This window comes from Bilifractor sp. LCP21S3_A7 (genome assembly GCF_052118825.1).
In the GTDB taxonomy this organism is placed as follows: Bacteria; Bacillota; Clostridia; order Lachnospirales; family Lachnospiraceae; genus Bilifractor.
In genome coordinates this window covers 57,672-115,342 of sequence record NZ_JBQKGL010000008.1, presented here as the reverse complement: position 1 = coordinate 115,342, position 57,671 = coordinate 57,672, and the positions used below count along the sequence as shown (strand labels likewise).

At 50.4% G+C, this 57,671-nt stretch carries 42 protein-coding genes and 2 riboswitches (2 of these 44 cut by a window edge); of the genes, 32 read left to right on the top strand and 10 right to left on the bottom strand.

The genetic code is table 11. The features are described 5' to 3' along the window. The 3 genes from ACTQ1O_RS08960 to ACTQ1O_RS08950 all read left to right on the top strand — a co-directional run. Nucleotides 1-698 carry the 3' portion of a homocysteine S-methyltransferase family protein gene (locus ACTQ1O_RS08960; RefSeq protein ID WP_441486986.1) on the top strand. The gene continues 181 nt to the left of window position 1, outside the view, so only the last 698 of its 879 coding nucleotides appear in the window; its start codon lies off the left edge, out of view; the stop codon is at nucleotides 696-698. A 95-nt stretch (nucleotides 699-793) separates the two neighbouring features. Further along, nucleotides 794-1,693: a homocysteine S-methyltransferase family protein gene (locus ACTQ1O_RS08955; RefSeq protein WP_441486985.1), complete on the top strand. Its 900-nt coding sequence runs from the start codon at nucleotides 794-796 to the stop codon at nucleotides 1,691-1,693. Nucleotides 1,694-1,728: 35 nt separating this feature from the next. Beyond that, nucleotides 1,729-1,920, top strand: a riboswitch (cobalamin riboswitch). Nucleotides 1,921-2,314: 394 nt separating this feature from the next. Then, nucleotides 2,315-3,628 (top strand): sirohydrochlorin cobaltochelatase, encoded by a 1,314-nt coding sequence (locus tag ACTQ1O_RS08950; protein ID WP_441486984.1) that lies wholly within the window; start codon nucleotides 2,315-2,317, stop codon nucleotides 3,626-3,628. A 243-nt stretch (nucleotides 3,629-3,871) separates the two neighbouring features. Here ACTQ1O_RS08950 and rsmH read toward each other — a convergent pair whose 3' ends face one another. Continuing rightward, nucleotides 3,872-4,978 carry a 16S rRNA (cytosine(1402)-N(4))-methyltransferase RsmH gene (gene rsmH / locus ACTQ1O_RS08945; protein ID WP_441486983.1) on the bottom strand — a complete coding sequence of 369 codons (1,107 nt, stop codon included), beginning with the start codon at nucleotides 4,976-4,978 and terminating at the stop codon, nucleotides 3,872-3,874. A 389-nt stretch (nucleotides 4,979-5,367) separates the two neighbouring features. Between rsmH and ACTQ1O_RS08940 the strand changes: the two genes are divergently transcribed. Beyond that, a complete protein-coding gene (locus tag ACTQ1O_RS08940) occupies nucleotides 5,368-6,318 on the top strand; it encodes a 2-hydroxyacid dehydrogenase (RefSeq protein ID WP_441486982.1) in 951 nt (316 codons plus the stop codon). A gap of 574 nt (nucleotides 6,319-6,892) precedes the next feature. On the opposite strand, the gene ACTQ1O_RS08935 is transcribed toward ACTQ1O_RS08940, so the two are convergent. Continuing rightward, on the bottom strand, nucleotides 6,893-7,528 hold the full coding sequence (locus tag ACTQ1O_RS08935; RefSeq protein ID WP_441486981.1) for a TetR/AcrR family transcriptional regulator: 636 nt from the start codon (nucleotides 7,526-7,528) through the stop codon (nucleotides 6,893-6,895). 277 nt (nucleotides 7,529-7,805) lie between these two features. On the opposite strand from ACTQ1O_RS08935, the gene ACTQ1O_RS08930 reads away from it, so the two are divergent. From ACTQ1O_RS08930 to ACTQ1O_RS08915, 4 genes are all read left to right on the top strand, one after another. Then, nucleotides 7,806-10,070, top strand: coding sequence for an efflux RND transporter permease subunit (locus tag ACTQ1O_RS08930; protein WP_441486980.1), 2,265 nt, complete (start codon nucleotides 7,806-7,808; stop codon nucleotides 10,068-10,070). Between the two features lie 208 nt (nucleotides 10,071-10,278). Next, a complete protein-coding gene (locus tag ACTQ1O_RS08925) occupies nucleotides 10,279-13,248 on the top strand; it encodes a hypothetical protein (protein ID WP_441486979.1) in 2,970 nt (989 codons plus the stop codon). Nucleotides 13,249-13,321: 73 nt separating this feature from the next. After that, nucleotides 13,322-13,975, top strand: a complete 654-nt coding sequence (locus ACTQ1O_RS08920; RefSeq protein ID WP_441486978.1) for an FKBP-type peptidyl-prolyl cis-trans isomerase — start codon at nucleotides 13,322-13,324, stop codon at nucleotides 13,973-13,975. Nucleotides 13,976-14,106: 131 nt separating this feature from the next. After that, complete coding sequence (locus ACTQ1O_RS08915) at nucleotides 14,107-14,841, top strand: GTP pyrophosphokinase (protein WP_441474236.1); 735 nt, start codon at nucleotides 14,107-14,109, stop codon at nucleotides 14,839-14,841. 240 nt (nucleotides 14,842-15,081) lie between these two features. Here the strand turns inward: ACTQ1O_RS08915 and ACTQ1O_RS08910 are convergent, their stop codons facing one another. Continuing rightward, nucleotides 15,082-17,121: an NAD(+) synthase gene (locus ACTQ1O_RS08910; RefSeq protein ID WP_441486977.1), complete on the bottom strand. Its 2,040-nt coding sequence runs from the start codon at nucleotides 17,119-17,121 to the stop codon at nucleotides 15,082-15,084. A gap of 494 nt (nucleotides 17,122-17,615) precedes the next feature. Between ACTQ1O_RS08910 and ACTQ1O_RS08905 the strand changes: the two genes are divergently transcribed. Then, nucleotides 17,616-18,146, top strand: coding sequence for a QueT transporter family protein (locus ACTQ1O_RS08905; protein ID WP_441487031.1), 531 nt, complete (start codon nucleotides 17,616-17,618; stop codon nucleotides 18,144-18,146). A gap of 149 nt (nucleotides 18,147-18,295) precedes the next feature. On the opposite strand, the gene ACTQ1O_RS08900 is transcribed toward ACTQ1O_RS08905, so the two are convergent. Continuing rightward, entirely contained in the window at nucleotides 18,296-18,664 is a 369-nt protein-coding gene (locus ACTQ1O_RS08900; RefSeq protein WP_441486976.1) for a RidA family protein, read from the bottom strand. Between the two features lie 634 nt (nucleotides 18,665-19,298). Here ACTQ1O_RS08900 and ACTQ1O_RS08895 point away from each other — a divergent pair. Both ACTQ1O_RS08895 and ACTQ1O_RS08890 read left to right on the top strand, forming a co-directional pair. Beyond that, on the top strand, nucleotides 19,299-21,092 hold the full coding sequence (locus ACTQ1O_RS08895) for an LCP family protein (protein WP_441486975.1): 1,794 nt from the start codon (nucleotides 19,299-19,301) through the stop codon (nucleotides 21,090-21,092). 225 nt (nucleotides 21,093-21,317) lie between these two features. Further along, nucleotides 21,318-23,768 carry an adenosine deaminase gene (locus tag ACTQ1O_RS08890; RefSeq protein WP_441486974.1) on the top strand — a complete coding sequence of 817 codons (2,451 nt, stop codon included), beginning with the start codon at nucleotides 21,318-21,320 and terminating at the stop codon, nucleotides 23,766-23,768. A 182-nt stretch (nucleotides 23,769-23,950) separates the two neighbouring features. Here ACTQ1O_RS08890 and ACTQ1O_RS08885 read toward each other — a convergent pair whose 3' ends face one another. After that, the gene (locus tag ACTQ1O_RS08885; RefSeq protein ID WP_441486973.1) at nucleotides 23,951-24,325 is read right to left on the bottom strand and encodes a helix-turn-helix domain-containing protein; all 375 of its coding nucleotides are present in this window, start codon (nucleotides 24,323-24,325) and stop codon (nucleotides 23,951-23,953) included. A 267-nt stretch (nucleotides 24,326-24,592) separates the two neighbouring features. Further along, nucleotides 24,593-24,710, top strand: a riboswitch (FMN riboswitch). A gap of 297 nt (nucleotides 24,711-25,007) precedes the next feature. Here ACTQ1O_RS08885 and ACTQ1O_RS08880 point away from each other — a divergent pair. The 4 genes from ACTQ1O_RS08880 to ACTQ1O_RS08865 all read left to right on the top strand — a co-directional run bounded on the left by ACTQ1O_RS08880 (nucleotide 25,008) and on the right by ACTQ1O_RS08865 (nucleotide 29,878). After that, nucleotides 25,008-25,634 (top strand): ECF transporter S component, encoded by a 627-nt coding sequence (locus tag ACTQ1O_RS08880; RefSeq protein ID WP_441474231.1) that lies wholly within the window; start codon nucleotides 25,008-25,010, stop codon nucleotides 25,632-25,634. 315 nt (nucleotides 25,635-25,949) lie between these two features. Then, entirely contained in the window at nucleotides 25,950-26,564 is a 615-nt protein-coding gene (locus ACTQ1O_RS08875; RefSeq protein ID WP_441099729.1) for an NUDIX hydrolase, read from the top strand. A gap of 313 nt (nucleotides 26,565-26,877) precedes the next feature. Continuing rightward, the gene (gene trkA / locus ACTQ1O_RS08870) at nucleotides 26,878-28,236 is read left to right on the top strand and encodes a Trk system potassium transporter TrkA (protein WP_441486972.1); all 1,359 of its coding nucleotides are present in this window, start codon (nucleotides 26,878-26,880) and stop codon (nucleotides 28,234-28,236) included. 199 nt (nucleotides 28,237-28,435) lie between these two features. After that, entirely contained in the window at nucleotides 28,436-29,878 is a 1,443-nt protein-coding gene (locus ACTQ1O_RS08865; RefSeq protein WP_441486971.1) for a TrkH family potassium uptake protein, read from the top strand. A gap of 144 nt (nucleotides 29,879-30,022) precedes the next feature. Here ACTQ1O_RS08865 and hisC read toward each other — a convergent pair whose 3' ends face one another. Both hisC and ACTQ1O_RS08855 read right to left on the bottom strand, forming a co-directional pair. Then, nucleotides 30,023-31,093, bottom strand: a complete 1,071-nt coding sequence (hisC, locus tag ACTQ1O_RS08860) for a histidinol-phosphate transaminase (protein WP_441486970.1) — start codon at nucleotides 31,091-31,093, stop codon at nucleotides 30,023-30,025. A 392-nt stretch (nucleotides 31,094-31,485) separates the two neighbouring features. Continuing rightward, nucleotides 31,486-32,136 (bottom strand): L-rhamnose mutarotase, encoded by a 651-nt coding sequence (locus ACTQ1O_RS08855; RefSeq protein ID WP_441486969.1) that lies wholly within the window; start codon nucleotides 32,134-32,136, stop codon nucleotides 31,486-31,488. A gap of 273 nt (nucleotides 32,137-32,409) precedes the next feature. Between ACTQ1O_RS08855 and ACTQ1O_RS08850 the strand changes: the two genes are divergently transcribed. After that, nucleotides 32,410-33,294, top strand: coding sequence for an NYN domain-containing protein (locus ACTQ1O_RS08850; protein WP_441099734.1), 885 nt, complete (start codon nucleotides 32,410-32,412; stop codon nucleotides 33,292-33,294). A gap of 130 nt (nucleotides 33,295-33,424) precedes the next feature. Further along, a complete protein-coding gene (gene dapF / locus ACTQ1O_RS08845) occupies nucleotides 33,425-34,264 on the top strand; it encodes a diaminopimelate epimerase (protein WP_441486968.1) in 840 nt (279 codons plus the stop codon). A 355-nt stretch (nucleotides 34,265-34,619) separates the two neighbouring features. Here the strand turns inward: dapF and ACTQ1O_RS08840 are convergent, their stop codons facing one another. After that, nucleotides 34,620-35,849: an ATP-binding protein gene (locus ACTQ1O_RS08840; protein ID WP_441486967.1), complete on the bottom strand. Its 1,230-nt coding sequence runs from the start codon at nucleotides 35,847-35,849 to the stop codon at nucleotides 34,620-34,622. A 597-nt stretch (nucleotides 35,850-36,446) separates the two neighbouring features. Between ACTQ1O_RS08840 and ACTQ1O_RS08835 the strand changes: the two genes are divergently transcribed. From ACTQ1O_RS08835 to ACTQ1O_RS08765, 15 genes are all read left to right on the top strand, one after another. After that, nucleotides 36,447-36,623 (top strand): hypothetical protein, encoded by a 177-nt coding sequence (locus ACTQ1O_RS08835; RefSeq protein ID WP_441474220.1) that lies wholly within the window; start codon nucleotides 36,447-36,449, stop codon nucleotides 36,621-36,623. Nucleotides 36,624-36,749: 126 nt separating this feature from the next. Beyond that, nucleotides 36,750-37,016 carry a hypothetical protein gene (locus ACTQ1O_RS08830; protein ID WP_441486966.1) on the top strand — a complete coding sequence of 89 codons (267 nt, stop codon included), beginning with the start codon at nucleotides 36,750-36,752 and terminating at the stop codon, nucleotides 37,014-37,016. Next, nucleotides 36,982-38,796: a protein kinase domain-containing protein gene (locus ACTQ1O_RS08825; protein WP_441486965.1), complete on the top strand. Its 1,815-nt coding sequence runs from the start codon at nucleotides 36,982-36,984 to the stop codon at nucleotides 38,794-38,796. Before ACTQ1O_RS08830 ends, ACTQ1O_RS08825 begins: the two co-directional genes overlap by 35 nt. Nucleotides 38,797-38,829: 33 nt before the next feature. Then, nucleotides 38,830-39,321 (top strand): hypothetical protein, encoded by a 492-nt coding sequence (locus tag ACTQ1O_RS08820; RefSeq protein ID WP_441486964.1) that lies wholly within the window; start codon nucleotides 38,830-38,832, stop codon nucleotides 39,319-39,321. Nucleotides 39,322-39,327: 6 nt separating this feature from the next. Further along, complete coding sequence (locus ACTQ1O_RS08815; RefSeq protein WP_441486963.1) at nucleotides 39,328-41,868, top strand: hypothetical protein; 2,541 nt, start codon at nucleotides 39,328-39,330, stop codon at nucleotides 41,866-41,868. 479 nt (nucleotides 41,869-42,347) lie between these two features. Beyond that, nucleotides 42,348-43,277 carry an NAD(P)/FAD-dependent oxidoreductase gene (locus tag ACTQ1O_RS08810; protein WP_441474314.1) on the top strand — a complete coding sequence of 310 codons (930 nt, stop codon included), beginning with the start codon at nucleotides 42,348-42,350 and terminating at the stop codon, nucleotides 43,275-43,277. Nucleotides 43,278-43,467: 190 nt separating this feature from the next. Beyond that, nucleotides 43,468-45,975 (top strand): endopeptidase La, encoded by a 2,508-nt coding sequence (gene lon, locus ACTQ1O_RS08805; protein ID WP_441474215.1) that lies wholly within the window; start codon nucleotides 43,468-43,470, stop codon nucleotides 45,973-45,975. A 39-nt stretch (nucleotides 45,976-46,014) separates the two neighbouring features. Continuing rightward, on the top strand, nucleotides 46,015-46,713 hold the full coding sequence (gene tsaA / locus ACTQ1O_RS08800; protein ID WP_441486962.1) for a tRNA (N6-threonylcarbamoyladenosine(37)-N6)-methyltransferase TrmO: 699 nt from the start codon (nucleotides 46,015-46,017) through the stop codon (nucleotides 46,711-46,713). A gap of 504 nt (nucleotides 46,714-47,217) precedes the next feature. Continuing rightward, nucleotides 47,218-48,189, top strand: coding sequence for a phosphate ABC transporter substrate-binding protein (locus tag ACTQ1O_RS08795; protein ID WP_441486961.1), 972 nt, complete (start codon nucleotides 47,218-47,220; stop codon nucleotides 48,187-48,189). 442 nt (nucleotides 48,190-48,631) lie between these two features. Next, nucleotides 48,632-49,465: a phosphate ABC transporter permease subunit PstC gene (gene pstC, locus ACTQ1O_RS08790; protein ID WP_441474313.1), complete on the top strand. Its 834-nt coding sequence runs from the start codon at nucleotides 48,632-48,634 to the stop codon at nucleotides 49,463-49,465. A gap of 14 nt (nucleotides 49,466-49,479) precedes the next feature. Continuing rightward, nucleotides 49,480-50,343: a phosphate ABC transporter permease PstA gene (gene pstA / locus ACTQ1O_RS08785; RefSeq protein WP_441474212.1), complete on the top strand. Its 864-nt coding sequence runs from the start codon at nucleotides 49,480-49,482 to the stop codon at nucleotides 50,341-50,343. 170 nt (nucleotides 50,344-50,513) lie between these two features. After that, nucleotides 50,514-51,266, top strand: coding sequence for a phosphate ABC transporter ATP-binding protein PstB (gene pstB / locus ACTQ1O_RS08780; RefSeq protein ID WP_441099747.1), 753 nt, complete (start codon nucleotides 50,514-50,516; stop codon nucleotides 51,264-51,266). A gap of 99 nt (nucleotides 51,267-51,365) precedes the next feature. Then, nucleotides 51,366-52,067, top strand: coding sequence for a phosphate signaling complex protein PhoU (gene phoU, locus ACTQ1O_RS08775; RefSeq protein ID WP_441486960.1), 702 nt, complete (start codon nucleotides 51,366-51,368; stop codon nucleotides 52,065-52,067). A gap of 257 nt (nucleotides 52,068-52,324) precedes the next feature. After that, complete coding sequence (locus tag ACTQ1O_RS08770) at nucleotides 52,325-53,002, top strand: response regulator transcription factor (RefSeq protein WP_441486959.1); 678 nt, start codon at nucleotides 52,325-52,327, stop codon at nucleotides 53,000-53,002. A 16-nt stretch (nucleotides 53,003-53,018) separates the two neighbouring features. Continuing rightward, on the top strand, nucleotides 53,019-54,683 hold the full coding sequence (locus ACTQ1O_RS08765) for an ATP-binding protein (protein ID WP_441486958.1): 1,665 nt from the start codon (nucleotides 53,019-53,021) through the stop codon (nucleotides 54,681-54,683). Nucleotides 54,684-55,085: 402 nt separating this feature from the next. Here the strand turns inward: ACTQ1O_RS08765 and ACTQ1O_RS08760 are convergent, their stop codons facing one another. Then, the gene (locus ACTQ1O_RS08760; RefSeq protein WP_441486957.1) at nucleotides 55,086-57,032 is read right to left on the bottom strand and encodes an LCP family glycopolymer transferase; all 1,947 of its coding nucleotides are present in this window, start codon (nucleotides 57,030-57,032) and stop codon (nucleotides 55,086-55,088) included. A 114-nt stretch (nucleotides 57,033-57,146) separates the two neighbouring features. Continuing rightward, nucleotides 57,147-57,671 carry the 3' portion of a hypothetical protein gene (locus ACTQ1O_RS08755; RefSeq protein WP_441474208.1) on the bottom strand. It continues 105 nt past the right edge of the window, so only the last 525 of its 630 coding nucleotides appear in the window; its start codon lies off the right edge, out of view; its stop codon occupies nucleotides 57,147-57,149.

The window sequence follows — 57,671 nt, the reverse complement described above, 5'->3', positions numbered from 1 at the left end:
TCATTTATGCACCGACCTTCGGCGCGAACCGCATTATGCTGAAGAGGTTCGGCCTTGAGGAACATACAGAAGAGATGAACCGGAAACTTTTCGAAATCTCCCGGCGTGCGGCAGAAGGGAAAACTATGATCGCCGGCGATCTGGCGCCCACGGGCATGATTCTGAAGGAATACGGCGGAGCCGGGAGCCGGGAGGAAATGTTCGAGGCGTATCGTGAGCAGGCAAAGGTTCTGTATGAAGCGGGTTGTGATCTTTTTGCCGTGGAAAGTATGCTGTCCGTGCTCGACGCGGTGACTGCGGTAGAAGCAGTGAGATCCGTATGCTCCGCTCCGGTGATCTGCACGCTCACGGTGCGAAAAAACGGAAGCGCCTATTACGGCGGAGATATTTTCGAGGGCGGGCCGCTTGCGGAGAAGGCAGGCGCGGATGCCTACGGGATTAACTGCTGTGATGGCCCGGATGGGATGGAAGAAATTATCTCATCTGTCTCCGAAATGGTTCATATTCCGATTGTTGCGAAGCCAAATGCGGGACTGCCTCAAAAAGGCGCAAATGGGCAGATGGTCTACAATATCAGTCCGGACCAGTTCGTTTCATCTATGAAGAAACTTGTGTCCGCAGGAGCGTCGGTGATCGGAGGATGCTGCGGGACTACCCCGGCATATATCCGGAGACTTGCGGAGGAATTTCGAAAGTAAAAGGCCGTGTCGTAAACAGCCACGGCGCAAACAGCCATGACATAGACGACCATGTCGCAAACGGGGCACACAATGTATATAAAGTGAGGCTAATCATGAACAAAACCGAATTCAGGGAACTTACAGATAGCAAGATCGTCTGTCTTGACGGAGCAACAGGCACAAATCTGACAGTGCGCGGGATGCCGAAGGGAATCAGCACAGAGGCTTGGGTTCTGGAGCATCCGGAGGTGCTGCAAAATCTTCAGAGAGAATTTATCGAAGCGGGAGCGGATGTGATTTACGCGCCGACGTTTGGCGCAAACCGGAAGGTTCTGGGCGGTTTCGGGCTGGCGGACAAGACCGAAGAGATGAACAAAAAGCTGCTCGGGCTGTCGCAGGAGGTGTCGAAGGGCAGCGTTCTGGTGGCAGGAGATATGGCGCCCACGGGAATGGTGCCGGATTCTGCTGGAGGAGATGCCAGCTATGAGGAAATTTTTGAGATCTATCGGGAGCAGGCAGAGATTCTGTATCATGCCGGCGCGGATCTTTTTGTAATAGAAACCATGATGTCGGCGGATGAGACTTCAATTGCGCTGGACGCGGTTTCATCTGTCTGTGATCTTCCGGTGATGTGCACGTTTTCCGTATATGCGGATGGAAAGTGTTTTTTTGACGGAAATATCTTTGATGCTGCAGCCGTTTTGGAGGCGATGGGCGCTGCGGCAGTGGGACTGAACTGCTGCAGCGGACCGGATCAGATGGAGAGCATCATCCGGTATCTGGCGAAGAACTGCAGCATTCCGATTATCGCAAAGCCGAATGCGGGAATGCCGAAGATTGACGAGAACGGGAATGCCATTTACAGCCTCGGTCCGGAAGCCTTTGCGTCTCAGATGAAGATGCTGACAGATGCCGGCGTCAGGATTGTCGGAGGCTGCTGCGGAACAGAGCCGGAGCATATCCGGCTTTTGAAGAAGATGATTTCCGGTCAATCATTCATTGGATCAATTTGACATTTTGTAATTGATTTCATATAATAGTGAAAGTCTTTAAAACATATCTTTTCAGTGCCACTTTTATGGCGGGTAATAGGGAATCAGGTGAAATACCTGAACGATCCGGTCACTGTGAGCAGTGAGCCAGATGCATTGTCCATTGTATTCCGGTCAACGGAATATGAGAAGGCGCAGGAAGGCGTTGAGCTGCAAGTCAGGAAACCTGCTGAGAAGATGATAGATTTGCTTCCGATGAAAGCAGAGTCTGTTTGCATAAGAATATTGATGGTTGCATCAGTGAGTTCTGGTGTGATCCGGCTGGTTTGCAGATATGCGCTCTTTGGCGTGCGGTTATGGATACCGTTTCTTTGAATAGAGCGTGACCGTCAGGCGGATCCGGGATTTCAGCAGATGTTTCTTTTATATGCAGATACGGAGTGATTGCTTTCTGAGAAGGCGGTCACTCTTTTTTACGCGAACAGTGAGCCGCAGCCGAATGCGAAGTATTCGTGTGCGGCGAGCGTCGCGATAGCAAGATAAAACTCGCGCAGCGTGTTTTATCTCGTTTATGTTCTGTGCTAAGGTATCGAAGGGCGTTTTGAACCCCTTTGATATAGATTATTCTACAAAAAGGAGAAAATGATGAAAAAGAAAGTCGTAACATTATTATGCACCGCGGTTCTGACCGGGTCTATGATTGCCGGATGTGGCAGCGCAAGCAGCGCAGCATCGTCAGCATCCGCAGCATCTTCGAGTGCATCTTCCGCGTCTTCAGCGGCAGCGGAGGTTACAGAGGCAGCCTCTTCTTCTGAAGAAGTAGAGACGGTTTCTTCCTCCTCTGTATCTGCGGATCAGGCAGCAGCGGACAAGGTAGCCGCTCTGATTGACAAGATCTATGTGCAGGAGAGAACAGATACTACGGACGAGGACTGCAAGGCGGCAAAGGAAGCATGGGACGCATTGACGGATACGCAGAAGGCTCTCGTAGAAGGCGAATATGCAGATCCGGATTATTTCGGAAGGGATACCGGCGATGCTTCCAAGGACGATCCGCTCAACGAGGACGGAATCGGAGAAAATGAGATTCTTGTATGCTCCTTCGGAACCTCCTATAATGACAGCCGTGTCCAGGATATCGGCGGAATTGAGAAGGCTCTTCAGGCAGCATATCCCGACTGGTCTGTAAGACGTGCATTCACGGCGCAGATCATCATCAATCATATTCAGGCGCGTGATAATGAGGTGATCGACAATATGGATCAGGCGCTCCAGAGAGCGGTTGACAACGGTGTGAAGAATCTGCTGATTCAGCCGACGCATCTGATGCATGGCGCGGAGTATGATGAGCTTTCGGAGGCTGTCAGCAAATACGCCGACAAATTTGATTCTGTGAAAATTGCCGAGCCGCTTCTGGGTGAGGTGGGAAGTGACACGAGCGTAGTAAATGAGGACAAGCAGAATGTCGCAAAGATTCTTACCGCTACAGCGGTAGAGAAGGCAGGATATGACAGTCTTGACGCGGCTGCCGCTGACGGAACGGCGTTTGTATTCATGGGTCATGGAACCTCTCATGAGGCGAATATCACCTATGATCAGATGCAGACAGAAATGAATGATCTCGGTTACAAGAACGTATTCATCGGAACCGTTGAGGGCAAGCCGGCAGATACCGAGTGCTCCGCGGTTATCCAGAAGGTACATGACGCGGGATACAAGAAGGTAATTCTGCGTGATCTGATGGTTGTAGCAGGTGATCATGCGAATAACGATATGGCAGGCGATGATTCTGATTCCTGGAAGAGCCAGTTCAATGCATCCGGCTTCTTTGACAGCGTAGATGCTCAGCTCGAAGGAATGGGAAGAATTCCGGATATCGAGCAGATCTATGTAAGCCACACAAAGGCTGCAATGGACAGCGACGCCACAGTTTCAAGTTCTTCTGAGGCAAACTGAGAAATCCAGTACAGTATACCCTGACGAGTATGGGATATGATTCTGCCGGGCGTACCACAAGGATATAATGTGTGGTTCAGCCTGACACACCATCATCTGCATGACCTGTGTGCTGAGAGAAAATGACAGGGCTGAGACATATCAGTGAGACAACATATCAGTAAAACAGAGGAAGCGTCCGGCATGTGCCGGACGCTTCTTCTGTCGGTGCGCCAGTCGGGCGCGCGAAAACCGGATGCCGGATTAACGGATCGCCCATCTCAGTTTTGTGGAGTGTGCTCTCGGATTCCGGTAGCATTCCTCACGGGAGGGACGGATGACATCCCGGCTGACTTCGGTGTACAGGCCGTCACGGGCGCCCTGCTTAAAGGACTGTTTGACGAGGCGGTCCTCACCGGAGTGGAAGGTGAGAATAGCAGCTCTGCCTCCGGGTTTCAGCACGGAGGGCAGCTTGTCCAGAAATGCGTAGAGAACCTCAAATTCGCTGTTCACGTCGATGCGGAGTGCCTGGAAGACCCTGGCGCAGGATTTTTTCACGGCTTCCTCCTGTTCGTCCCTGGGCGAATGGCGAAGTTGACGGGTTTGAGTCAGCGTTTCCTCGATCAGAAGGCGAAGATCCGTGGTGGTTTCCAGTGGGCGTTTACGACGATATGCCTGCTGAACAGCATCGGCGATTTCTTCTGCATATGGCTCGTCAGAATTATCGATGAGCAGCCCAGCGAGTTCATCCCTCGTGAGCTGCTTCAGCCTCTCGGAAGCAGGCTCTCCCTTTTCCGGGTCAAAACGAAGATCGAGGGGACCATCTGTCTTGTAGGAAAAGCCTCTCTCCGGGTTGTCGATCTGCATGGAGGAGACACCCAGATCCGCCAGAACAAAGTCGAAGGGACCGTACTTGGTGGAGACCTGATCGATATTCGCGAAGTTGATGTGGATCGGGGTAAAAATATCCTCCCCGAAGCCTCTGGCGCGCATCCGTGCCTCCGTCTTCCGGATTTCCAGAGGATCGGCATCCAGTGAATAGAGATGACCCGTGCCCTCCAGCTTCTCCAGCATGCGGGAGCTGTGACCTCCGTAACCGAGCGTGCAGTCGAGTCCGGTCATGCCGGGACGGATCTTCAGCACATCCAGAATCTCATCGACCATGATCGGAATGTGCATTCCTGCGGGCGTGCTTCCCTTGCGGATTACCTTTTCAATGGTTTCGCCGTATTTCTCGGGATTCAGCTCCTTGTATTTCTCATTATACTTTCGCGGGTACTTGCCGCTGTAATGGGGCCTGCGCCTGTGCGGCGCTGCATCTCCGGAAAGACGGTCCGGATTTGGTCTGTCGGCGTGATTGTCTGAATGCATAATAAGTGTTTTCCTTTCGAATAAATCTCTTCAGAGATGATATGGGTTCTGCCTTTCGATCAGATTCTCGTCGGAGAGGATATGGATTCTGTCTTTCGATCAGATTCTCGTCGGAGAGGATATGGGTTCTGTCTTTCGATCAGACCTTATCGGTGGGAATATCGATTCTGTCATTTCGGTTATTTTATCACAAAAACCGGTGCCGGTTAACAGAGGTCACGACACTCTTTCCTTTTCAGTGATTTTGGACTATACTTTTTGTGCGATCTCTCAAGTGGAAATTCAGAGAGACCAGGATCATTGAAGGTACACGAATCTTCCGGACAGTGGATATCTTACATATTGCACTGTAATTGCAGTGCAGTGGATGTTTAAAATGGAGGCACAGAATGAAGATTGTATTGATGGAGCCGCTTGGCATTGACGGAGTTACGCTGGATCGTCTGGCGGAGACGCTCACGGAGCAGGGACATGAGTTTTCTGCCTATGATACTTTTTCTACGGATGTTGAGGAACTGAAGCGCAGAAGCAGCGGGGCAGATGTTCTGATTATCGCGAATCACCCCCTTCCGGGCGAGGTGATCCGGGCGGACGCAAATCTGAAATTCATTTCCGTTGCGTTTGTGGGAATCGACCATGTTGATGTGGAGGCATGCAGGGAGCAGAATGTCCGGATATCCAATACCGGTGGGTACTGCAACGATGCGGTGGCGGAGCTTGCGGTCGGTCTTGCGCTGGATTGTCTCAGAAATATCAGCCTGTGCAATGACGCCGTTCAGGCCGGAAAGGGCAAGGCCGGGCTGCAGGGCCACGAACTCGCCGGCCGTACCGTAGGAATCATCGGAACCGGGGCGATCGGATGCCGCACCGCGGAGATTTTCAAGGTGTTCGGATGCCGTCTGATCGGATACAGCCGCAGCCGGAAGCAGGCGGCGCTTGATCTCGGTCTGGAATACAGAACACTGGATGAGGTGATGCAGGAGGCAGACATCATTTCGGTACACACACCGCTGACGGCGGAGACGAAGGGACTGATCGGGCAGAAGGAAATCGGCGAGATGAAGCAGGGAGCGATTCTGATTAATACCTCCAGGGGTCCCGTCGTGGATACGGAATCCCTTGCGGAAGCTTTGAAAAAAGGCAGAATCAAGGCAGGCATTGATGTGTTTGAGAAGGATCCGCCGCTTCCGGCAGACCATCCGCTGCTCGGCGCGCCGAATCTGGTATGCACTCCCCATGTGGGATTTGATACCAGAGAATCCATTGACCGCAGAGCGGTAATGGCTTTCGAGAATGTAACTTCCTGGATTAAGGGACAGCAGATCCGCACGATGCTGTGACGAAATTTCCTATTTACAGGCCGGATTTCCAGTCCCGGGGAGCTGCTCGATACCGCAGTTACAGTCAAACGCGGAGCTGCTCGCTATCGCAGTCACAGTCAAATGCGGAGCTGCTCGATACCGCAGTCACAGTCGAACGCGGACCGTCTCGCTATCGCAGTCACAGTCGAATGCGGACTGTCTCGACGTCGCAATCACAGTCGAACAGGGCTCGCGGCGTACATAAGAATAATGGCAGACCAGGGAAAGTGGGACTTATATCGCATGTGGTGCCCACTTGCGGGGAACGGTGGTTTGCTAAAGAAAAAGAAAAGCTCTCTTCTCTGCGGGGAAGGTATCCTGCCTGGACAGGATATCCTTTGCGGAGAAGAGAGCTTTTTACGCGAACAGTGAGCCGCAGCCGAATGCGAAGTATTCGTGTGCGGCGAGCGTCGCGATAGCGAGATAAAACTCGCGCAGCGTGTTTTATCTCGTTTACAGAAAATGGCTCTCACCGGTGCCGGTCTGAAGAGATATATTCTGGCTCTGGCTTTTCGTCGCCTTATTTTTCAGCATCCATCTTAGAAAAAACGCGTTATTGCTCCTGTTTCTTCGGCAGCCGGTATCCCTCAAGAATCAGGTGAATCGTCTGGTGCAGGTGGGGCAGGTACGCCTCCATGCTGCATGGGGAGTCATACATAATACAGCTGTAGCTGGTGGAACTCACCAGCTCGATGATGGTGAAGAGCAGCAGCTCCGGGTCATCGCACTCGTAGTTGTCCGCCTTCAGGGCCATGAGGTAGTTGTCGTAGAATTCTCCGAGATTGTTTGAGGTGGATCCGCCTGTCTGTTTTTCAACGGCGTGGCGGAAGATGCCCCAGGAAAGATTCTTGGTGATGAATTTCAGCAGCATTTTGTTGCGCTGCAGGTAATTCAGGACATAATCAACCATCGCCAGCAGATAATCCTCCAGACCCTTGATCGGAACCGGACGGATCTTCATCGCCTGCTGGGCTTCCAGAAGAAGCTGTGCGGATTTGCGGGCGATGAGCTCGTCCCGCAGATCATACTTGTCCTTGAAGTAGAGATAAAAGGTTCCCTTCGCCAGGCCGGAGTGCTTGGCGATATCGGAAATGGTTGTTTTATTAAAACCCTGATTGACGAAGAGATCATAGGCGTTCGTCAGGAGGGAATTCCGTTTGTTCTGTTTATTCAAATCTACCTTGCTCATGATTCATATCCTTTCTGAAATCATTAACTGATCACAGATATATATACGGCTATTGAAGCTATTATTTCACTGAAAATACCAATGGTCAACCATAAAAATGACCAATATTCATTTTGAGCTTTTGAAAATTTTGTGAAACCTAATTATTGACCAATGGTCATTTAAGGACTACCATACCCTATGTCAGGAAAAAGGTTTTGTACTGGATCCAACAGGAAAGTGATGTTTTGTACTGGATGCAGGAGACAGAAGCAATAGGTAAGGAGTTGAGAGAAAAATGATAAAAGTAGGCAAGTGGATCGCTAAACACAGAGTGCTGATCCTTCTGTTGGCGGTTGTCCTGCTGTTTCCGGCAGCATATGGATATTTCCACACCAAGACAAACTACGATCTGCTGACATACCTTCCGAAGTCGCTGGATACGATGAAAGGGCAGGACATCATCGTCGATGAATACGGCATGGGTTCCTTCTCGATGATTGTCGTGGACAACGAGAGCATGAAGGATGTCGCAAAGCTTGAAAAAGACATCGAGGCCGTTTCTCATGTAAAGGATGTGCTCTGGTACGACGATGTCGCGGACATTTCTCTTCCGGTGGACATGATTCCCCAGGATCTCAGAGATAAGTTCTTTAAGGGCGACGCGACGATGATGCTGGCCATGTTCGACGATACATCATCCGCAGATACCACGATGGAAGCCGTCGATCAGATCCGTTCCATCGTAAAAAAGGACACCTACGTCAGCGGTATTACGGCAGTCATGAACGATCTTCGTGATCTGACTAATCAGGAGCTCCCGATTTACGTCACAATCGCTGTAGTCCTGTGCCTGGTAGCAATGCTTCTGCTGACTGATTCTTTCCTGGTGCCGTTCCTCTTCCTGGTGGACATCGGTTTTGCCATCATATATAACATGGGAACCAATATGATCTTCGGATCGATTTCCTATGTCACGAAGGCGGTCGCCGCGGTCCTGCAGCTGGGTGTCACGACGGACTATTCGATCTTCCTTCTGGGAAGCTACCGTGAAAATAAAGAAAGATTTCCCGGGGACAAGAACCGTGCGATGGGACATGCCATTGCCAATACGTTCAAATCGATCATTGGCAGTTCGGTGACGACAATCGCCGGATTCATCGCATTGTGCTTCATGTCCTTTACCCTTGGCCTTGATATGGGACTGGTAATGGCAAAGGGCGTTGTCTTCGGAGTGCTCACCTGTGTCACCGTGCTTCCGTCGCTGGTTCTCCTGTTCGACAAGCCGATTCAGAAGACGACCCACAGGCCTCTCCTCGGAAAACTCGACAAGGCGTCTGATTTTATTACGAAGCACTACAAAGTATGGCTTATTGTTTTTCTTGTGCTCTTTATCCCGGCGGTGTACGGCAACAACCATGTAAAGAACTATTACGATATGTCGGGATCCCTTCCGAAATCCCTGCCGTCCATGGTGGCGCAGCAGAAGGTTGAAGATGATTTCGGAAGCAGCACGATGCACATCGTAGTCATGGACAAGGATACACCTGTCAAGAACAAGATGGCGATCATAAATCAGATCGACGATGTGGACGGTGTGAACTATGTTCTGGGCCTGAACTCGCTCATCGGTTCTTCTGTTCCGGATTCCATGATTCCTTCGGATGTGAGAAAAATGCTGCAGAGTGACAAGTATGAGCTGATGTTTGTAAGCACGGCCTACTACACAGGCTCTGATGAAGTCAATAAGCAGATAGACGAGATCAACAGCATTCTGAAGAAGTACGACAGCGGCGCGATGCTGATCGGCGAGGCTCCGCTGACGCATGACCTGGTGGATGTCACGAATGTGGACTTCATGCATGTAAATTCCGCATCGCTGATCATCATCTTCTTCATCATTCTGATGGTATTCAAATCGTTCTCGCTTCCATTCATTCTGGAGATTACGATTGAATTTGCCATTTTCGTCAACATGGCAATCATGTACTACACGGGAACATCGGTTTCCTTTGTGACGAGTATCGTACTTGGAACAGTTCAGCTGGGATCCACGGTCGATTACGCGATCCTGATGACGAGCCGGTATCAGAAGGAACGTCAGAGAGGACATGATAAGAAAGAGTCCGTTCAGATTGCTCACAGGGCCTGCATGGGATCGATCATTACTTCCGGTGCCGCATTCTTCGCTGCGACCTTCGGAGTCGCGATGTATTCGAACATCGATATCATCGAGTCGATCTGCATGATGCTTGCAAGAGGAGCTCTGATCAGTATGGTGACCGTTCTCTTCGTTCTGCCAGGAATGTTCATGATCTTCGATAAGCTGATCGTGAAGACATCGATTGACTTCCTCGGCAAGAAGAAGGAGGCCCGAAAGGCGGCATTCGCACAGAGGAAAAATCCTCAGCTCCAGGCAGCGGTTCAGACGGCGGGTGCAGCAACCGCCGGCAGCAGTTCCGGTCCGCAGGATTTTTCGAACGGAACACCGGGTTCTGGAACTTCAGGTTCCGGACAGCCTGCCGATTCCGGCGAGACGTCAGGCTCCGGAGTCAAAGGGTAACAGAAATTATTCAGGGATCGCAAGACATAAGAATCACAGGGGATTCCTGGATCACAAGAGACAGACATTACAGGATATTCAAGGATTCTAAGACACGAACATTACAGGATATTCAAGTATTTAATATACAAAAAATACAGGATGTGAAACAGACAGGATTCAGCAGTTCGATGAGGATCTGCGTTCTACAGAAGAGAGGCTGAAAAAAATGAACAGAAATGCCAAGATCGTAATCAAAAAGAGTTTTAATAAGACGATAGCTGTTGGTATTGCGGCGATGATGGGAATCGTACCGTCCGCATCGGCTGTTTTTGCCGCGGACAACAGCTCATCGAAGGTTACAAAGGATGAAACCGTATACGTAAATGCAGATGCAGACGGGAAGACCTCGAAAATCACGGTCTCCGATCAGCTGGTCGGAGCCGGAAGTGAGAAAGACATCAAGGATGCGTCTTCCCTGAGTGATATTCAGAATGTAAAGGGCGATGAGACCTATACCGGTTCCGGTGATTCCATGGTATGGGATTCCGACGGAAACGACATCTACTATCAGGGAACCTCCGACAAGGAGCTTCCGGTCGGCGTCAGCTTCACCTACTATCTGGACGGAAAGGAAATCGCGCCGAAGGATCTTGCGGGCAAGAGCGGAAAGCTCACGATCAAGATCCAGTACACGAATAACACCAGTGTGCAGACAAAGGTCGGTGACAAGACCGAGACTATGAAGACACCTTTTGTTATGATGACCGGAATGATCCTTCCCGGAGAGAATTTCTCGAATGTGACGATCGACAACGGAAAGATTATCAATGACGGAAGCAGAAATATTGTCCTTGGATTCGGTATGCCGGGACTGAAGGATGATCTGGATCTCGACAGCCTGAAGGATAAACTGAAGGACGCCAAGGATGACGCCGACAAGCTTAATGAGACAACGGCTTCCGGAACATCGTCTTCCGACACGAAGTCCTCAGACGCGACCGCATTAAAGTCCGAGAGTGTCACAGCTTCTTCTGATGACAAGGACAGCGCATCGGACAGCAGTCAGACTAAGGACGGTGCGGGCAGCGACAGCAAGAGCAGCGACAGCAAGAACAGTGACAGCAAAGTAGACGAAAAAATCGATGACTTTGATATTACCGACAGTGTGGAAATCACTGCAGACGTCAAGGATTTCACAATGGATTCCACCTACACGGTTGCGCTGACCGACGCCTTCCAGGATATCGATTTCTCAGATCTTAAATCCGCGGATGACCTTAAGGGCAAGCTCAATGATCTCGAAGAGAACACACTGAAACTTGTCAGCGGTTCCAGCGATCTCTACAATGGCGTAAAAGAGCTGAACGATAAATACGGAGAGCTTGACAGCGGCATCAGTCAGTTGAAGGCAGGAATTGACAGCGCAGCAGAGGGAGTCGACAAGCTGGCATCCAGTGCACCTTCGGCAGCAAGTGGAGCAAAGGCTCTGGCAGAAGGAACATCAAAATTCAAAAATGCAATAAATGGATTTTCCAGTGATACAAAAACGTTGAACAGCATATCTTCAGCGGCAGCAAAGCAGGCAAGCGATACGGTTGGAGCACAGATGAGCAACAACACTGCGATGAAGCAGCAGGCTGAGAAAGTTGGAAAGACGGCTGCGCAGTCAGCGGTTCAGAACATCAACAGTCAGGCTCAGTCGATCGGTGATCAGGCGGTAGCGGGCGTGAATGCTAATCTGGATGCAAGTGCGAAAGCAGCGGGAGACCAGGCAAAAGCTAAAGCAGAAGCAAGCATTGATGAACAGAAAATCGGTGATCAGGCGGTAGCGGGCGTGAATGCTAATCTGGATGCAAGTGCGAAAGCAGCGGGAGACCAGGCATCTAAGGCTGCTTCGGATGCTCTGTCAGGAGATGCTGGTCTGCAGGCACTGGCTAATCAGGCAGGGAATGCAGCAGTAAGCGAGGTTCAGAAAAACGCAGAGGCAATTAAGCAGGAAGCTAGTCAGGAAGCTAGTCAGGCAGTGGCTGGGTCTGCTGATGTGACGAATGCGGCTAACCAACTTTCCAGTGGTATCGGTACCGCTGTGGCACAATCAGTCAGCTCTACGCTTGCAACTGCGGCACAGGGAATTTCTTACAGTGTTTCTGATGATCAGGTGAGTCAGATTGCAGGTTTACTGGTTCAAAATGGAATGGAGGAGAATCAGGCAGCTCAGTGTGCGTCAGCCATTGCAGGTACTATCAATAAAAATGTTAATGATGCTATCGTGAACCAGGTTGGTCAGCTTTCCTCGCAAATCAGTGCGGATACTATCACGCAAGCTATATCCTCGTCTGTATCTAATACAGTTCAGGAAGTTGCTACAAGTGCAGCTGGAAATGCAGCGGCAGCTGCGGCTGAGTCAGCAGCAGAGAAAGCAGCGCAATCTGCTGCCTCAGGGACTGTCACACAGATTCCGGCTTCTATAGTAGGAAAAGCGGCAGGAGAGGCAGCGGCCAGCGCAGTGAAACAGACAGCTCCGGCGGTTGCGAGAGAAACGGCAGTTGCTACCGCAAAGCAGACGGCCGGTGAGACAGCCTCCCAGGTTGCGGAAAGCACTGTAAAGTCAGTTGCTTCTCAGGTAGCCAGAACAACAGCTACATCTGTTGCTCCTCAGGTGGCAGGTACTGTTGCTCAGCAGGTAGGCTCACAGACATTCCAGGCAGTTGCGAAGCAGTCTGGACAGGCAGTGGCTTCTCAGGTGGCGAGTCAGACGTCTGAATCAGTAGCGAAGCAGGTTGTTGCTAGTTTATCAGGCTCTGTTTCCGCACTTGATACGGGTGCACAGAAACTCAGCAAAGGACTCGCAGCGCTTCCTTCCGGTGCGCAGCAGCTGCAATCCGGCATGAAGCAGCTTTCTACCGGAGCGGAGAAGCTGCAGACCGGCAGCAGCCAGGTAGTCGGTGGCCTGAAGCAGCTGACAGACGGCGCGAAGGAGCTGAAGGACGGCACAAAGAAGTACAACGATGAAGGAATCAAGAAGATCACCGACGGAATTGGCGGTACTCTTGATGATCTGGATGATGTAGAAGATCGCCTGAAGGCTGTCACCTCTGAGGATCTGCAGTACACGAACTACAGCGGAATCGCAAATGGAATGGACGGAACCGTTAAGTTTGTCATCACCACAGATGCAATCAAAGCAGACAAGTAACAAAAACACATGATGTTCACAAATGCCCGCTATAATTGTTTGTATCATTCAAACAATTGAGAGGGCATTTTTTATGAAAAAAGAAAATCGAAAAATGGCGCAGGAGCGCCGGGCGCAGCAGAGAGAAGCGGAAGTGAGGAAGCAGAAGGCGAAGAAGGTGATTCCGATTGTAATCGTGATTGCGGTGATTGCAGTCGTTGTCATTGGAATCATTGCCACCAGTGGTCTGTTCGGCGGCAAGAAGGCAGATGGCTCCAGCGTCTCGTCTTCGTCCGGGGACATTGTAACCACAATCAACACTGACAGCACCGGAAATGCGGCTGGTACAGGGGATACAGCTGCTGCATCTTCCGACAGCTCAGCATCAACAGGGACAACATCACAGGATACAGCATCGGCAGGGGCTTCTTCCTCCGCAACGGCTTCTTCGAAGGGAACGCTGAATACGACGGAGGGAACCGTTGTACAGAAGGGCGATACCGTCAATATCGATTATACGGGATATCTTAAAGGAAAGGCATTTGACGGCGGGAGCACAAACGGAGCAGGGACCGATCTGACTCTGGGATCCGGCACATATATTGATGGTTTTGAGGATCAGGTTGAGGGACACAAGGTCGGGGAAACCTTTGATATCCAGGTAACCTTCCCGGAGGACTACGGTGTTTCGGATCTGAATGGACAGGAGGTTACATTTACGGTTACCATTAACGGAGTTTATCAATAACGGAGTGTATCAATAGCGAAGTGTTTCAATAACGGAGTGTATCAATAGCGAAGTGTTTCAATAATGGAGTGTATCAATAACGAAGTGTACCAATAGCGGAGAATTACCGGTATTTTGAAGTGGGGGATTTTATGGGTGATTTGGATTCACAGATTATGAAGTTAATGGCGGTGCCGGAGGAGATACGAAATCTGTTCCCCGCCGGCGGAATCAGCTTTGATGCGTTCCTGGATCTTGCGGACGCGGAGATGGAGCCGATGCGGCGAATGTTCGCGGACTACCAGTGCGCCTGCATGGAGATTGAGACGAAGTTCAAGGTTCTGAATGAGCGTTTTTCGGTAAAATATGACGCGAACCCGATTGAATCGATCCGGACGAGGGTCAAGAGCCCGGAGAGCATTGTGCGGAAGCTGCACGCCAGAAATCTTCCGCTGAGTATTGATTCTATACAGGAGAATCTGGATGACATCGCGGGAATCCGGGTGATCTGCTCGTTCCAGAACGACATCTATATGCTGGCGGATAAATTTCTGGAGCAGGATGATATCACACTGATTGAACGGAAGGACTACATCAAGGATCCGAAGCCCAGCGGATACCGCAGCCTGCACCTGATCGTGGAGGTCCCGATCTTCACGGAAGAGGGCAAGAAAATGATGCGCGCCGAGGTACAGCTGCGCACCATAGCCATGGACTTCTGGGCAAGTCTGGAGCATAAGCTTCGCTATAAAAAGAAGCTCTCCGACGAACAGATGAAGGCTTTGTCCGCGGGACTTACAGAGTGCTCAAGGGTGACCGCCGAGCTGGATCAGACTATGCAGGGGGTCTACGACAAAGTCCAGAGCTTCCAGAATGGCAAATCGTAACAAGCCCAAATAACGAAAGGACCAAAGAGAACCGAAAGGGCCGAAGACAACGTAAAAAACGAAGACAACCCAAAAAACGAAAACAACCGGAACATTATCTGCGCTGATAGTGTTCCGGTTGTTGTATATCACTGCAAAATCGATCCGGGATGGCGGACGGATGCCCGGAACATCAACCCGGCTGATTGATCAGGCGGGTTGGATGTCCGGAGCGTCAACCCGGCTGACTGATCAAGCGGGTTAATTGTGGGTTTTCACAGATTGTTCCATGCTTTCCTCCGGGATACAGAGAGCGTCGATTTCATCCAGCCAGATCCGGGCGCTGGCGTCGCTTGGCATGCGGAGATCACCCCGCGGGGAGAGGGCGACGGAACCGACCTTCGGGCCGTCCGGCAGGCAGGAACGCTTGAACTGCTGGGAGAAAAATCTCCGGTAGAAGTTCTTCAGCCATTTGAGGATTGTGGTATCGGTGTATTTTCCCGCAAAGGTGCGGTTGGCGATCCGATAGATCTTCGAGGGTGTGAATTCTGCACGGAGCATATAATACAGGAAGAAGTCGTGGAGCTCATAGGGTCCGACGAGATCCTCAGTTTTCTGGGAGATCACGCCGTTTTCCGGTGGCAGAAGCTCGGGGCTTACTGGAGTGTCCAGGATATCAAGCAGGATGGAGGAAAGCTTTTCCTCGCCGCAGGTGTCCGCGTAATAGCGGACCAGATGGCGGACAAGAGTCTTGGGGACGGAGCAGTTCACGGCGTACATTGACATATGATCTCCGTTGTAGGTCGCCCACCCAAGGGCAAGCTCGGAGAGGTCGCCGGTTCCGATCACGATTCCTCCGGCCTGGTTGGCGACGTCCATGAGTACCTGTGTCCGCTCTCTCGCCTGACCGTTCTCATAGGTGACGTCGTGCACGCTTATGTCGTGACCGATGTCGCGGAAGTGAAGGGTCACCGACTCGTTGAGGCGGATTTCCCGGAAGGTGACACCGAGCTCGCGGATCAGGGTGCAGGCATTCCGGTAGGTCCGGTCAGTAGTGCCGAAGCAGGGCATGGTGACGGCGATGATGCCTTCCCTTGGAAGGTTAAGCATGTCGAATGCCTTAACGGTTACCAGAAGGGCGAGCGTGGAATCGAGACCTCCGGAAATGCCGATCACGGCGTGGGATGCGTGGATGTGGTGGAGCCTTTTCTTGAGACCCATGGCCTGTATGGTCAGGATCTCCTCGCAGCGCTGGTTCCTTGTGGCCGGATCCTCCGGAACAAAGGGATGCGGAGCAAAGGTGCGGGTCAGCGGGGTCTGTTCTTCCCGGAGCTGGAAGGGGATGCAGACATGATCGCCGAGCACCCAGCCGGAGGCTCCGACAGGCATTGCACTGGAGAGCGCTGCCGTTTTTCCGAGGGAGGCCCCGTCCTGAGCACCATAGGCGGACGCAGTCTCAAAATCGGGATAGGTGCTGGTTCTGCGGCGCTCAGCAGTGAGACGGCTGACGTCTATCTCAGAATAGATGATTCCGTTGCGGAACCGTTTGGATTCCGCCAGAATGGTTCCGTTCTCCGCGATGATATTGTGACCGCCGAAGACCAGATCCTGTGTGGATTCCCCTTCACCGGCGGAGGCGTAGATGTATCCGCAGATCAGGCTGGCCGACTGCTGTGAGACCAGATTTTTCCGGTAGGTGTCCTTTCCGATCATCTCGTTGCTCGCGGACAGGTTGGCAATCACCGTTGCCCCGCAGGCTGCATGGGAGATGCTGGGAGGACAGGGAACCCACAGATCCTCACAGAGCTCCGCAGCGACCTTCAGCCGTGGAATTTCCTCGCAGTAGAAGAGGAGATTCATGCCAAAGGGGACCATCGAGCCGAGCCACTCGACGGTTTCGTGTCCGGGCGTGAACTGCCGGCGCTCATAGAACTCATTATAGGTCGGCAGATTTTTCTTCGGGACGAGGCCGAGGAGTCGGCCACGGTTCAGAACGGCGGCCACGTTGTACAGCTTTCCGCGTAGCTCCCACGGAAGGCCCACGAAGATCAATGCATCGGTCTTCTCCGTTTCATGTAAAATCCGGTTCAGCTGTCTTCTTGCCTCCGCGATCAGGAGATCCTGCAGAAACAGATCATGACACGTATATCCGGTGATGCAGAGCTCCGGAAACACCATGATCTTCGCATGCGCCTTCTCCATTTCTCTGATCTGTGCCAGGATCGCATCCGCATTGGCAACGCAGTCACCAACGGTTACATCCGGTGTTCCTGCAGCAACTTTGATAAATCCGTCTTTCATCGTTAACCTCCCTGTTCATCGGCTTCTCTTCTAACTTTTTTTTCTAGTGATCAGCCCGTCCTGCCAGTGAATCAAAATATTTTTTGAGGATTGGCATATAAAATAATTCACGAAGACTATTACATGGATATTATTATACATACCATTTTTTTTTGCAATGTTGATCTTTCCTCTTCATCTTATGGAGAAGTTGTGATAAAATGCAAGGGCTGATTCAGGTTCAGCAGCGTCAGTTCGAGACCTTCCTGACGTAATAAACAAAACTAAAGGAGAATATAATAATGAAAGAAAACGAGACGAAGTTCAGTAGGGCAGGATTCAGAGAAGCGGCACAGGGCGCTGCGGACGGGACGAAAGCAGGAAATGTTCATGCGGGACAGGAATGCGCGGCTCAGACGGAAGCGGGAAATGTCCATGCGGGACAGGAATGCGCGGATCAGACACACGTGGGAAATGCCTTCGCAGGTCAGATCCATGCGGCACATGATGGCGCGGTGAGCGGAAGAACGGAACACAACAGGATTCTTTCCCTGACACAGGCGGCGATGATCGCGGCGATATATGTTGTTCTGACATATGTCTTTTCCGCATTTTCCTTCGGCCAGGTGCAGATCCGTGTCGCAGAGGCGCTGACGATTCTTCCGGTCTTCACCCCGGCTGCGATACCCGGACTCTTTGTCGGATGTCTGATCGGTAATATTGCCGGAGGCGCTGTACTTCCGGACATTATCTTTGGAAGTATCGCGACGCTGATCGGAGCGGTTGGAACGCGGCTTCTCCGCAGGAGAAATCCGGTGCTCTGCACCCTTCCGCCGATTGTGGCGAATACGATCATTGTGCCGTTTGTGCTTCGGTTTGCCTATGGCGTGAATCTTCCGATTCCGTTCATGATGCTGACGGTCGGAATCGGAGAGGTGGTTGGATGCGGCGTATTCGGCGTCCTTCTGTATTCGATTTTGAAGAGATATAAAGAGGTTATCTTCAAGACAAGTCGTTTTGAGGGCAGAACGAACGCTGCGAAGTGAGATGGGGTCACGGCTTTGGTAGGTTAGACGGATTTGAAGGCTTTTTGAGCCACACGACGCATCACATCACAAGTATATTAGATTCAAATGACAGAAAAGGAGCTCGCGATTCAGGAAATGAACCGCGAGCTCCTCTTCTGTTGTCCTGATCAGCGTTCTGCGATAGCCTCAATCTCACAGAGCACTCCCTTCGGGAGATCCTTTACGGCTGTGCAGCTGCGGGCCGGCTTGGAGATGAAGTGCTTCGCGTAAACTTCATTGAAGCGGGCAAAATCCGTAATATCCGCGAGGAAGCAGGTGGTTTTGACTACCTTGTCCGCGCCGGATCCGGCTGCCTGAAGGATTGCCTCGACGTTTTTGCAGCTCTGCTCCGCCTGAGCTTCGATGCCCTCCGGGATATTGCCGGTGGCGGGATCTACCGGAATCTGTCCGGAACAGAAGATGAAACCATTGCTCTCAATTGCCTGAGAGTATGGACCGATTGCAGCGGGCGCATTGGATGTTGCGATTGTCTTCATAGTATTCTCTCCTTTGTTATGCAGATAAATTATGCAGTTAAGGTTATCAGTCACAATTGATGTAAGTTACCGTCATGCAATATGCTGCTCCACAAATGGTATTGGTTGATTGCGTCTCGTTATGTTGGCTCTCTGTGGATCAGAAATATCGCAGCCGGACTGATACCATGCATTATAAGTCACGAAAAGACTGAATACAAGATGAATCCGGATCTCATGCCGGGTGGTATTAAAACGGATGCCGGCCGCTTATGAAGTGGAATAAACGAATATTTGCCACTTATGAAGTGGTATAAAACGGACATAAGCCACTTACGAAGGCGTATAAAACGAACATAATCAGCTTTTGAAGTGGTAAAAGACGGATATAGGCCGCTTATGAGAAAGATCGAGCATCACGGCTTGAAAGTGAAAGATATGTTGCATTTTCTCATTCTGAAAAGAACGAAAATGAATAAATACTTGTATTTTCTGCACATTAACGACAATTCTTCCGGGCTTTTCAGGGCGGAGATAGGGGAAAGGGACGCATGTTTGCCGGTTTTAGATAAATTTTATTTGGTTTTTAACATTTTTGTGGTACTATTTAAAGGTTATATACACTTATCGATACAGTTTGTTAAAGGTGATGATTATGGCTTCTAAGCATTCAAATGAGAATTCCGGCGGATATTCACGCAGGCATTCGGGAGAAAACCATGATTCCGGGCGGCCGGAGCGTAATTACGATTCCGGTCGGGAGACAAGATACACCCCCGGATATCCGGATGAGTACGACGAATATGGAGAGGAAGATCCGGACGATGATGCGGAGTCTTATCTGGATCTGGACCTGGACCGGTACGCGAGATCTTACTCCGGCAGCCGTACAGGGAAGAAGGGCAGAAAAAAGATCTCGGGACGCGCGGATCATAACTCCCGCCAGAACAAGGTCAGGGAAAGGTCAGGCCGGCGAGAAGACCCGGAAAGTGACCTGCGGGAGAATACAGCCCGGAGGAGAACACAGGGAGCCGGAAAGCGCAAAAAAAAGAAGCGTGTGGTTACGGTTCTCACCTTTGTTATGGCACTCGTCATCGCCGGAGGCCTGGTGACGGCGGTATATCTGCAGGGACTGCTGGGCAAGATTAACCATGTATCCGCTTCGATGAATTCCGCAGGTGCTGTGGAGACCTTCGATGCTGACGGCGACAAGGCGAACGACACCCTGACGGCAAGTGACATCGACTGGGGCGATACCAGCGATATTGACGTCATGAAGGATAATGACGTCAAAAATCTCCTGTTGATCGGTCAGGACGCGAGATCTGGAGAGAGCGGGCAGCGTTCAGATTCTATGATTCTTTGCAGCATCAATACAAAGGAGAAGAAAATCAAGCTGGTTACACTGATGAGGGATATGTATGTACAGATTCCCGGATATCAGGCGAACAAGCTGAATGCGGCCTACGCGCTGGGAGGAATGGAGCTCCTGGACAAGACCATAGAACAGAATTTCGGCGTGGATATCGATGGAAACGTAGAGGTCGATTTTGACGGCTTCCTCGAGGCACTGACGGAGGTCGGTGATCTGGATATCGAGCTTACCTACGATGAAGCTACATATATGAATGCGAATGAAGGACTCGGATCCGCGGATGACAATGCGGAGGTAAACGAGGCGTGGGGACTGAAGGAAGGCATCAACACGCTGAAGCCAAAGCAGGTTCTCTGCTATGCCAGAATGCGTTATGTCGGAAATTCCGACTGGGACAGAACCGAGAGACAGAAAAAGGTAATCATGGCAGCTTATAAGAAGGTGCAGAATCTCAGTGCCACAAAGCTCCTGTCTCTCGCGTCCAAGATTTTTCCATGCATCACAACGGATCTGAAGAACAGCGAGCTGCTGAGCTACGTGAAGACTCTGTCAGTGAATCATATCACCACAATCGAGACATACCGTATTCCGGTGGACGGGACTTTCACCGAGGGACAGATCGAAGGCATGTCAGTGCTTGTTCCCAACCTGTATCTGAACAGCGCTTATCTTCAGAATTATCTCTACGGAAAGGCATTACCGGACGATCTGGATGAAAAGCTGGAGGAGGTCGCCTCCTCGTCCGCTTATTCTGACACGGACGTCTACAGTGACAGTACATCCTACAGTACCGACGGTGGTTATGCTTCGGAGAGCGATGGAAGCAATGGTTATACCGATTCGGGGTACGGCGGGGACTACAGCGGCAGCGGTACCTATAATAATGGAACCGACAGTACATACGGATCTGTGACATACGGAGATGCCACATACGGCGATAATACATACAATACGAATAATTCCGGAACTTCCGGGCAGTATGAAAGCGAAAACGGCTACGGGACGAACTACAGCGCGGATGGCGGCTCCGGATATTCCGATGCATCATATTACGGAAATGGCGCAGCCGGCTGACAGAGCCGCATCATAGAAGAGTCAGCTTTCAGAAAGAAAATATTTCGTTTTGACGCAGCAGTCTTTCACCAGGTCATTTTATTGATGGAATCCTTTCGTTTGCTATAGGCGGAAGCCCATAATTTTTCGTGTGGGCAGTTGACTGGTGAACGACCCAAGACGGGCAAGCTCGGCCGAGATTTTACGCGGCGGAATGATAAAAGGAAGAGATAAAAGGAAGAAACTATGACATATTTCACCTGCTTTTTTCTGGACAATGAGAAGGATATCATTGTAAATCTTTATCGCGACCTGGGAAGACTCTGCTATGAACTGGAGACGCCAAATCATCATTCCGGAAATCTTATACGGAATCTGGCAAAGCTCTGTGAGCTTCCGCTCTGCGAGAATGAACGGGGACTTCTGGTCATTCGCGGTGAGGTTCCGTGCTACATTGATGCGGCGAATGAGGAGGTCTATATTTTCCGCCTCGGGAACACCAAGGTCGCGAATATCTATCCGGACGGAAGGGTTGAGATGAAGGCATCCATTCCTTCCATCGCCAAGACGCTGATGAGTCAGACCCGGGACTATCGCTTCGACATTTCAAAAACGATCTTCAAGACCTACATCCGCAGGGAATATAAATTCCGTGCGGATCTTCACACGCATATGAACGGAAATCTGTCGCCGGACATTCTGATTGCCCTCGGTATCTACCACCAGATCCAGTATCCGCTTTACTACATCCGGAAGCTGAATCTCGAGCTGACACAGGAGCAGGAAGAGAGACTGGCGGCACAGCGGGCGAAGGTTGCAAGGCAGTTTTCCAGCTCGGATCTGAAGGGCAAATACCTTGACCGGAAGATCAACGACAATACGGTGATCAATTTCGCAGACCTGATTCTGAACAATCTGGATCACGCGGAGCAGAATATTGTAAAGATCCGGACGTCCCTAGCGATTCTGAAGGACGGACAGGCGGTCTTCACCAATCTGGAAAAAGTATATCTGTACCGTTATATTTTCACCAAGGGGAAGGAGAGCGAGGAGAAGTTGGAGCTCTCCGGCGTTCATCAGATCCCGGACAAGGACGTGCTGGCTGCGCTGATTCAGATGAGGAAGGACGGAGAAAATCCGGACTATCACCGGAATACGGTCTTTCAGGATGACCTCCTGTGGATTGCCAGAAGCTATCGCAGGCAGGGAATCTGCTATGCAGAGATCAGTGACACCACACTGGTAAAAAAATACGAGTCCCTGGAGATGCTGCAGGAAGTGCATGAGATCATGCCGAAGATTTACCGGGAGACCGGGGTCATGATCCGGTTCCTCGCCGCGATACGGAGAATCCCGCTGACCATCGTCAAGGATCAGGTGACGCCGGAGGATTACCTCATCCGGAATCTGAATGTGCTTCAGGCGGTTGCGCTTGATCCCTACGTGGCGGGCTGTGATTTTGTCGGAGAGGAGATCAATGACATTATCACGCTGAAACCGATGTTCCGGGAAATCGTCAAGATCACGAAGAAGGTCCCGGATTTTGTGATCCGGATCCATGCGGGCGAAAATGACAGCCAGAAGGATAATATCGCTCACAGCATCGAATGCGTGAAGGATTCTCTGGAGCCCGGGCAGAAGATGCCCAGGGTCCGGCTGGGTCACGGTCTTTATACGTACAGTCTGAAGACGAAAAAGGGCAGGGAGGTCATGAAGGCTCTGATCGAGAACAACATTGTTCTCGAATTCCAGCTAACGTCCAATGTGCGGCTGAACAACCTGAACGCTCTGGAGAATCATCCGCTCCGTCAGTATCTGGCAGCCGGCATCCGCTGCGTACAGGGTACGGATGGCGCCGCGCTCTATGGAACGAACTCGATTGATGAGCAGCTCTCACTTGAAAAACTGCTGGAGCTGACGCCGGATGAGATGATGAGCATGAAGCAGACCGAGACCGAGATCATCCGGGAGGGACAGGAATCCTATTCAAGGAAAAAAATCGAGCTTCATCAGATTCTGGCGGGCAGAGATCTGGAGGATGTGCTTCTGGAAAAAATGGAAGAGGCCGAGGCAGGGAGCGGAGGACTCAGGCTTCGCCGGAATCACAGGGTGGACGCGAATACGGAACTGAAAGACAGCATCCGTGAGCTTCCCTGGGACAGACTTCCGATTATTTTGATGGGCGGAAGCTTTAATTCCGAAAAGCGCGCGACCAGGATCACAGAAGAGGGATGCAGACAGCTGGACGCACTGCTTGAGAGCTTGAATCCGGAGGAGGTATTTTTTGTCATCGGCAACCGTCTCCGGGGATATGAGAAATATCTTCTGGAACACAACGAGAAGGGATTTCTGATTTATTCGTTCGTTCCGTCGCTGCTTACCCGCGGGGAGTGCCGGCAGCTCGAGGAGGCGGGAGTCCGCATTCGTGTGTCGACGGAGAGCGAGAGCATGGGCATTTACAAGAGCTTCAACTATGAGATCTTCGAGAGACGGCCTTCGCTTCTGATCGGCTTTGACGGGAATTCCGCCGGTGAGAACATGATCCAGGAGGCAAAGAACGGAAAGGGAAAGGCCGGAATCTTTATCTGGGAGAAGTCCAGAACCCTGCGGGAGAAGGCATCCTCTCTGGAGGGCTATGTCCGGTTTTTCAACAGCAAAAAACCGCTCGCGGATCAGGTGAGCGGTTATCTGAATTAGCAGATGAAAGTCGACAAATGCTGAGAAACCGGTATTTGTCGGCTTTCTTTTATTTACGCGAACAGTGAGCCGCAGCCGAATGCGAAGTATTCGTGTGCGGCGAGCGTCGCGATAGCGAGATAAAACTCGCGCAACGTGTTTTATCTCGTTAATACTGAGTGGGATTTAGTCCTTTGTAAGATTTACTTCTTCCAGATTGCGATCGTCGCGAGAAGTTTTTCCTTCTCATCTTCTGACATAGAATGAATCTCTGCGGTCAATTTGTTGTCGAGGGAGGTTCCCCGGTATTCGGGAATGGTTCGTCCGAGAATTTCATCAACCGTGATATCGCAGATGTTCGCGAAGTAGCACAGGACTTTAATCGACATAGCAGTCCGGCTGTTCTCTACATTGCTGATATAGCCGGGGGTTACATGAAGCTCTGTAGCGACCTCATTCTGTGTCAGTCCCTTTTCAATTCGCAGCTTTTTGATAGCTTCACCCAGACCCTTAAAATTAAAATCGCAATTATTCACCTGGCTGTCTGTCTGCTGTCTGTCTGTTTTTAAATTTTCCATCTGAGGAATGCTCCTTATCTGTCTATGTGAAATAGGTGTCATTTTCAACAACCTATATTCTATATTAACTATAGTTAGTATACAAATGAACTTTCTGTGATAATTTTGTGTCCTGCACGGATTTGCTGCGCGAGAATTGGATCTCATATCGAGCTGGAAAGTTTATGTTGAGCATCATTCAGACATGGATTGCAATTGCTTGAAAAAGTGATTTTGCTATTGATTTTTAGATCGGCTTGCGTTAACATTGTTTCGTAAATAAAAACAGGAGATCTTCAGGGCGGGGTGAGAATCCCCACTGGCGGTAAAGTCCGCGACCTGCCATTGCAGTCGAACCGGTGAAACTCCGGTACCAACAGTATAGTCTGGATGAAAGAAGATGCTACCATTCCTTACTTCGGAAGCAGCAGGATCAGAGCTGCAGGAGAAGTAATCGATAATGATGCTGATTCGCCCGTATCTCTAAGGATACGGGCTTTTTTTACGCGAACAGTGAGCCGCAGCCGAATGCGAAGTATTCGTGTGCGGCGAGCGTCGCGATAGCGAGATAAAACTCGCGCAGCGTGTTTTATCTCGTTGTGTGCAGAGGGCGGCTGTTCCGTTCCGGTGCACGCAGGGAAGATCTCTCTAGTCGGCGGATCCGCAGAATGCGGAACGCACAAACAGAAAAGAGGAGATAGCTATGGCAGACACAACAAACACAGCAGTAACAAGTGAAACCAGGAGACAAAACGTAACCGTGCACTACATTGCGGTGACCGGAATTCTTTCCGCAATCGCGTTTATTCTTCAATTGATTGAGATACCGGCACCGCTTATGCCGTCCTTTGTTAAGCTGGATTTCTCTGATCTCCCGGCTCTGCTCGGAGCCTTTGCGATGGGGCCGGTATGTGGTATTCTGATCGAGCTCATCAAGAACCTGATCCACTGTCTGTTCTCCGGATCGTTTGCGGTCGGTGAGCTCTGCAACTTCGTTCTCGGAGCAGTATTCACCGGTGTCGCAGGAGTTATCTACAAGCGCAGCAAGACCAAGAAGGGAGCTATCCTTGCATCGTTCATCGGCGCAATCGCTATGGCGGTGGTTTCCGTTCCCTTCAACTTCGCGGTTGTCTACCCGGTATATTACAATTTCATGCCGGAAGAGACCATCCTGGCTGCGTACCAGGCGATTTTCCCGGGTGTGAAGAGCATCTTCCAGAGCCTTGTGGTATTCAACATGCCGTTCACCTTTATCAAGGGAATGATCGATGTGGTGATCACCTTCCTGATCTACAAGCGCCTGTCTCCGCTTCTTAAGGGAAGAAACTGATTGGATTTTTATCATTGACCGCGTGACAGACGGGGCCGCTGCACATGCCGTATGGCAGGTGCGGCGGCCCCGTCTGCTGTATGAGCAGGTGCGGCGGCCTCGTCTGCTGTATGTTCAGACGCGGTTGCCGATCTGTTGTATGTACAGGTGTGGCGGCCTCGTCTGCTGTATGTACAGATGCGGTGACTATGTCTGCTGTATGAGCAGGTTCTGTGGCTTCGTCTGTGCGGGTCGGGAGGACGCGGCGGCTTCAACTGATGTATTGGAAAACAGAAGGGGAAAGGGTATAATTACAGCATCAGGGAGGGTTCAGATATGGCGACAATAGATGAGATTACGCAGCTGACAGATAACCGGTTTGTGAACATGTTTGAGGTGGACGGACACAACAAAAAGGGACATGAGAGCCACTACATGGTTGCATCGCGGGCGAAAAACGAGGATGAGCTGAAGATCCGTACGAGAAAAAACAACGCGGACGGCGTAATCATATACAGTCTGTACGGCGAGAAGAGGGACCGGGTGGTTCTGATCCGTCAGTACCGGTATCCGGTGGATGATTATGTATATGAGCTGCCGGCGGGCCTGGTAGAGAAAGGGGAGAGCTTTCGCGCGGCTGCTGTGCGTGAGCTTCACGAGGAGACGGGGCTTACGCTCACTCCGGTAGATGCGGATAGAATGTACGAGGAGCCCAGATACACAACGGTAGGTATGACAGATGAAGCCTGCGCGACGGTCTACGGCTATGCAGACGGCGAGATCAGCGGACGTTTTATGGAAGAGAGCGAGGAGATCGAGGTTGTTCTTGCCGACCGGGAGGAATGCCGGCGGATTCTGAAGGAGGAGCGTGTGGCACTGAACTGTGCCTATCATCTGATGTATTTCATTCATAATGATTCCGGTGACGCGTTCGATTTCCTGAAGGGATGATGAAGCCGGAGAGAGCTGAGAGCCGGACTGTGGAATGGCTATGCGGCGGGCTGGAGAGAGCTGAGAGCCGGACTGTGAAATGGCCATGCGGCGGGCCGGAGGCAGATGGAAAAGGAACTGCAATACGGCTGTTGTAAGAACGTGAGCAGCGTGTTATAATCACTAATTGTGTTTTTTCTGTGAAATATGACAGGAAACGTGTTATCGCGAAATCCGGATTCCCGGCAGTGCTGCGGAGATGGTATGGTTGCGGGCATGCGGACGTTTCCTGGAGAAGGGCTGAAATAAGCCGTTGATGAGAGAGGAAGTTGGCATGCAGATAATCGTTGTCGGCTGCGGTAAGGTTGGAAGGACGCTGGTAGCGCAGCTGTCCAAGGAAGGGCACAACATAACAGTTGTAGATACAAATGCGCAGGTTGTGCGGGATGTCTCAACCATCTATGATGTCATGGGAATTACCGGTAACGGAACGAGCTACAATGTTCTATGCGAGGCGGATCTGGAGCACACGGACATGGTGATCGCTGTTACGGAAAGTGACGAGGTCAATCTTCTGGTCTGTGTGATCGCGAAGCAGAAGGCTGATTGCTATACGATTGCGAGAGTGCGGAATCCGGTTTACTCCGAGGAGAGCAGCTTCCTGAGAAGCGAACTGCATCTGTCCATGACGATCAATCCCGAGCTGGAGGCGGCAAGGGAAATGGCACATCTGATGCAGTACCCAAGTGCCGTTGAGATAGACAGCTTTGCAGGAGACAGGATCAGCCTGATGCGGTTCAAGGTGCCGGCGGGGTCGTCCATTATCGGATCTCCGCTGAAGGAAGTGTCACAGAGATTTGATTACAGCATGCTGATCTGCATTGCGCAGAGAGGCAACGAAATCGTGATACCGAACGGTGATTTTACACCGGCAGCCGGAGATGTTCTGACGGTAATCTTGGAACCGCTGGAGGCAAACGCCTTTTTCCGGAAAATCAGTGTGCCTACGAACCGGGTTAAGAACTGCACCATCATCGGAGGAGGCGAGATTTCCTATTATCTGACGAAGATTCTTCTGAAAAACGGAATTGACGTCAAGATCATTGAGAAAAACCCAAAGAGGTGCTCGGAACTCAACGATATCTTCCCGCAGGCAAATATTGACTGTGCAGATGGAAGCGATCAGGAAATTCTCATGGAGGAGAATCTGGAGAACACAGATGCCTTTGTGGCCTGCACCGGAATCGATGAGGTCAATGCGATTCTTTCACTCTTTGCACAGGAGAAAGTCAGAAAAAAGGTGATCACGAAAGTCAATCATGTGGATTTCAATGAGGTCATTGATTCCCTTCAGCTGGACAGTGTGGTGAACCCGAAGCTTCTCACAACACAGCGGATTATCCAGTATGTCCGTGCGGCGAATAACAGTCTGGACAGCAACATGGAGACGCTGTACCGTCTGATGAACGGAAGAGTAGAGGCCATGGGATTCCGGATTCAGCAGAACTCGAAGCTGATCGGGATTCCGCTCATCGACATGCCGATGAAGACAAATGTTCTGATCGCGGGCATCCTGCGGAAGGGACGGCTGATAATTCCGGGCGGACAAGACATGTTCCAGGCGGACGATCATGTGATTATCGTAACGACGCACAGTGGTTTTGATGGAATTACAGACATTATCGCGAAATAAGCGGGCTCAAAGAACTGTGGCCGGCTGTGTACCAATTCTCTGCGGATGGATGACATTTGTAATGAGATAAATACGCTGCGGATGGATGACATTTGTAATAAGATAAATACGCTTTGGAGGGGTGTATTTGTTACGAGAGAATGCATTGCGGGTGTCTGAAAAATGTGTAATCCTGTGAATAAATGAGGCGGATATAGAAATGAATTATCCTGTAATTGGATGGGTGCTTTCGTGGGTATTGAAGATCGAGGGCTTTCTGCTCCTCGCACCCTTTGTTATCTCTGTGATTTACCAGGAACAGCAGGGAATAATCTACCTGATGCTGGCCGGAATCGCCATTGCTGTTGGTGAGATTTTCTCGAGACGGAAGCCGAAGAACATGCAGATCTATACCAGGGAGGGCTATGTATCGGTCGGGCTTTCCTGGCTTCTGATCAGTGCGTACGGCGGCCTTCCCTTTGTGCTGACCGGTGAGATACCGGGGTATGTCGATGCGGTATTTGAGACGGTCTCCGGGTTTACGACTACCGGTTCCTCTATTCTGACAGATGTTGAGGCACTCTGCCATGCATCGCTGTTCTGGCGCAGCTTTACGCACTGGATCGGCGGTATGGGAGTCCTTGTATTTCTGCTGATGCTTATTCCAAGCCGCGGAGGTTCGCACATGAACCTCATGAAGGCGGAGAGTCCCGGTTATGAGGTTTCGAAATTTGTTCCGCAGGTGCGAAATAACGCGAGGACGCTGTACCGGATCTATCTTTTCATGACGCTTGGCACAATTGCCGCCCTGCTGATCGCCCGGATGCACTGGTTCGATGCAGTGTGTCTGTCATTCGGAGCAGCCGGTACCGGAGGATTCGCGATTTTGAATTCGAGCTGCGCGGATTACACCTCCCTGCAGCAGTGGATTCTGACGATTGCGATGCTGGCGTTCGGCGTGAACTTCACCTTTTATTATCTGATGCTGATTCGCCACCCGAAGGATGCGGTGAATATGGAAGAGGTGAGGGGATATTTTGCGATTATTCTTGCGTCAGGAGCAGCGATCACGATCAACATCGCGCATCTTTATTCTTCTGTGTGGATTGCGCTGAAGCATGCGTTTTTCCAGGTCGCGACGATTATCACGACCACAGGATTCGCGACGGCGGATTTTGACAAATGGCCGTCGTTCTCGAAGACGATTCTGTTCCTTCTGATGATCTGTGGAGCCTGCGCCGGAAGTACCGGAGGCGGAATCAAGGTCAGCCGTCTCATTGTCGCGGTGAAATCCATGTTCCTTGAGCTGTATCAGCTGGTTCATCCGAGAAGTGTGAAAAAGGTACGCATGGACGGCGCGCCGGTGGGAAGCAGGACACTCCGGTCTCTGTACATCTTTCTTACAACCTATTTTCTGATTTTCGGGCTGTCGATCCTGCTGATCTCGGTCGACGGTTTTGATTTTGAGACGAACATGTCAGCTGTCGCTGCGACGTTGAATAATATCGGTCCGGGATTCTCCGTGGTCGGACCGACCGGGAACTTTTCGCGATACAGCTGTTTCTCGAAGATTATTCTGATCTTTGATATGCTGGCAGGGCGACTGGAGCTTCTTCCGGTCCTGATCATGTTCTATCCGAAGACGTGGAAAAAATGCTCCTGACGGAAGCGTGTCCGTCGGGAGCATCAGAGAGATTATTCTGCCGCTGTGTACCGGTTAAGAGCAGCAGGCAGATGCAGCAGATCTTTCACTGTGTACCGGTTAAGAGCAGCAGGCAGATCTGTCACTGTGTGCCGGTTAAGTGTGTCAGACCGATTTCGCAGTGATATACCGGTCAAGAAAATCAAACAGCTTCTGCATCTGCCCGCGGGTTCCGATGGTGATGCGGAGATAGTTGTCAATTCTGGGCTTATTGAAGTATCTTACATAGATATGCTTTTCGCGAAGTGCTTCGAACAATTCCTTTGCGGGGATTGTTTCATGTCTTGCAAAAATAAAGTTCGAGGAGGAATCTGCAAAGTGGAAACCGCGCTTTTTCAGTTCCTCTTTGGACCATTCTCTTGTTTCCACTATTTTCTGTACAATCTGCTGATGATATGCCTCGTCTTCCATAGCTGCGACGCCCAGAGCGATAGAGGTGCGGTTCATCGTATAGGAGTTGAAGGAGTATTTTACATCCTGCAGGTAGCTGATGAGTTTCTCGTTTCCGATCGCGTAGCCGATGCGCATGCCGGCGAGTGCGCGGGACTTGGAGAAGGTCTGCACAACGAGCAGATTTTCATAACGGCCGAGAAGGGAAAGAGCAGATTCCGCTCCGAAATCGACGTAGGCTTCATCGACGATTACGACTACGTCGGGATTCGACCTGAGAATCTCCTCAATTACATCGAGGGAGAGAGCAAGACCGGTCGGGGCATTCGGGTTCGGGAAGACAATTCCGCCGTTTTCCTGCGCGTAATCCGCCGGATTGATCGCAAAATTTTCATCCAGCGGGATCTGCCTGTAGGGGATGCGGAAGCAGTCTGCCCAGACATCGTAGAAGGAATAGGTGATGTCCGGGAACAGGATCGGCTTGTCAGAATTAAAAAATGTCTGAAAGGCCATCGCGAGCACATCATCCGAGCCAACACCGACGAAAACCTGGGAGGGCTTTACCTGATACTGTTCTGCGATAGCGTTTACAAGGTCTGTCGCCGCCGGGTCGGGATACAGACGCATGTCGTCGATGGAGATTTTTCGCAAAGCCTCGGCGACCTTTGGCGACGGCGGGTAAGGATTCTCGTTTGTGTTCAGTTTCACCATATCCGGCTGGTTCTTCGGCTGCTCACCGGCTACATAGGGGACTACTCTGCGTACATTATTCTCCCACTTTGACATGACATCATCCTCTTTTCCATTGTATTTATCGTATTCATTTTGCATAATTCCGGAATGCATATGTGATACAGCAGGCAAACAACCATGAATTATGGTGTCACCTGCTGTTTATTAATTCTTATTGATTATGACATTTCAAGAGGGAAAGATCAATACATAGTTTAATGCATTAGCATGATAAATTCCACTGCTGGTGAGTTTTTGTCGAAAGAACGATGTTTTTTGACTCGGTCCCGGAAGCTTTGAGAAGGATCTGTATGCCTGACAGTACCTTTCAAGAAGCAGCCGCAAGGCAGCGGGAGAGCATGCGGACTTTTCTCCAGTATTCAATAATCCTTTCTGTTATGTGCGTATGCGCAAGTCAGCGGAAGGGTGTAAGTCCCGGAAAAAGTTCAGTTGTGACAGCCGATCCGTACGATGTGCGGGTGATGTTCTCCCGTGATCCAGTCCACATCGTCGGTGTACCAGCTCATGATTTCGAGCATCTTTGTCTCCCATTGAATTGTGGCCTGCCGGCCTTCTTCTGTCTCTGCGGTTTCCATGGTGGTGTCGATTTCATCATAGCCAAAGATGTAGTCCTCCGCATTCCAGATGGAGAAGTTGCTGTCCGGACCGGGATCCACCTTGCCATGGCGGGCGGCGATCAGACCGTCGTGGCGTCTCTTGTACTCCTCCTGAAAATCGCCCTTGAGCTTTGTCACAAATACCCGGTGGCGGATCAGCTCCTTATTCGGGCGGACGATTCCGAAGTCATGGTACATCAGGCGCATCTCCTGATCCGGTCCGGAGATCCACCTGTAGGAATCTCCCACTTCGGCTTCCAGGGAGCGGAATTCCGCTTTCTGATGTTCGGAAGGAGTCGGAGAAAGGGCATCAGTTTCATAATAGCCAAAGACGAGATCCTCGATGTTCCAGAGACTGAAATTGCTGATTTCCAGGTCATCCATTAGTCGGGTGAGACGGTTCCAGACTCTTCCGAGTCCGGAACGGAAGTCGTTAAATTTTTCCGGTCTGATTTGTAAGGCGATAGCGTGTCTGTTCATTCAAAATACCTCCTTGTAAGGCTTTCCCTTTTGCTTTTTCCTATGTTTTTCTTGTGATTTTTCTGTTACCCGTATTCGCAAACCCGGACGGGAGAAGTGATCAGCAGAACCGGACAAGAACAATCGAAACCTGTGACTTTCCGGATCGAAACCTGTGACTTTTCGGATCGTTTGCGGAATCGGGCACAGAATGTTATACTGATTCTGTCTTTTTATTTTATGCGATTTCTATGAAAATTTAAGAGTGATTTTTTTATATTAAAAGGAAAAAATATGGATAATGAGTTGAAGTTCGCTGTTCTGATTGACGCGGACAATGTGTCGGAGAAGTACATCAAGATTATTTTGGAGGAGACTTCCAATAACGGAATTGCGACCTATAAGAGAATCTACGGTGACTGGACAAGTCAGCGGATGAATTCCTGGAAGCAGGTCCTGCTGAATAATTCCATCATCCCGATCCAGCAGTACAGCTACACGACAGGAAAGAATTCGACGGATTCGGCGATGATCATCGATGCCATGGATATCCTGTACTCCAATACCGTTGATGGATTTGTGATTGTCTCTTCGGACAGCGATTTTACCCGGCTGGTGGCGAGACTGCGGGAGGCCGGGAAGCAGGTGATCGGGATGGGCGAGACTAAGACACCGATGCCGTTCATCACCGCCTGCAACCAGTTCAAGTATCTGGATATGCTCTACGAGCAGAAGCAGCAGGAGGCGGCGGATGCCGAGGCAGAAGCGGAGTCTGAGGCGGAGGCAGAGGCTGCCGCAGCTGCGGAGAAATCTCTGGCGGCGCGAAAGTCGGCAAAGGCGGCTGCAAAGAAGAAAACGGTCAGAAAGACGAAGACAAAGGAAGAACGGGAGCTGGAGAAGAAGCGGCAGAAGGACCTCAGCCGTGTCCGCAATGCGCTCAATACGATCATCGAGAAATTCTCGGACGAGGACAACTGGATTTTTTCCGGAAAACTTGGCGATCAGCTGTCCAGACGGATGCCGGAATTTGATGTGCGGAACTTCGGATACAACAAATTCACGGCTTTTATCAAGTCGCTGGGCTCCTATGAATGGGAGGAGCGGAAGGACGTGAACGGACAGAAGCAGATTTACTTCCGGATCCGGGAGAATCAGAACGGGAAGGAAAATGAAAAGTAAGCGGACGCGGAGGGAGCCCGGAGAATAGAGGGTGAACAGACGCGGAAGGAACTTAGAGAATAAAGGATGAACGGACGCGGAAGCAACTCAGAGAATAAAAAGGGAAACGGACGCGGAAGGAGATGAAGGCATGAAATTCACAAAAATGCACGGGTGCGGCAATGATTATGTGTATGTGAACTGTTTTGAGGAAGAGGTGGAAAATCCGTCGGAGGTTGCCATCCGGGTGAGTGACCGCCATTTCGGGATCGGATCAGATGGTCTGATTCTGATCAAACCTTCAGAGAAGGCGGACTGTGAAATGGATATCTACAATGCGGACGGCTCCAGGGCTAAGATGTGCGGAAACGGAATCCGATGTGTGGCGAAATATGTATACGACAATGGAATCGTACCGAAGACGAGAATGAAGATTGATACCCAGAGCGGCATCAAGATTCTGGATCTGACAGTGGAGAATGGAAAGACGAAGACGGTGCGCGTCAATATGGGACCGGCGGAACTGACAGCGGCGAAGGTTCCTGTGCTTTCGGACAAGGAGAGGGCAATTGATGAACCGATTGTGATTGACGGAAAGGAGTATCGCTTTACGGCGGTATCTATGGGAAATCCGCACGCGGTGGTGTTCATGGATGACGTGGATCATCTGAAAATCGAGGAGATCGGTCCGAAGTTTGAGAAAAACGCAATCTTCCCCGAGCAGGTGAACACTGAATTTATCCGGGTTCTCAGCGATGACACGATACAGATGCGCGTGTGGGAGAGAGGCTCCGGTGAGACGCTGGCCTGCGGTACCGGGTCGTGCGCAGCGGCGGTCGCGTCGATCCTGAACAAAAAGGTAAGGGATGATGTCCCGGTTACCGTGAAGCTCCGGGGCGGAGATCTGACCATCGAATGGGATCAGAAGGAGAACCGCGTCTACATGACCGGTCCTGCCGAGACGGTTTTTACAGGGCAAATAGATCTGTGAGAAAAACAGCAGCTGCATGGAAGGAAATTTTCCATGTGGCTGCTGTTTTTTTACGCGAACAGTGAGACGCAGCCGAATGCGAAGTATTCGTGTGCGGCGAGCGTCGCGATAGCGAGATAATACTCGCGCAGCGTGTTTTATCTCGTTGGGGGCGGGGCACATGTTCGATCAAGTGCCGGGCGCGGAACAATTTCGCATGGAGTGCGGAGACAGATAGCTGACCGTGCGTATGTGTGCTTATCTGCCGGGCGCAGAACAATTCCGCATGGAGTGCGGAGACAGATGGCTGACCGTGCGTATATGTGCTTATCTGCCGGGCGCAGAACATTTCTGCGTGGAGACAGATAGATGAATGTCAGAACGGAGAGTTCTTCTGCTTTCCGCGAGGGGCGGCTTCTGCAGCGGAAGATGACTCTGCGCCGGGCATCTCCGGAAGCTCCGTCATATCGTAGGTATCCAGGAAACTGTGACGTTTTCCCTCGTGATCCTTGTAGCCCAGCACCGCGTTCATACAGATGTTTTCCATGCTGCGGAAGATATTGCCCTCTACGGAAGGAGTCGTTTTCTTGAGCTGGGCAATCAGCCGCTTGGCTTCGAGCCGCTTTGATCCGGTGCCGCCGTGTCCGTCAACAGAGCAGGTGTCGGTGAAATGGCAGGCGCACCGGATGAACTGGAGACCGTTCGCGTCTCTCCATGCCTTGATGTCATCTTCACGGATCAGATAAAGAGGACGAATCAGCTCCATTCCCTCGAAATTTGTGCTGTGAAGCTTGGGCATCATGGTCTGTGTCTGACCGCTGTAGAGAATACTCATCAGGGTTGTTTCGATTACATCGTCGTAATGATGTCCGAGCGCAATCTTATTGCAGCCGAGATCCTTTGCCTGTCGGTACAGATAGCCCCGGCGCATTCTGGCGCAGATGTAACAGGGCGATTTCGGAATATTATCAACCGCGTCAAAGATCCGGGTCTGGAACATGGTGAGAGGAATCCCGAGAAGACCGGCGTTTCCCTGAATCATGCCGAGCGTCGTCTCGCTGTAGCCCGGGTCCATGCACAGATATACCACTTCAAAGGGAATCTTGTTCCGCCTCTTCAGCTCCTTGAAAAGCATCGCCATGAGCATGGAGTCCTTGCCGCCTGAGATGCAGACCGCGATCTTGTCGTTCGGGCGGATGAGGTCATAGTCGATGATTGCTTTGACGAAGCGGCCCATAATGTCATGCTTGAAGCGCTTACGGAGACTTTTCTCAATCTCAGTGCGGCGCTGTTCATTCCCGGATTCGGACTTCATGATGCGCACAAGCCAGTTTCCGTAGCCGCCGTCCAGATGGTAGGCGTCATAGCCTTCGGCCAGAAGCTTCTCGGCGGGGTCCCTGCTCAGTACGCCGAACATACAATAGAGGACCAGTTTTTTGTTCTTCGGCAGCTGAAAGCTGCCGTTCAGGAGGTCCTGTCTGGAAATGCGCACAGAGCCCGGAATATTGCCAAGCTGGTATGCACTTTCGTCACGCACGTCAATGATTATATAATCTTCCGCAGCCCAGGTCTCAAGTTCTGCGGGAGTAACTGTCTGTATACTCATTTTCTGCCTTTCTTTATTACATATTTCCGTGATCTTGTATTATATCCTTCCAGTAAAAAAATAGCAACCAATGCGTCTGTCTGAGTGAAACATTGATTATTCGATTGCTGGATTTAGAATCAATAGCGGCTTTTTCATATTTGAAATTAGAATTTGCGACAGCTTTTTGCACAAGGAATCGGTGAGATCTTTGTATGATTTGGTCATTCAGAGATACTTTTCAACGGGGCGCAGCATGCTATACTTAAAGTAATTCCCGAAGTACACGGGAAGCATTCTTTTTTCTTATTCTTTTTGACATCAGCTGTTCTGGCGGATGTGATCCCACGAAATGGAACTGGCAGTACGTGATTTCTAACGTGAAGTGGAACTCGTAATACCTGACTATATAAATATGAGATATTATCGGATTTATTTTGGCAGGAGAAAAAAGTGAAGCACGCGCGCTTGCACGGAACCGCACATGATCAGCGGTAAATCAGATCATGGACAAAATTCGCACGTGTGCATCTGCACAGGCAGACAGGCGCAGGAATGCAAAGAGAGGGGGATGTTATGAAAGAGTTGTTGTTGCTATTTGAGCAGACAGAAAATTGTATGAAAAAGTTGAGGGAAGAAATCCGATCTCTGGAAGCGATGTACCCATCTGACGAAGAAGATGTGGTTTCCTGTTCTCTTCGTATGGAGGAGGAGCTTGCTGAGCTGCGCCGCAACACGGTGCGCATGAAGGTACTGCTGTACGGAATGCTGCAGCATATGTCTCAGGCAGTTTAACATGTCGTGAGCAAGAAGTCCCTCATCACTATAGGTGAAGGGATGAATTGCGATAAACACGGCTTTCTTTTGACCTTGGCATCACGTGAGTTTTTGCGAAGAGTTTTTCAGGGAGGGGTATGAAAAATGATTTTTCCAGACGAAAGGGCAGGACGTCTCCGGACGGTGGAGCACTATACGCTTGAGATGCAGGATCTGATTAAGAGAATGGCCGAGATCCTGGACAACTCTGCCGGATGCTGGATGGGAGACAATGCAGATTTCTGCAGAGAGCATGGCAGGATTTACGCAGGAGAGGCGGCTGAGAACCTGCATATGCTGCTTGACGCGGCATATGAGATGTGTGAAGGGGCGCAGAATGTTTACAGGACAGATTCTGGACGGACGTTATGAGATCCTGAAGGAAATCGGAAGAGGCGGGATGGCCAGAGTGTATCTGGCGATGGATGTCAGACTCCATAAGAGCTGGGCTGTGAAGGAAATCCGGAAAGACGGGCAGGACGGTGAACACAAGGTGGCGGTGAGCTCACTCCTGGCGGAAGCAGAAATGATGAAAAAACTTGATCACCCTGCACTGCCGAGAATTGTGGACATTATTGACAGGGATGAGTCGGTCTGCATTGTTCTGGACTATGTGACCGGGGAATCGCTGGACCGTCTGCTGAAACGGCAGAAATTCTTTCCGGAAGACCAGGTCATGAACTGGTTTCTTCAGCTGGCTGAGGTGCTGGAATATTTACATCGTCAGAATCCTCCGATTATCTATCGGGATATGAAGCCCGGCAATATCATGCAGACACCGGAGGGATTTCTCAAACTTATCGATTTCGGGATTGCGAGGGAATATAAATACAAGAATCAGACAGATACAATTGCGCTCGGAACGAATGGATATGCCGCTCCGGAGCAGTACGGCCATGCGCAGACAGATCCCCGCTCGGACATTTATTCTCTTGGAATTACCATCTTTGAACTTCTGACCGGAATATCTCCGGGAAAAGATCCCTATCAATACCAATACCATCCGATCCGGAAGATCCGTCCGGAGATTTCGGAAAGCACAGAAACCATACTAAACCGCTGTCTGGCTTTTGCACCGGATCAGCGGTATCCGGACTGCCGCGCACTGATCTTTGATCTCAGGCATCCGGAGCGAACAATTTCCAGTGTGCGCAGAAAACAGAAAAGACGGACTGCTTTATTTTATCTTTCAGCGGTCATGGCTGCCGGATGCTGCCTGGGCGGTCTGACCTGCAATGTAGCTGCTGTACAGCTGAACGAGAGAAATTATGAGAGAAGGATCAGTATCTCACAGGCTCTGCCTGCGGAGGACAGGATCAGAAGTTACCTGGATGCGATTGAGATAGATGGAGGAGATGTCCGGGCCTATCAGAAGCTGTTAGAGGTATATCGCGAGAAAGGCGTCTTCGGTGAGGCGGAAAGCCGGATTTTTCTGGAAGCGTGGAGTACCAACCAGGCGGCCTTGAAAAAGAACAGCAAGGCGGGAGCTTATCAGAAACTGTCCTTAGAGGCAGGAATTCTGTATTTGTATTTATACTCCGGCGGGGATGATTCCTTTCGCAACAGAGTGCTGAAGGCACAGCCGTTTTTCCGGGACGCTGCGGAAGAAAAGGAGAACAGGGAGGTTTCTGCCAGAGCCGGATATTATTCGTCGTTCTGTACCTTCTGTATACGATTCGCGTTTGACAATACCAGTGTTCGGGAGCCTTCTCTGGAAGATTACCAGAAGCTGCTGGAGTCGGTCAGAATGAATATTCTTCAGCTTGAGGATTACCAGACAGAGGATGCCGACTATGTTCGGATGATCATGTATGAGGAATTCGGAAATCTGATCAATGCTTACCGGAAAGGAATGGCGTCCTGCGGAATCAAAAGGGAGGAGGTTCTGGATCTCCTGGACCAATTGATGGAAAAAGTCCGCGCACTGCCCGTAACGCAGCAGAAATCCGTTCAGCTGCAGGAGAAACTCCTGGCGTGTTTTTCTGAATATCATGAGAATCTGGACAGAACCTGGGAAAATACCGAACAGAGAAGAAAAGCAGAGCAGGAAGAGCAGAGGAGAGCGGGAGAAGCAGAGCGTGAAGAGCAGAGGAGAGCGAGAAAAGCGAGAGAAGTGGAGCAGGAAAAACAGGAACAAAACGGAAAAGAGTGACGGATTCGCATCTTATACAAAGGGGAGGAAAGTATGAGAGCAGGTACGCAGCAATTATACCTGATTTCGGAGATCCTGTTTGTTTTTTCCGGGGCGGGAATTGCATTTACAGTTTTTCTGGGAATCCGTTTCCGGATCTGGCAGCAGATCCGGACAGACCGCGAGGAAAATGCGGTTATGGGGCAGGTGCATCCGGGAAAGGAAAGACGAAGGAAGCTCTTTGCCAAAGAGAAATATCAGGACATTGATGATGCGGAAGAAGCATCTCCGTGCAGGGAGGAAGAAAATACAGCGGATCTGGTATCTGACAGAGGAGTAGAAGAAAAAGTAGTGGGTCAGGTTTTCGATAGCACTGGAGACAATGTGACGGAAGCCCTCGGGGCAGATGCAGAGAGCGAAACCGAGACAGTGGCCCTCGGGGCAGATGCAGAGAGCGAAACCGAGACAGTGGCGCTCAGGGTTGATCCGGGGAGTGAGAGCGAGACAGCCGCGCTTAGTTATAGTTGGAAGATGGAAGGCAGGTGAAGGCAGATGAAACAAAAGCTTGTGTTATTGCTATTGGCGGGCGCTTTGATCATGAACGGTTCGGGGCTGCAGACAGACACAGAAACAACTGTGGAGGCGGCAGAAGATAGTGTAAAAGAAGAAACAGACAGCATCAGTTTTGTGGAGAACTCAAATCCAGAAGAAGTCATAAATACGAAGACAAGTATGGATTCAATTCAGGAAGAAACCATGAATACGGAAACAGGCGAGAACCCGGTTCAGGAGTCCCCGCCCATGATGGAAGAAGATTTTTCATCGGAAAACGAAAAGAGGGAGAAGGACCTGGAAAAACCTTCTTCTGCAGATTCAGAAAAGAAAATGAGCGAAGAGGACCTGGAAAAGCAGCCTTTCGCAGATTCAAAAAAGAAAGTTAGCGAAAAGGACTTGGAAAAGCCTTCTTCTGCAGATTTAGAAAAGAAAGTAAGCGAAGAGGGCCTGGAAAAGCAGCCTTCTGCAGATTCAGAAAAGAAAGTGAGCATAGAGAAAGCGGAGAACAGAAATGATGTTGGAGAAAACAATGGAACAGAAGACACCGAGGACCAGGAGATGAATCATGCTGCGGCAGAGGATGTAGAAGAACAGAAAAAAGATACGGACACAAAAGACGAAGATGCAGATCAGAATATCGATCATGCTGCAGAAGAAGATGTAGAGATAGAGAAAAACGATCCGGATAGGAAAGAAAAAAAAACGAAATCAGAACTGCCTTCACAAAGTCTGGAAGAAGGAGATAGTGACAAAAAGCCGGAAGAAGCAAAGGAAGACAGACCGGTTGGAAACAGAGCGGAATCAAGTATCACAGAATCAAATATCATAGAATCAAATATCATAGAATCAAATATCACAGAATCGGGAAAAAACGAACCACAGATCACAGAGTCAAAAAGTGATGAATCGAAGATCAGTGAGTTAACAAGCACCAAACCGGAAACTGGAGAGATGAACAGAGCAGATCCGGAAAAATCAAAAGAAAAGGATAATATGATTCAGAGTGTCCGCAGTCAGGAGGAGCTGAAACGAAAGGAGAGAGAATCTTCGACAGGGGAGCAGCTGACAGCGAAGCAGAAGGAGCCGCCGACAGCTGAGCAGAAAGAGAAGCCGGCAGCGGAACAGACGAAGGAGCGGGGTGCAGAGCAGAAAGATAAGCCAGCTGAGGAACAGCCGGAAGTTACGGTACCGGAAATCTATGAACAGATAAATACAGATAAAAAGGAAGAAAAGTCAGGTGAGACAGAGGAACAGACCACGGCAGTAAAGGTGGAAGAAACAGAGGTCGGGACTGAAGAACAGAAGAAGATACAGCAGGTTATGAATACAGAGAAATTGGAGAGCATGCTGGATTCGGCCAGAATAGGAATCAGTGAGAATAAGGACAGCGAAGGAAAGAACAAGATGGTTCTCAGGCTGGAAGGAGCTGCATTTGAGGCGGCGAAGCCGGTGAAAGTCAAGATACAATTGATCAGAGAGAACGGAACAGTCACAGGGAATGCGGGCGGCCAGGAGAATGAGATTCTGGTGACCCGGGAGATTGTGCCAAACCGCGTGTCGGGAACAACGGAAGCTGCGGGGGCAGGGAATCGGTCAACGGAAGAACCATGGGAGATGGAAATTCTTTCCAGAGAAGATACCGGCAAGATCCTGCAGGAAATTCCGGATAATGATGGATATTATAGAATGGCTGTGACTTATGAGGATGAAGAGGGAAATACCGCTTCCCGGGATATTCCATTTAAGGTGAATCGCTTTGGCTCCGTCTATGTTTACAGTCAGAGCTGCAAGGATCTTCAGGATTCTTACGTCCGGAGTGTAGAAAGGGATCTGGTTATTTCCGAATATAATCCGGACAGACTCGTCGCAAAATCACTGAAGGTTGAGATAATCAGGGATGGAGAACCACTGGAGCAGGTGTTATATGAAGTGCATAGTGGTGAAGATGATAAGCAGGAAGACCGTGAGCAGGAAGATCGTAAGGGATGGTATCGCTATGATTACATCATCAGCCGCAAGAATTTTGAGAAGGACGGGATCTATCAGGTATCGGTTTCTTCCGCAGATGAAGCAGGAAATAAGCCGGACAGCATGGATTATTATCAGAAGCCGATCTTATTCCGAGTGGATTCCACGAATCCAGAGGTGAATTTTATCCGGCTAACGGAACGGTCGATGAAGGTCCATGCAGAAAATATTCTCCGATATCAGGCATTTGATGCGATTCGCCTGAAGAATATCAGGGTTCTCGTGGACGGAAAGCTGCAGCAGGAGATATCGGACATTCCGGATGCGACGAACTATCAGGGAACCGTCAGATTGACCGGACTTCGGAAACATAAAGTGCAGATTGTACTGACCGACATGGCGGGTAACTCGTATCGGTCAGAAGAACAACAGGTGTATGGGATACCTGTCTGGCTTTATTTAGTAATGGGTATCATCTGTGCAGGAGTGATTGGCGTATCGTCGTTATTGGTGATTTTCAGAAAGAGCAAACGATTGCGCCTCAGGGGTCCCCGTGTGATAAAACCGTGAAAAGCCGGTTGTATTAAATCAGATTTATGTTTCAAAATTTATTATGGAAGCGGGACTCCGGACAAGAAGCGAAGGATTCCCGCTTTTTTGTACCCCATCTCATATCTGTGCGACTGGACTTATGCAATCGATGGCAAAGGGGGAAAAACGGGTGCTTGACAAATGCTGGCAGGGTTAGTATGATGATCTCATAATTAATTGTACACAATATAATTTCATTTCTGCTGTCTTCTTATGAGATTACAGAAAGAATTCATTAACAAGGATAAGAAGTAAATCTGGGATGCAATTACGGCATGAATTCTGGCAAAGGAACAAATATTAATTCTGTACAAGTCATGCGCAATAACAGGTCATGCACAATAACAGGTCATGCGCAATAACAGGTCATGCGCAGTAACAGATCATGTGCAATATGAGAAGCTTGGCAGATGAAGACAGACATATGCAAAAATATACAGAAAGGCGGGCTATTTGATATGACAGAAGAAAAGAAACAGGTCACAACAGATATTGTAATCATCGGAGGCGGGACCGCCGGGCTGACCGCTGCGATCTATGCGGTGCGCGCCGGAAAGCAGGTAATTGTGCTGGAGGCGAAGGCATACGGCGGACAGATTGTGAACACACCGGACATTGAGAACTATCCGGGACTTGCGCATGTCAGCGGGTATGATTTTGCGACGGGCCTTTATCAGCAGGCGATCGATCTCGGGGCGAGATTCCGCTACGAAAGAGCTCTCGGCATCCGGGAGGATAACGGCGGGAAGATTGTGGAGACCAGAAAGAGAGAATATCACTGCAAGGCGGTGATTCTGGCAACCGGAGCGAAAAACCGCACACTTGGAATTGACAGAGAAGAGGAACTGACCGGAAAGGGAGTTTCCTACTGCGCCACCTGTGATGGCTCGTTTTTCAAGGGACAGGATGTCGCTGTGAACGGCGGAGGCAATACGGCGCTTGAAGATGCCCTGTATCTGGCAGATATCTGCAACAGGGTTTATCTGATTCACAGAAGAGATCAGTTCCGGGGCGACGCGGCGGATGTGGAGAAGCTGAAGCAGAAGAACAATGTAGAATTTGTCCTGAACAGTAATGTGACCGGGCTGATCGGAAGCGATAAGCTCACCGCGGTCGAGGTGACAGACAAGATTTCCGGAGAGAAGAGGGAGCTTCCGGTAAGCGGTCTGTTTGTCGCGATCGGTCAGGTGCCGGACAACAAGGCATTTGCGGATGAAGTAGACCTTGCTCCGGCCGGCTACATCGAAGCCGGAGAAGACTGCGCTACAAGAACTCCCGGCATCTTCACTGCAGGAGACTGCCGTACCAAGACAGTCCGGCAGCTGACAACCGCTGCGGCGGATGGAGCGGTCGCGGCACTGGCGGCGTGCAGGTATATCGGAGCCTGAATAACATAGGTCTCTTTCCTGTTTTTTGAAATTAAATTGTTCACAATCGTTGACAACGCCGGTAATTATGCTATACTACATATAATTAGCACTCAATATTAATGAGTGCTAACACACCTGCAGAGGGCAGGGACAGTTACGGCAACAGAGAGCTTGAGTTCTCTGGAGATTGCAGAAAAGAGGAACGAGTATGAAAAGTTATCTGGTTATACCTTCATATGATACAGTAATACTCCCTGACGTCGATTATCAGCTCGGCGTTGAGGAACTGAACGAGGATGAGAAGAGCCGCATCAAGATCGATGACAACAAGGTACTGATCGTACCGATGAAAGAAGCAAAGGGCAAGATGGACCTGACCATGAGCGATGTCTATGGTCTGGGCGTGCTCGCAGATGTACTGGACATCAATTCAACAAAGGTTGGATACCGGGTGCACGCCAGAACCCGGGAGAAGGTGGAGATCACCAGCCTCACCGGAAATGGTGACATTCTGGAGGCAACCTTTGAACCGAAGGACGAGGTCCTTGATATCACGCTCAAGGGTGAGAAGGACCTTCTCGACACCTTGAAAAAGGATATCACTGAGCTTACCACCCATTTCCAGGGCGGGCAGATGGCGGCCGGCTATGTGGAGAGATGCAAGAGCATCAATGAACTGGGAGCGATGTTCTGTCAGTTCCTGGATATGAGTCCGGATGAAAAATATGCGCTTCTGGAGACAGACTCGATGAAACAGAGAGGACTTCTGATCGAGGAAGCACTGAAACGGTTTAAGGGCACCGTTGATATGCAGGAGGCCCTGAACGACAGATACAATGCGACGGAAGGCAATTTCTACAAGAAGGCCGCCATCGAGAAACAGATCGGGCTTCTGCAGAAGGAACTGGATGACATGGATCCGGATGCGGCGGAGGAAGAAAACGACTACCGGAGAAAGATCGAGGAATCGGGAATGCCCGCCGAGGCAAGAAAAGAGGTTGACCGGGTTCTGAAGCGCTATATGGAGATGCAGCCGAACGATCCCGACCGTGCATCCTCCGAGAATTATCTGGATTTTGTAACCTCACTGAAATGGAAGCCGGATGAACTCCCGAAGGTCGATCTGAAGGAGGCCAGACGGATTCTGGACAAGGATCACTACGGTCTGGATAAAGTAAAGGAAAGAATTCTGCAGCAGCTGGCAGTCATGGCACTGAAGAATAAGCAGGAAGGATCGATTCTGTTGCTTGTCGGCGCTCCCGGAACAGGTAAGACCAGTATGGGAAAGAGCATTGCCGAGGCGCTGGGCAGAAAGTATGTCCGGATCAGCCTGGGAGGCGTACGAGATGAGGCAGAGATCCGCGGTCATCGCAGAACCTATGTCGGCGCAATGCCCGGACGTATCATGGAGGGAATCAAGCGCTCCGGCGCCATGAATCCGGTTGTGGTTCTGGATGAGGTCGATAAGCTGACCGAAGGAGGATTCAGCGGAGACCCGTCGAGCGCACTGCTGGAAGTGCTGGATCCGGAGCAGAACAACACCTTTGTCGATCACTACATGAATATACCGTATGATCTGTCAAATGTATTTTTCATCTGCACGGCGAACAGCTGGGATACGATCCCGCAGCCTCTGCTTGACCGTATGGAGGTAATCCAGCTTTCTGGCTACACTCCTTACGAAAAGGAGCAGATCGCAAAGAAACATCTCCTGCCGAGAGCGATGGAGGATACCGGTCTGACACGGAAGGATCTCAGTGTAACGGACGGCGCAATCCGCAGAATTGTCTCGGAATACACCAGCGAGGCGGGAGTCCGCGGATTGAAAAAACAGCTGGACAAGCTCTGCAGAGTTGTTGCCGCAAAGCTGGTAGAGAAGCGGATGGAAGAGGAATCCGGAGCATCATCCGAAGCAGAGGAAAAATGCGAAACTGCGGCTGGAGCAGAGAATACTTCTGAAAAGACGGCGGCATCTGAAAAGGCGGATGCTGAAACGGAAAAGACGGAGAAAAAAGAAAAATCAAAGAAAATCACCGTGAAGGAGAAGGATGTGCCGGAATATCTCGGCAACAAAGGAATTCTTCACGATCGCGTGCAGAAGCACAATCCGGCCGGTATCGTGACCGGACTTGCATGGACACAGGCGGGCGGCGAGATTCTGTTTATAGAGACGACGGCGATGCGGGGCAGCGGACAGATCAAGCTTACCGGTCAGCTGGGCGATGTCATGAAGGAGTCGGCCTCCATTGCGGCCAGCCTTCTGAAGTCCTACTACATCAACAGCGATCTGAATTTCAGAGAGAGAGATATTCATATCCATGTTCCGGAGGGAGCAGTTCCGAAGGATGGACCGTCTGCAGGCATTACCATGTTCACCGCATTGACATCGCTGGTCAATAACAAACCGGTGCCTTCCGATCTTGCGATGACCGGTGAGATTTCCCTGAGAGGCCAGGTACTTCCGATCGGCGGGCTTCCGGAGAAGCTCATGGCTGCGCAGAGAGCCGGCGTGAAAAAGGTGCTGATCCCGAAGGACAATGAGAGAGATCTCGAGGATGTACCGAAGGAGGTCAGAGATCATCTGACCATTGTACCGGTGGAAAATGTCCGTCAGGCAATTCGCGAGGCAATCGGAATCGAGCTTCCGAAGCCGGCACACAATCTCTTTGAGAAAATGAAGGGCGACGAAGAAAACGAGCCAGCGGAGAAGAAGTAAGCGAGCCGGCAGAGAAGAAGGAAGAAAGCGGGAGTCGGAATGAAGGAATATACGATTCGGAGAATCGCTGCAATATCCTCGGAGTTTCCGGGTAAGTTCGGAATCCCCAGGCAGAGCGGACTGGCAGACACAAAGGCGGAGATTATATTTGAGCCGGAGTATGCCTCGCCGGAGGCTGTGCGCGGTCTGGAAAAGTTCAATTACCTGTGGCTGATCTGGCAGTTCTCGGAGAATGCAGACAGCGGCTGGCATGCGACGGTGCGTCCGCCAAGGCTGGGAGGAAATACAAGGGTGGGAGTTTTTGCCACCCGTTCCCCGTTCCGGCCAAACGCGCTCGGCCTGTCATCCGTGAAACTGGAGTCGATTGAAGAGCGGGAGGGAATCGGGCCCGTTCTTCATATCAGCGGAGCGGATCTGATGGATGGAACGCCGATATATGATATCAAGCCATATATTCCATATGCCGACATTCACGAAGACGCATTGGAAGGCTTCACCGGCGGGACTAAGGACTACCGTTTGAAGGTAATACTCGGGGAAAAGCTTCTTGCAGACAGCGGATTTCCGCTGGAGAAAACCGGATCACTGCGTCAGGTACTTGCTCTGGACCCGCGCCCCTCATATCAGGCCGATCCGGAGAGAAGATACGGGATGGAATATGCGGGCTATGAGATCGGGTTCAAGGTTCGGGAAGACATTCTCGAGGTAACAGACATCACGAAAGTTAACAAATCGTGATGGTCTTTCAATGAATCCTGGTATCCGGTCATTGATAACAGACATCATGAAAGTTAACAAATCGTGATGTGAAATCGGCTCGGGAAAACGAGTCGATATTTAAATACATTTTTTATGCAGCTGGTTATTATGCCAAAAGGGCGGCAAAGCCGTTCCGGGACTGTCCGGAGCGACTTCGCCGCTCTTTTGCTTTTTTAGAATTGCTCTCATATTTATGCGTGATAGGCCATTTGCGACACATATTTTACCTTTATCGGGCAGAGAGCGTTAACATTGCACACAATGAATTTATTTATTGTTAACGTATGACCGGTTACGCTGTTTACATATCGCATGGCATGATTAGAACTGCATTGAGTGATGCGATTCCATCATTCAATACGAGAAAGAACACGATTTTTTCGGAGCAGAAGATATCAGGAACAGGATTAGAAAACCAGAAATCCAGAAGAGATTCGTATCCGGAAAGTAGAAAACATCCATGAAGGAAGAAGGAGAATGACAATGAAACGTAAAACCATGACATTTGTTCTTGCCGGAATTCTCGGCGCATCTCTGTTGGCAGCAGGCTGCGGAAGCACATCGGCATCATCATCGGAGCAGAGCAGCGCAGATACTTCTGCTGCAGCATCCTCAGCCGAGACCACGGAGGCAGCATCCTCAGAAGAATCCGAAGAAAGCACAGTTGCAGCATCCTCCGGAGATGAGGCATCTGCTGCAGCATCATCTGATCTTTCCGGAACAGTCGGAACAGACGGATCCACCTCTATGGAGAAGGTTATCAGCTACCTGAGCGAGTCCTTCATGGAAGAGTATCCGAACGTTGAGGTCACCTACAATCCGACCGGTTCCAGCTCTGGTATCCAGGCAGCGACCGAGGGAAGCACCGATCTCGGACTTGCAAGCCGTGACCTGAAGGATGAGGAGAAGGACGGACTCACACAGACGACCATCGCTATTGATGGAATTGCCCTGATCGTAAACCCGGACAACAAGGTTTCAGATCTTTCAATTGATCAGATCAAGCAGATCTACACAGGCCAGATCACAAACTGGAAGGATGTCGGCGGCGATGACGCTGAGATCGTCTGCATCGGACGTGAGGCAGGTTCCGGTACAAGAGACGGATTCGAAACCATCACAGACACCAAGGATCAGTGCAAACTTTCTCAGGAGCTGACTTCCACAGGTGATGTCATCCAGACTGTAGCAGGAAATCCGAATGCAATCGGATATGCTTCAATGGCAGATCTGAACGATACCGTTAAGACTCTTACCGTTGGCGGAGTTGCGTGTACCGAGGACACCATTCTTGACGGAAGCTACAAGATTCAGCGTAACTTCAATGTAATTACAAACGACAGCAAGAAGCTGAGCCCGCAGGCACAGGCGTTCTTCGATTACATCACCAGCGATCAGGCAGCTGACCTGATTGAGAAGGCAGGAGCTGTTCCGGTTTCCAAGGCGAACAAGTAAGATCAGAATAAACCCGGAATATAGAACAGAACAGCGACGGAATATGAAGTGACAGAAGCATAATTCTTACAGGTCCGACACGGGAAGCGCGGGCTTGTAAGAATTTATTTACGCGAACAGTGAGCCGCAGCCGAATGCGAAGTATTCGTGTGCGGCGAGCATCGCGATAGCGAGATAAATCTCGCGCAGCGTGTTTTATCTCGTTACGCGAATTATTTATGCACGGCACAGCGATAATTTTTTACAGATTTAACAGAATTCAGAATGGTCGTAAGGATCAGGGAAAGGCAATATGCAGATATCATCAGCAAAAGAATCCAATAAGAATAAGCAATCCGGATACGGAGATGCGTCCGGAAACGGAAAAGCTACATTTTACAGCGTCACAGGTCCATCGCTGTCCGAAAAGGGTCAGAAGAAAAAGAACGCGGCGGAAAGAGTGATGAGCGGTATCTTCTTTGTATGCGGAATGATTGCCATCGCATTCGTTCTGTTCATTACAATCTTTCTGGTCACATCCGGTGTTCCGGCAATCGGAAAGATCGGAATCACGGACTTCCTGTTCGGCTCAGTATGGGCATCCACGGCCGCTGACCCGAAGTTCGGAATCCTTCCCTTCATTCTGACATCTGTATACGGAACTCTCGGAGCAATTGTGATTGCTGTTCCGATCGGCCTGCTGTGTTCCATTTTTCTTGCGAAGATGGCCAGCAGCAGGATCGCGGAGCTGATCCGGGCAGCTGTTGAGCTTCTTGCCGGAATTCCGTCCGTTGTCTATGGTCTGGTAGGGATGATCGTCATTGTGCCGATGATCCGTAACGCGTTTCATCTCTCAGACGGCGCGAACCTTCTGTCGGCAATCATTGTTCTGTCCGTCATGGTACTGCCGAACGTCATCAGTGTGTCGGAAACCGCACTCCTGGCTGTTCCGAAGGAATATGAGGAAGCAAGTCTCGCTCTCGGCGCGACATGGACAGAAACTGTATTCAAGGTATCAGTTCCTGCAGCCTCGAGTGGAATCGCTTCCGCAGTCGTTCTCGGTGTCGGCCGTGCGATCGGAGAGGCAATGGCGGTTATGATGGTATCCGGTAATGTCGCGAATATGCCGGGACTGTTCAAGAGCGTACGCTTCCTGACAACAGCAATCGCGAGTGAGATGTCCTACTCTTCAGGACTTCAGAGACAGGCACTGTTCTCCATCGCACTGGTACTGTTTATATTCATTATGATCATAACACTGCTTCTGAACTTTGTATTCAAGAGCAAAAAAGAGTGACAGAAGGTAAGGCTATGCACGAGAAAATATCATTATCCAGAAGAATAAAAATTAAAGTTGTCAACATCCTGATGTATATTTCCTTCATCCTGATCCTGGCGCTGGTAGCGGGGCTGATCGGATATATCTGCTACCGAGGCATTCCGAACATCAGCTGGAAATTTCTGAGTTCCAAGCCAAGCCTTCTGAAGGGAGTCATTGGAATTCTCCCGAATATTCTGAATACGGTATACATTGTACTGATCACCCTCGTCATTGTACTGCCTCTCGGAGTCGGAACGGCGGTATACCTGAACGAGTACGCGACCAACCGCAAGCTTGTAGGTGTGATTGAATTTGCATCGGAGACCCTTGCGGGAATCCCGTCAATCATCTACGGACTTGCCGGTATGCTGATTTTCGTACAGTTCTGCTCCATCGGAACGAGCCTTCTCGCCGGATCGCTGACCCTGGTAATCATGACACTTCCTACAATTGTCAGAACAACACAGGAAAGTCTGAAGACGGTTCCGGACAGCTACCGCGAAGGCAGTCTTGCACTCGGTTCCGGAAAATGGCACATGATCCGCACCGTAGTCCTGCCGTCCTCGATAGACGGTATTGTGACAGGCTGCATTCTGGCCATCGGGCGTATCGTCGGAGAGAGTGCCGCGCTTCTGTTCACTGCCGGAATGGCGAACAACATCCTTTCGATCAAGGACGCGGTAACACCCGGAAACGCGGGCTCCACACTTACCGTAGCTCTTTACATGTATGCAAAGGAAAGAGGAGAGTTCGGCGTGGCCTTTGCCATCGCGGCAATTCTGCTGATCCTCACCCTGATTATCAATCTTTCCGCAAAACTGGTGGCAAAAAAACTTAAGGTTAAGGTAGACTGACGGAAAGCATTGCGGCAGCAGCCGTATTCATCCGGAAAGTTTATATGTGACTGTAAATTTTTATCCGAAACAGGTACGGAACAAAACTGTGCATCAAGGCGCGGAAGGTCGGCGAAAAAGTTGCCGACGGCAGATTCGGATATTTCAGGAGATCTATGCAGGTATAAAAAATGGCGAATATTATCGAAGCACATAATCTGAATCTCTGGTATGGAGATCATCAGGCATTAAAAAATATCAACATGGACATTCAGGAGCATAAGATTACAGCTCTCATCGGCCCCTCCGGATGCGGCAAGTCCACATTCATGAAGACATTAAACCGGATGAATGATCTGGTAGAGGGATGCCGGATCGAAGGAGATGTCAGACTGAATGGTGTCGACATCTACAAGGACATGGACGTAAATATCCTTCGGAAAAAGGTAGGAATGGTATTCCAGAAGGCAAATCCGTTCCCGATGTCCATTTATGACAACGTAGCCTACGGCCCGAGACTTCATGGCGTGCACAGCAAGGCGGCACTCGATGAGATCGTTGAGCGCTCCCTGAAACAGGCGGCAATCTGGGACGAGACCAAGGACAGGCTCAAGAAGAATGCCCTCGGAATGAGCGGCGGGCAGCAGCAGAGACTCTGCATCGCCAGAGCGATTGCGGTCGAGCCGGAGGTCCTTCTGATGGATGAGTCCACCAGTGCGCTGGACCCGATCTCAACGGGTAAAATCGAGGAGCTCTGTCTGGAGCTGAAGAAGAAATACACGATCGTAATGGTTACCCACAACATGCAGCAGGCAAACCGTATCTCTGATATTACGGCGTTCTTTCTTCTCGGAGAACTGATCGAATCCGGAGAGACACAGAATATCTTCCTGAATCCAAAGAACAAGAAGACAGAGGAGTACATCACAGGAAGATTCGGCTGATGATTCGGATGAGTCCGGCCGGAGCCTGATATTTTTCCGGCGCGGATGGCGGGTCGCACAATCTGGTTCAGGGGATGGAGAAAGAGGAATACAGATAAAATGGCAAATAGAAAAGAATACGACGACGAACTTCGTGAAATCAATGTGCTGGTTCACGAGATGGGAAAAGAAGTGAAGAGATCCATAGACCGGATCATCCACGCGTTCTCGGAGAGAGACGCGAAGCTGGCTGCAGAGGTCATGGAGCATGATGATATCATTGACAAGATGGAGACGGACATTGAGGAGAGATGCATCGGCATCGTGGTGAAACAGGCGCCGCTTGCATCGGATTGGAGAAAAATTGCCTCCTACATGCGAATGATCAGTGATCTGGAGAGAATCGCGGACAACAGCAGTGATATCAGCATTTACATTGTGAAGCTTTCAAAGATGCCGGAGGTTGAAGCACCGGAAGAATTTCACCGGATATTCCTCACAATGAGGGAGATGGTCGGAAATACGATCGAAAGCTTTTTTACCGGAAATATTGAACTGGCGAAGGATATCTCCACACAGGACAATATCGTCGATAAAGGGCTCGATGATATTATGGAAAAAATAATTTTGAGGATCAAGGAAAAACCGGAGAATACGGAGCAGTATGTGAACTATCTGATGATCGCCAAATATATCGAACGGATGGCAGATCACTCAGAGAACATCGCTTCCTGGGTATCATTTATTGTCAAGGGAAAGCTTCATATGAAATATACGGACCGTTATCAGAAGGAAAGCCAGCAGTTCCAGTTCTATGAATAAATCTGTTGAGCAGGCAATGTTAACAAAGCTTCGTGCTTTTCACAAAAATCAGAACGGAAGTAAAGCCGGGAGGCAACTCCCGGCTATTTTATGAGAGAAAAAAGTTAACGCTTAATATACAATTAACATAAGAAACCTATCGGAGTTTACATTGCTTTTTATACAATGTAAACTATATCAGATGGGAAAAACACAAGAGAATGATGCCGGTGATTGTTCCGGTATCAGACATCTGTGGGACGAGGAGAATACCGATCATGATATATATACTGGAAGATGACGACAATATCAGAAAGCTGGTCAGTTACGCGCTTTCCAGAGAAGGCTATGAGGTAAGGGGATTTTCAGAACCGAAATCCTTCTATCACGGAATGGATGAAGCACTTCCAGAGCTGATTCTTCTGGACATCATGCTTCCCGGTGAGGACGGGCTGAGCATTCTGAAGAAAATCAGAAAGAATATCCGTACCGAGGATGTTCCGGTCATCATGCTGACAGCGAAGAGCAGTGAGTATGACAAGGCGAACGGACTTGATCTCGGCGCGGACGACTATATCGCAAAGCCGTTTGGCATCGTCGAGCTGACTTCGAGGGTGCGCGCGGTACTGCGAAGATCCGGCAGGACCAAAAAGGAGCCGGAGGACGAATATCATGTCGGGAAGCTCTATGTTAACCCGGATAAGCATGTCATCCAGGTTGACAATGAGGATATTTCTCTGTCTTATAAGGAATACTGCCTCCTGATGGCACTTCTCGAGGCAAAGGGAAATGTTGTACACAGAGAAGAACTCCTTACCAAGGTATGGGGGGAATTTTACGGAGAATCGAGAACCCTGGATGTGCATATCCGTAAGCTGAGGGTAAAGCTCGGCGATGAAGCGGGTAAATACATCCAGACGGTGAAAGGAATCGGTTACAAGATTGAAGCGTGCTGACGCCTGGTGAACACATATGAGTCATAAAATATTCAAATCAACCTTCTGGGTTTCCATTGTGATATTTGTTCTGACCATGGGAGTCACAGCGGCGCTGCTGTTCAGTTTTCTGGAAAGCAGAACGCTGGATGAACTGAGAGAGGAAGCAAATATACTGTCCTATGGAATTGAGGCACAGGGCCAGGAATACCTGAACCGGATAAATACAGATCGAAGGGTCACGCTGATCCGGCGTGACGGAACGGTGCTGTACGACAATGAGGCAGATCCCTCGACGATGGAAAATCACAGCAACCGGGAGGAAGTAGAAGAAGCGGTGAAGAGCGGAAGCGGTCACAGCATTCGGAAGTCTGAGACGATGATGCGCGAGACGATCTATTTTGCGCAGAAGCTGGATGACGGTACAATTCTTCGTGTCGCGGTCACGCAGGACTCCATCTGGGCGATCCTTGCAAAGCTGATCCGGCCCGCCGTCATTCTGTTCATGGCGACCGTGCTGCTGTCCCTGTTTTTATCCAACATGGTGACGAAGAATATTTTAAGTCCGCTGAACCGGCTGGATCTGGATCATCTCGACAACAATGATGTGGTGTACGATGAGCTCGCACCGCTGCTGAACCGGCTGCAGACGCAGCAGGAAACGATCCGGAAACAGCTGAATTCGGCAAAGCAGAGACAGGAAGAATTTAATCTGATCACAGAGAATATGTCCGAGGGCTTTCTGGTCATCGACAAGAATACGGATATCCTGTCCTGGAATCCTTCGGCGCTGCGGCTTCTCGGCATGACCGATGAGCCCTCGGGAAGCGTCCTTCGGCTGAACCGCACCAGAGATTTTCGCGAGACGATCTTCAAGGTATTGAGCGGGAAGAAAGAAGAACTGACCCTGCAGAGAGAGAACCGGACCTACAAGCTGATCGCAAACCCTGCCTATGATGACAATCAGGAGGAAGTAATAGGTGCGGTTTTTGTGATCCTCGATGAGACGGAAAGCATCAAGCGGGAAAACTTCCGAAGAGAATTCACTGCAAATGTGTCACACGAGTTGAAGACACCGCTTACCTCCATTTCAGGCTTTGCCGAGCTGATGATGGGAGGAGGTATGCCGGAGGAAACCGTCATGGATTTCTCCAAATCAATTTATGACGAGGCAAGCCGTCTGATTTCCCTGGTGAACGACATCATCAATCTGAGTTCGCTGGATGACGAAAATATGGAGTTTGACTGGGAGATGATTGATCTCTATCAGATCGTGTCGGAGGAGATCAGTCATGTACAGGCAGCCGCGGACAAGAAGGATGTAAAGATCAGGCTTTCCGGCGTTCACGGCAACATCACCGGTGTCCGGAGAATTGTATCGGAAATGATCTACAATCTCTGTGACAATGCGGTCAAGTACAACCGGGAACATGGGAGCATAGATGTGAATATCGCGACGACCACCAACCATGTGATCGTGAGTGTGCAGGATACCGGAATCGGTATACCGGAAGCGGACCAGAGCCGTATCTTCGAGCGGTTCTACCGGGTGGACAAGAGCCACTCCAAGGCGGTCGGCGGAACGGGACTCGGCCTGTCCATCGTAAAGCACGGGGCGCAGCTGCACAATGCCCAGATCAAGGTGAGCAGCAAGCTGGACAAGGGTACGACCATAACCCTTCGTTTCCGGAAGCATGCATAAGACCTGGCCATAACAAGTCAGACCTGGATAAATCAGACCGGTTAATAAAAGCCGGATCAGCCCTGGTCGGATCCAGTAATCATCATTGTATGGATGCGGTAATGACTGGATCGTCATCGTATGGATGTAGTAAAACCGGGTAAGTATTGATCAGACGGATATAGTCTTTCAAGAAAAAAGATGCAGTGGACGAAAAAGGATGCAGCCGATCAGCTGCATCCTTTTTTTACGCGAACAGTGAGCCGCAGCCGAATGCGAAGTATTCGTGTGCGGCGAGCGTCGCGATAGCGAGATAAAACTCGCGCAGCGTGTTTTATCTCGTTGAGTGCGCTCGGCGGGCGCACATTCTAGAGGGAAAAAGTCTCCTTAGGAGACTTTCTCCTACTCGATAACTGTCTGTCATTACCCGTTATTTGCGTTCTGAGCGGCATCTCCGGCATTGTCATAACCGGAAGTGTCCGTGCCGCTATTATCGTAACCGGAGTTGTCATATCCGCCATTTCCGGTTCCGGAGCTGTCGTACCCGGAATTATCGGTTCCTGTGTTGTCGTAGCCGGAGCTGTCATAATCACCATTGCCGGTCCCGGAGTTATCGTATCCGGAATTATCCGTGCCGGTCGTTCCGTTATCATATGTTCCGTCTGTAGTGCCGGCGCCGGAACTGCCGTCATCTCCATTCGCTGGAATATCTGCGATATCGGTATCCGGAGCAGCCTGCTGACCAGAGTTGTCCGGTACGGTATAGACGGGCTCCGTCCAGGTCTGGTCATCATTATCGGAAGCGTCCGTGCCGCCGGTGTCTGATGAGGCCTTCGGCGCGGGTGTCGGTGTGGCTGACGGGGCGGATTTGAAGATACTGTCATCCGCGGAAGAACCGTAAAGGTAGCTGATCAAAGCTTCATGGCAGGCATTCAGATCCGGGACAAGAACAGACTGACCGTCGATGGTGTCTGAATAATACATGCCGTCGCCCGGAAGAGTAGCCGCATTCATGTCAGATCCGCACAGAAAAGCAAAAATACACGCTCTTGTCAGATAGAGGTCTGTCATATCTGTTGTGATGCTTGGTGCGGCCTGATTCATTACCTTCAGCATACGGAAGGGATTGGACTTCATCTTCGCGAAGGCTGCCTGGATGATTTTCTTCTGACGATTTACGCGGTCCCAGTCGGAATTGCCGACATATCTCATCCTGGCGTAGCAGAGTGCCTGCTCCGGGGTCAGAGAATTGACTCCCTCTACGAGCCCCCAGGGTTCGTCCACCTGGGCGTTGTCCACACTGGATCCCAGGCCCTCATTCGCATTCATATAGGTCGCCTCGTCGTAGGTCAGGTCTATGTCCAGATTTCCCACAGAAGTTATGGCCTCCAGGAAGCCGTCGAGATCTACAACCGCGTTTCCGTCGATGTCAATGCCGAAGTTCTCCTGAACTGTCTCATCGAGAGTTTCCAGCCCTCCTGCGGCATAGGCGGCATTCAGCTTTGCGGAATAATCTGTGCCGGCAATGGGCACATAGGTGTCACGCATCAGAGAGACCAGAGTGATCTGCCGCGTTTTTGCATTAAGGCTGCAGATGATCATGGTATCTGAACGGGTCTGGGTTTCTCCCTCCCTGGCATCCTCTCCGACGAGGAGAATATTCATGACGCCGCGCTCCTCATAGGCATCTACGCCGGCAGCTTCTGTCGCTTTATCCGCAGTCGTATCCGCTACAGGTTCCACGCGGTTCATCCTGCTGAATGCAATATGGAGAAAAACAGCCACAAGGACAATGAGGACAAGAATAATACCCAGAAGGGTCAGGAAGAAACGGCGAACCGGATGTCTACGCTTCCTCCGTGGACGCCTGCCGTAATCATCGTCATAATCGTTCGTCGGACGGCCGCCTCTGCCGGAATGGTTTCCATAGGAATCGTTATCGTCATATCTGTCCGGTCGGGGTTTCTTGCGCTTCTTCGGCTTGAATCCGAAATCATAATCATCACCGATATCATAGGTATCATCGGAAGGATCGTCCTGGTATTCATCATCATAGGGAGCATCGTTGTAATTGTTGCCGCGATAGCCGTTGAAACTCGCAGCCTGGTCGCCGTTGACGCGATAGCCGCTGAATCTCCCGGCATCCTGTCCGCTATCATAGCTGTCACGGAAGCTGTTCTGGCGCCCGATATCATCGAAGCTGCCCGCATTGCGCATGCGCTGATAATAGTTCAGATTGTGCTCTGCTCCGGACTGTCCGGGACTGCTCTGAAAAGAATCAGAGGAAGAATCGGTGAATGCCGTATCATATTCCGGAACATGGATTTCCCGCGTCGCCCCACTGAGATATTCATCGTCTCTGTTGTTCATAAAATAAAAACCTTTCGCTGTTGTAGGCAGAAACACTGCCTGTTCCCTCAGAATGTCTGTTCGCGGGATTGCCGCATATGCTTTCTGGTGATTCCCTGCAGAGGAATTGTGAGATTATTCCTCAGTGTCCGCATCTTCCGGTGTATCGCGGCGCCTCTTCTTTGTCAGATCCGGAAGCTTGACATCGCGCTCAATCTGCTCGGCAAACTTCATGTAATTGGACATGGTATTTCTAACCTTGAAGCGGCCGCCATTGTTCGGGCGGATGGTCAGGCTTTTCGCGTGCATCGCGTCTTCAGCATTCTCCTTCTTCACGGTGCGGATTTGATCAAAAGCAGTGATTTCCGGTTTCCCGAAAGATCCCTGGTAGCGGATGGTATTGCCCTCGACGAAAACCCTTTCACAGAGGGCCTTTCTCTGCATCAGGAAAAAAATCAGTCCGGTGACAAAGGCACAGACAAGCTCCACTGCGATGGCAATTATCTGTCTCTGAGAATCACCCTTCAGTGCCAGCCATCCGATAAAAATCTCTATGACACAGCCCAATAGCAATATACTGAAGCCGATAAAAAGGCCGCTCAGCGGATTGCGCATAATATAATGAGACGGATCCTTGTCCTTCGACATCTGCTTCTCATA

Coding starts and splice junctions, on each gene's coding strand:
- ACTQ1O_RS08795 (WP_441486961.1), top strand. CDS start 47,218: ATGAAACGTAAAACCATGACATTTGTTCTTGCCGGAATTCTCGGCGCA.
- ACTQ1O_RS08840 (WP_441486967.1), bottom strand. CDS start 35,849: ATGAGTATACAGACAGTTACTCCCGCAGAACTTGAGACCTGGGCTGCG.
- ACTQ1O_RS08890 (WP_441486974.1), top strand. CDS start 21,318: ATGACATATTTCACCTGCTTTTTTCTGGACAATGAGAAGGATATCATT.
- tsaA (WP_441486962.1), top strand. CDS start 46,015: ATGAAGGAATATACGATTCGGAGAATCGCTGCAATATCCTCGGAGTTT.
- ACTQ1O_RS08770 (WP_441486959.1), top strand. CDS start 52,325: ATGATATATATACTGGAAGATGACGACAATATCAGAAAGCTGGTCAGT.
- ACTQ1O_RS08850 (WP_441099734.1), top strand. CDS start 32,410: ATGGATAATGAGTTGAAGTTCGCTGTTCTGATTGACGCGGACAATGTG.
- ACTQ1O_RS08830 (WP_441486966.1), top strand. CDS start 36,750: ATGATTTTTCCAGACGAAAGGGCAGGACGTCTCCGGACGGTGGAGCAC.
- ACTQ1O_RS08950 (WP_441486984.1), top strand. CDS start 2,315: ATGATGAAAAAGAAAGTCGTAACATTATTATGCACCGCGGTTCTGACC.
- rsmH (WP_441486983.1), bottom strand. CDS start 4,978: ATGCATTCAGACAATCACGCCGACAGACCAAATCCGGACCGTCTTTCC.
- ACTQ1O_RS08810 (WP_441474314.1), top strand. CDS start 42,348: ATGACAGAAGAAAAGAAACAGGTCACAACAGATATTGTAATCATCGGA.
- ACTQ1O_RS08955 (WP_441486985.1), top strand. CDS start 794: ATGAACAAAACCGAATTCAGGGAACTTACAGATAGCAAGATCGTCTGT.
- ACTQ1O_RS08815 (WP_441486963.1), top strand. CDS start 39,328: ATGAAACAAAAGCTTGTGTTATTGCTATTGGCGGGCGCTTTGATCATG.
- trkA (WP_441486972.1), top strand. CDS start 26,878: ATGCAGATAATCGTTGTCGGCTGCGGTAAGGTTGGAAGGACGCTGGTA.
- ACTQ1O_RS08880 (WP_441474231.1), top strand. CDS start 25,008: ATGGCAGACACAACAAACACAGCAGTAACAAGTGAAACCAGGAGACAA.
- ACTQ1O_RS08940 (WP_441486982.1), top strand. CDS start 5,368: ATGAAGATTGTATTGATGGAGCCGCTTGGCATTGACGGAGTTACGCTG.
- ACTQ1O_RS08920 (WP_441486978.1), top strand. CDS start 13,322: ATGAAAAAAGAAAATCGAAAAATGGCGCAGGAGCGCCGGGCGCAGCAG.
- ACTQ1O_RS08835 (WP_441474220.1), top strand. CDS start 36,447: ATGAAAAAGTTGAGGGAAGAAATCCGATCTCTGGAAGCGATGTACCCA.
- pstB (WP_441099747.1), top strand. CDS start 50,514: ATGGCGAATATTATCGAAGCACATAATCTGAATCTCTGGTATGGAGAT.
- ACTQ1O_RS08820 (WP_441486964.1), top strand. CDS start 38,830: ATGAGAGCAGGTACGCAGCAATTATACCTGATTTCGGAGATCCTGTTT.
- ACTQ1O_RS08825 (WP_441486965.1), top strand. CDS start 36,982: ATGTTTACAGGACAGATTCTGGACGGACGTTATGAGATCCTGAAGGAA.
- ACTQ1O_RS08930 (WP_441486980.1), top strand. CDS start 7,806: ATGATAAAAGTAGGCAAGTGGATCGCTAAACACAGAGTGCTGATCCTT.
- ACTQ1O_RS08895 (WP_441486975.1), top strand. CDS start 19,299: ATGGCTTCTAAGCATTCAAATGAGAATTCCGGCGGATATTCACGCAGG.
- ACTQ1O_RS08765 (WP_441486958.1), top strand. CDS start 53,019: ATGAGTCATAAAATATTCAAATCAACCTTCTGGGTTTCCATTGTGATA.
- ACTQ1O_RS08865 (WP_441486971.1), top strand. CDS start 28,436: ATGAATTATCCTGTAATTGGATGGGTGCTTTCGTGGGTATTGAAGATC.
- lon (WP_441474215.1), top strand. CDS start 43,468: ATGAAAAGTTATCTGGTTATACCTTCATATGATACAGTAATACTCCCT.
- pstC (WP_441474313.1), top strand. CDS start 48,632: ATGAGCGGTATCTTCTTTGTATGCGGAATGATTGCCATCGCATTCGTT.
- ACTQ1O_RS08855 (WP_441486969.1), bottom strand. CDS start 32,136: ATGAACAGACACGCTATCGCCTTACAAATCAGACCGGAAAAATTTAAC.
- ACTQ1O_RS08900 (WP_441486976.1), bottom strand. CDS start 18,664: ATGAAGACAATCGCAACATCCAATGCGCCCGCTGCAATCGGTCCATAC.
- ACTQ1O_RS08885 (WP_441486973.1), bottom strand. CDS start 24,325: ATGGAAAATTTAAAAACAGACAGACAGCAGACAGACAGCCAGGTGAAT.
- ACTQ1O_RS08915 (WP_441474236.1), top strand. CDS start 14,107: ATGGGTGATTTGGATTCACAGATTATGAAGTTAATGGCGGTGCCGGAG.
- ACTQ1O_RS08910 (WP_441486977.1), bottom strand. CDS start 17,121: ATGAAAGACGGATTTATCAAAGTTGCTGCAGGAACACCGGATGTAACC.
- hisC (WP_441486970.1), bottom strand. CDS start 31,093: ATGTCAAAGTGGGAGAATAATGTACGCAGAGTAGTCCCCTATGTAGCC.
- dapF (WP_441486968.1), top strand. CDS start 33,425: ATGAAATTCACAAAAATGCACGGGTGCGGCAATGATTATGTGTATGTG.
- phoU (WP_441486960.1), top strand. CDS start 51,366: ATGGCAAATAGAAAAGAATACGACGACGAACTTCGTGAAATCAATGTG.
- ACTQ1O_RS08875 (WP_441099729.1), top strand. CDS start 25,950: ATGGCGACAATAGATGAGATTACGCAGCTGACAGATAACCGGTTTGTG.
- ACTQ1O_RS08925 (WP_441486979.1), top strand. CDS start 10,279: ATGAACAGAAATGCCAAGATCGTAATCAAAAAGAGTTTTAATAAGACG.
- ACTQ1O_RS08935 (WP_441486981.1), bottom strand. CDS start 7,528: ATGAGCAAGGTAGATTTGAATAAACAGAACAAACGGAATTCCCTCCTG.
- pstA (WP_441474212.1), top strand. CDS start 49,480: ATGCACGAGAAAATATCATTATCCAGAAGAATAAAAATTAAAGTTGTC.
- ACTQ1O_RS08760 (WP_441486957.1), bottom strand. CDS start 57,032: ATGAACAACAGAGACGATGAATATCTCAGTGGGGCGACGCGGGAAATC.